Below are 55,750 nucleotides of genomic sequence, written 5' to 3' on the forward strand. Positions count from 1 at the left end.
CCGCCTCGCAGTCCCCGGGCAGCGGCCACACGAAGGGCAGGCCCCTGTCTCCAAAGAAGCGCAGGGCCGCCTCCGCCCGCTCCTGCGTCACGAGGTCCGGCTGAAGCCAGACCCAGTTCTCCGACGCGGACCTGGAGCGCGTGGAGAGGCAGAAGCCCCCTTCCGGGGACAGGTCCATGGCCTCCGAGGCGGAAAGCCCCCGCAGCACGTCCAGAAAGGCCCCAAGGTTGCTCCACACGGCGCCAAAGCAGTCGTTCATCTCCGCTCCTCCTGCGTCCTATCGGGCCCCGGCGTCGGGACAGAGCAGCACTCGCTCATCCGCCCGCCTCAAGGCGGAGATCAAATCGTCCAGACGCCGCAGCCCGTCCGGACCGGCACCCTCGACCTTCGCGTCCAGGAGCCTCAGGTCCACCCGCTCCCCTGCGGCGAACAAGTCCGAGAGCCCCCAGGCCAGGGAGAGGGCTGCGTCCTCCGCCCCATGGTTCAGCGTCAATGGGGCCTCGCCGGGCGTCAGGACCCTCATGCCGGCCTCGGTGCGGCGGGCGTTGGCACACTCCAGGACCGCGCTGAAGACCAGCTCGCTCAGCTCGCGCCGGACGTCTCCGCCGCTCAAGCTCAGCTCAAGGTCCCAGAGGCGCAGGTGCAGACCTTCGCAAAACTCCCCATACAGCTTCACCGATGCCGAATCCCTGGGCAGGGCGAGGCAGAGCTCCCCTGCCCGGCGGTTCAGGTCCAGCAGCCGGCGCAGGAGGGTGTCTCCGTCGCCCAGGGAGGTGCGAAGCCCGCCCAGGCGCGACTGCAGCTCCATCTGCAGAGACTTTGCATTCTCCCGTGCGGCGGTGAGGTCCAGGTCTGCCTGCGCCAGCTCCCCCAGGCGCCCCTGGAGGTCCCGCCGTTCCTCGCCGGACAGGCAGGCGGAGATGTAATCGTTCTCGTTCTTGAAGCCCAGGGACAGCATGTGCTTGCCGAAGGCGATCTCGCCCCTTTGAAGCTCCTCCCGCAGCGTCGCCAGCTTCGTCTCCAGCTCGTGGAGCGAGGCCATGATCTCCTGAAGCCTGGCGCTCCCCTCGGACCGTGCCAGGCGGCGGACCTCGAGCTGCTGCCGCAGGTCCTCCACATCCCGCTCCATGCGCGCCTTCTCCGACGCCGGGTCCTTCGAGTTGAACAGGATGATCCGCTTCTGCTGCAGGCTGTCCCGCTCCGCCTCGACGGTCCGCAGCTCCCGCGTCAGCTCCTCCCTGCGCAGCTTGAAGGCCTCCAGCTCCTTCCTTACAGCGGCGGCCGAGGCCTGAGCCGCGGAGAACTCTCGCTCCAGCTCGTCCCGACGTGATGCGTTCTCCTGCCATTCCGCAGCGCGGACCTCCAGGGCCCTGATGACGGATTCGGGATTCTCGTCGGGGATGCTCTTGTAGCCGTAGGGGGAGAGCTGGGCGATCAGCTCCCGGCGCAGCGCGTTGAACGCCTCCTCCTGGCTGCGGCTCTCGCCCTCGACCCGCGCTTCCTCGGAGCGCTCGTTCTGAAGCTGAAACAGCGCCTCCTGGTGGTAGCGCGTCAGCTCCTCGCGGCTCTCGCGGATCCGCGCCAGTTCGTCCGCCGCGGCGTCCCGGTCGCGCTGCGCCGCCTCGGCGGCCTCCAGAGCGTTTCGCGCGCGCTGAAGCTGGTCGCGCGTCTTCTGGCGCACGCGGTCCAGCTCCTCGAGGGGAGGGACCCCCACGTTGAACTTCAGCCCAAGCGCCGCGACGCTCTGAGTGATGATGTCGCCCAGGCGCTCCAGGTCCTGACGCAGGTCCTCCTCGCCGCGCCCGATGGAGGATATCTCGCCGACGAGCCACCCCGCGCGGGACTGCCGTCCCTTGAGCTCCGCCCTCAGCTCCTCCATGGCCTTCGTGGCGTCGTTGAGCTGGCGGCTGACCTCATCCGTCTCCGGGACGGCGGCCCCCGACGCATAGGGGTGCGTCATGGCGCCGCACAGGGGGCAGGGCACCCCGTCCTCCAGGAGCCCCCTCATGCCGCCCAGGTCCTCCATCCCCTGAAGCAGCCGGACGCGCCCCTCCAGTTTCTGGATTTCCTCCTGCAGCGCCTCCGCCTTGCCGGACTGCGCCACGTCCCGGATGTTCAGCTCCCGCGTCTCCTGCTGCATCCTCAGGCGCCGGGCCTGAAGCTCCTGCAGCCGCTCCTGGAGCTCCTGTTCCTCCCGGAAGCGCGACGCCAAATGCTCAAGCTCCTCCAGGCGCCGGACGAGTTGATCACAGGCGCTGCGCCACTCCTCAAGCGACTTGCCCTTCAGGGAGGACTCGTAGAACGTCTGGGCCCGCTGATAGTTCTTCTCCACCACGGTGAACCGGTGCGCCACGTCGGAGAACATCGCCTGACGGTCGTTCAGCGCGGTCTGGGCCTCCTGCTTCTTCCGGATGGCTAGGGCGTAGCTCTCGCGGAAGGCACTGCGCCGCTCCAGGGCTTCGCGGTAGAGGCCGAAACACTTCTGTATTCCCGGCAGGCCCGTCGCGAGGCGCTCGTCGGCGGCGTGGAGCTGAAGGGCCTTTCGGACCTCCCTGAGGGAAAGGCTCAACTTCTCCACCGCCAGCTGCTCGCCCTCAAGCCGCGCCGTCCGATCCCGAAGCTCCTGCCCCGCCTGCGCCAGCCGGGCCTCCAAAGCTTGAGCCGCCTCCTGCCGGTCCCGAAGCTGGCGGTCCAGGTCCTGAACCGTCAGCACCGTCTCGGCCAGGCGCTTCTGGGCGATCAGACGGTCCCGAAACTCCGACTCCTTGACGGTGAAGGCCTCCTCCGCGTTCTGAAGCTCCGTCCTGACCGCCGTCATGCTCTCCTTCAGCGCCAGCTGCGCCGTGCGGGCCTGGTCCCGCTCCTGGCGCATCCGCCGGATGCCCTCGTACTCGTCCCCCAGTTCCAGGGCCCTGCGCCCGCGCTCCAGCCGCTGCTCCATCGGCAGGAAGAGCGCCTTCTCCCGCTCCCACTCCCCGCGGCGGCGGTCCAGCTCCCGGACCTCCTCCGCCGCGCTTCGGACCAGGAAGCCACAGTGTACCTCCCTGGCCCGGCGGTCCAGGAGGGACTCCACGCCGGCGATCTCGTCAAGCGTCCGCGCCAGCTCATCGCTCGCGGCCTCAGCCTGTGCGGCGGGGAGGGCGCCGCGGCGCCGAAGCCCCTGATACCTTCGCCAGGACAGCGCGGAAACCTCCCCCCGCAGGGCGGGCCCCACAAGGGCGTCCAACAGGGCCGCGCGGTCCGGCGAGGGGGCGGCCAGGAGCGCGGCAAAGCCGCGTTGGGCCAAAAACACCTGATGCAGGAACGCCTCCGGCGAAAGGGAGTTCCACCCCTCCGCCCCTCCGCCGCCCCCCTCTCCGACGGCCGGCGCGGGGCCTTCCGGCCGGAGCTCGCGCACAACCCGGCGGCGCGTCCCCCCGGCTTCAAGGAGGACCTCCACCCTTCGGGGCTCCTCCACCTCGACGGCCCTGGGCCACGCAGCGCCGTAAAGCGCAAGTCCCAGGAGGTCCGGCAGGCGCGGGTCCGCGTGCAGGACCCCCGTGGCAGCCGGCCCATCGAGGGCCAGCAGCCAGCCCTCCGCGCCTGCGGAAGGGGCCGCGGACGCCTCAAGCCGCTCGAATTTTACTTGAAGGATGTGTATCAAAACAAAGGGCCTCCTCTGGAAGTCTTCGAACGGGGCGCAGGCACGGCGGAAGAATCGCGGCGGAAGAATGTGCCCCAAACGGCTTTTCATTATAAACCATTGACGGAAAAGTTCGGAGCAAAAAGCGGGACGACGGGGCCTTCAAACGACGGCCTTTCAACGCAGAAGCGGGCGCAGACGAAAAGGGCGGCCCTCGCGGGGCCGCCCGGTTTGTCCTGTGGGATGCGGATCAGCGCTTCAGGTTCACGACCTCCTCAAGGATCTGGTCGCTCACCGTCACGACGCGGGTGTTGGCCTGGAAGCCGCGCTGGGCGATGATGAGGTGCGTGAACTCCTCCGTCAGGTCCACGTTCGACATCTCCAGGTTCTGGGACAGGATCGAGCCCTTGCCGTTGACGCCCGCCCCGTCGACGTTGGCGTTGCCGGAGTTCACCGTCTCCTGGAACATCGTGTCGCCCGACTTCTCGAGGCCCTGCTCGTTGGTGAAGGTCGCAAGCGCCACGCGGTACATGGGGAGGCGCTGGCCGTTGGTGTACTTGCCCGTGATGATGCCGTCGCTGCCCACCGAGTAGCCCTCCAGGACGCCCATCTTGTAGCCGTCCTGGTACACGGCCTTGGTGGTGGTGTCGGAGGCGTACTGCGTCACGCCCTTCAGCTTGTCGCCGTCGCCGCCGAAGTTCAGCTTCACCGTCTGGTTCGTCATCCCCTTGAGGCTGAAGGGGATCTCGATCTCCTGCTCCAGGGGATCGCAGATGGGGCCGCAGCCGCAGAAGGCGATCTCGCCCGAGTTGGGCTGGGGGACGATGTCGCTCGACGTCGCCGTGGTCGTGCTGCCGTCTTCGCAGGTGGGCCCCGACTGGACCTGTTTGCCGTCCTTGTCCAGCAGGAATGCCTCCCACCGCCAGCGGTTCTCGGTGATCTTCTTGAAGTTGACCTCCAGCGTGTACTCGTTGCCCTTGCAGTCGAAGATCGTCTGCTTCGTCTGGTGGTAGCCGCCCTGGTTGATCTGGGCCAGGGTGTCAAAGGGCTCCTTGGGATTCGCGAGGTCCTTGGCCTGCTGAACCGCCAACCCCGCCCCATTGCTGACGACCGCCACCTTGAGATTATCCGCGGTAAACCCCGCAGGAAGCGTACCCGTTATCTTTTCGACAAAATCGAACCTGCCGTCCGGCTTGAAGTGAACCGTGGCCGTCAGGGGAACCATCGTCCCGTCCCCCTTGGGATACCACATGCGCAGGGTCGCCGGCGTCCCCGAAAGCTTGCTGGGAGCCTCGTCAAACTCCGCAATAACGGGGGTCTCGGTCGCTCCGTTCTTGAGGGTGAAGGACGCATAGTTCATGCCGGCCTTCAAGTTGTAGTCAAAGACCGTCGCCCCGTCCGGGTTCTTGATCTTCAATCCGCCCGTCGCGTCGTCGTAGGCGAGCGTCATGGCCACGGCGGGATTCGTCCCCGGAAAGACCGCCGGATTGGGAACGTGCGTCCCCTCCTTCAGCTTCGGCTTGCCGCCGTCGATCCCCACCATGTCGAAGACGAGCTCCTGCTTCGTCCCGCCGTTCTCGACGGTGACGGTCAGGTACCCCTTGCCGTTCGCAGACGCCAGGTTCGTCTTGAAGCTCATGTCGTACTCCACGCCGCCCATCTTGATCTTGGCCTTGCCGCTGGGGTTCCCCGGCCATCCGCATTTTTCGTTGTACGGCAGGTCCGGGAAGCCGTAGGGAAGGTAGGCGGAGCTGCGGCTGTCCAGGTTGCACTGGTACTTCACCTCGCTCGTGGCCCTTGGGTCCAGCTTCTTGCCGATGGGGACGTTGACCGTGCTGAGGTTGTTGGACTGGACGAAGCGCGTGGGGTTCAGCGGGTCGCGCTCCATGGCGTAGCCCTGCAGTTTGTAGCCCGTTCCGGACTGCACGAAGTCCTGATTCTCGTCCTGGACGATGGCCCCCGCCCGGCTGTAGAGGTTGCTGCCGCCGCCGTTGTAGACGAAGAAGCCCTTGCCCTGGATCATCATGTCCGACGGGTTGCCCGTGTAGGACGGCGCGCCCTGGCTGAAGATCGTCTCGATGGCGCCCACCTGGGTGCCCAGGCCCACCTGCGCGGGGTTGATGCCGCCCCTGCCGTCGCCGGGTCTGGTGGCGTCCTTCTGCGCCTGATACATCAGGTCCTCGAAAATCGTAAAGTCCTTTTTAAATCCCGTGGTGTTGGCGTTGGCAATGTTGTTGCCCGTCACGTCGAGCATCGTCTGATGTGCCCGAACGCCCGTGACCGCCGTCATCAATGATCTGAGCATCCTCGTAAAGCCCTCCTGCGATAAGCGTTTCTATCCGTCGCTCCGCGAAACCGTCAGCCCTCGTCCTGAGGGTTCAGCCATCTCCGCCGTCAAACCGTTCGCGGGCTGCGCCCGCTCAACGCTTATCTCCCCGATCAGGGGGCGGCCACGCCAAGGACCTTGGCGAGCTCCACCTGCCCCTCCGCAGTGTCCAGGATCGGCCCCTTCTGCGGGTCGAAGAAGACCGCCCGCACGAGGGCGGCCGTCGGGGTCTCGACCTCCTTGCCCTTCTCATCCTTCGTGATCTTGTTGAAGGAGATGGCCTTGCCGATGTAGCTCACCGCGTCGAACTTGCTGGCCTGCGCCATGGATTCGAGGGTCTTGTTCATGTTCTGCATCTGCTCGAGGCTGCTGAACTGGGCCATCTGGGCGATGAACTCGCGGTCCTCCATGGGGTTCAGTGGGTCCTGGTTCGAGAGCTCCGCGATGAGCAACTTCAAAAATGCGTTCTTGTCCAACTCGTTCTGCCGGACCGCTCCGGTGGCGGCAGACGGGTCCGTATTCACTGCGCCGGCTACGCCGTTCACGGGCATGATAAGGTCCTCCCTTGCGTCATAAAATCGTCGATCTCAAAAGATGCGCCGGGCGCTCAGGCCACCCAGCAGAGCATCCCCTGCTCCAGGTCCACCCGGAACTCCAGGGGCTCGTCCTCCGCCGCCTCGATGCGGCGTCCTTCGCGGCGCCCGTCCCGGCCCGTGTCCCGCTGTCCGCGGCCCTCGTCCTGCTGGACGTCCACCGCGAAGTGGGCCAGCTGGACGCCCTGCTGCTCCAGCGTCATCCTGAGCTGGGTCAGCTGATCCTGCACTAGTTGTCGGACCTGTTCGCTCGCGACTTTAATGGACGCTTCGACCCCCGACGTCCCGGAGGCCAGCTCCACCGTCACCCGCCCCAGCGCGGGAGGGTCCACGACGACGCTCGCCCTTTGGGCGCCATCGGCCCGCACGAAGCGCACCACGTTCACCAGCCCCTCCCGCAGGGCCTCTCCGTGGGTGAAGTCCGCCGCCCTGGGGTTCAGGTTCAGAGGGGCCGGGGCCCCCCGCGCGGCGGTCCTGCGGTGTGCGAGGACCCCTTCAAAAAAGGACTGGAAGTCCCCCCGCTCCTGCCGGCGCTCCGGGGCCTCCCCCGCGCCGGCGCGACGCTCCGCTGCGGCCGCGCGACCAGGGTCCGTCCCGCCCCGGCGGCCTCCGGCACCGCTTTGGCCCTCCTGCGACGGGGCTTGCCGCGTCCCGGCGCCCTCCTCGCGGGGGGCTGCCTCCCCGGCCCCACGGACCTCCACGCCCCGTCGCAGTGCCGGGTCCCCATCGCGGGGGCCTCCCTGCGCCGGCTCCGCGGCCTCACGCGGCTCAGCCTCCATCCGGCGTTCCGGCGCCTGGGCCGCGCCCCCACGACGGACGGGGCGGCCCCGAAGGAGGACGTCCAGCCCCGACGCCTGTGGCTGCAACCCCGCTCCATCGGCGGCGAACTGCTGAGCGGCCGCCGGCTCCGGGGGCACGACCTGCCCCTCCTCGCCCGCCGCAGTCGGCTCCTCCGGCCCCTCGTCAGGCTCTGTCACCTCTTCGCCCCGCGGCGCGGGAGTCGTGATCTCGTCGGGGGCCCTCAGCTTTTCCGGACGCGGAGCGAAAGGGGCGACCCGCTCGTCCAGCGGCTGGGGCGCTTCCTGCGCCGGGAGCTCCGCTACGGCGTCCGGCACTGCCTCCGCCCCGCCATCCGACGCCGGCGGCTGCAGGACGTCACAGGCCTCCCTCAGGCGGGCCGCGGCGTCCTTCGCGCCACGGAGCGCCGCCAGAAGGCGCTGCCTCAGGCCCGAAGCCCCGCCCTCGTCCATCCGCGAGAGGAGGGCTTTCAGGCGCTCCCGGTCCTCCGCGCTCAGCCGATCCAGCAGGACGCTCGCCGCGTCCTCGGCCCGGTCCAGCACCTCCGGCGCGTTCGCCTGCAGGTCCTCCGCCATGGAGGCCAGGAGGTCCAGCACCGGCTTGCCGAAGGGGAAGAAACTCCCCTGCATTGCGGAATAAACCTGCTCCAGCGCGGGGTACCTCCGCCCCTCCGGCGTGGTCCCGCCGGGCTCCTGAGATGCGGCGCAGTCCGCCATCAGGCTCTCAAAGGACAGAGGCTCCGCCCCCTCCTTCGGGGAGGCCGCGCCGCAGGCGTTCCCTCCCGCCCTTCCGCTGGGAGCCGGGATGTTGACCTGCACATAGGGGAGCACTTCCGCCATCGTCTCCACGTCCTCTCGCCGGGAAGCGCCCGGAGGCGCCCCACGGAAATTTTTAAAATGGGCTACGGCCCCCTTCGGGGAGCCTCCCGGCAGCCGTTCGCTACCGCTCACGGGCCGTCAGTCCCAATCCCCACGCGCTTCGCACGGCCCAATGCAGTTTCAGGCACTAATAATACCAATTCGCGTTTAATATGGATTGCCTCCCCTGAAAGGTGAGGTGGTTCGCGTCAGCGAACCGGAGGGGTTGTTTCTCAGGCTCAACACCCCCCAGCCCCTTCGGGGCAGCCCCCCTTGCAGGGGGGCCTTTCTTGCCCTTTAGACGCAAATTGGTATAAGGAGACTATACGGTTGACAGTTCCTAACGACTCAATTCAGTATTTCCAAGAGCCAACACGCACGACCGCCGCCCCTGCGCCCTCCGGCCGTCAGGGCTGGGGACGCGACATGAGCTCCGTCAGACGGGCCGCCTTCTGGGGGTTCATCTTCCCCATGATCGAGGCCCGCGCTTCGTTCGGCAGCGTCATCAGGAGCTCCACCGCCAGCGGGTCCCGCAGGTGCTCCACCACGGCGGCCGCGTTGCGGGCCGACATGTCCTGATACGTCCTGGAGATCTGTTTGATGAGCTCCTTCTCGGCCGGCGTCGCCTCAGTTCCGCTGGCGACGTCTCGGCTGGCCGCGTCCAGGCTCTCCTGCCGAAGCGCCACCTCCGCGAGGCGGGCCGCCAGGTCGCTCGACAGGACGTCCAGCGACGCGCTCCGGCTGTCCAGGGAGCGCTCCCGCTCGTCCAGGCGCCTCTGCCACTCCCTGAGCTCCAGGGCCCGCCGTTCGCCGACCGTCAGGGTGTACTCCCTGGGGACCTCGAAGAACTCCGCCAGAGCGGGGCCTGCATAAGGGATCCTGGGGACGACGTTCCAGAAGAGGGGACGCCCGTCCCACACCCCGCTGAGGTGAAGCCCCACCGCCCCGCCGATCCCCAGGAGAAGGAACCACAGGAACCAGGTGAACTTGCTTCTCCGCCTCTTTTTGGCCGGCTTTGGCGCCGCCGGAGAGGGCTCTCTCTCCTCCGCCTGGCCGGCGTCGGGCGCGGGCGTGCGTTCCTCAGCCATTTAGCTCTCCTCCCGATAGCGATGGTACAGGGCCATCACGTTTCTGACGTAACGGTCGGTCGCGGAGGGGGTTTTCCCCGAATCCACGCGGGCTGACCCCGCGTTGTAGGCCGCAAGGGCCCTCTCGACGTCGCCCTTATATTTATCGGTCAGGTCGGAGATGTATTTAACTCCGCCCTCGATGTTCTGCTCAGGGTCGAAGGGGTCGGACACGCCCAACATGGCCGCCGTCCGCGGCATCAGCTGCATCAGACCCCGAGCGCCCTTCCCGGACACCGCATCCGCCTTCCAGCCGGACTCCACCTCGATCATCGCGCGGATCATCTCGGAATCGACGTTGTAGTCCGCCGCGCACCGATCGATCACGGGCTGAAGCTCCTCGTAGGACGTTCGGCCGGAGGCCCTGGGCTTTGGGCTCCTGCTGACCTCGTCCAGCACGTCGATGAAGCGATCCCTTGCGTTCGCCTGGGCCGGCACGTCGGGCATGGAGCGCTGCACGATCTCGTCAATGCGGCTCAACACCCGATTCACCCCCGTCAGATTGGGTCCGATCACGTCATCTTCCTCCCCTCTTGCCCCGCGCGCAGTGCAGCGTGGCCACGTCGTCCAGCTCCAGCTGTTCCGCGTCGAGCCGCTCCTTGAAGTCCGCCGTCTTCAGGCGGTCCACGTAGGTCTCCATGATGCGCACGTCCTTGTGGCGCTCCACAAGCCGGGCCTCCGTGCCCAGGATCCTCTGCCGGACGTCCTGCAGGGATTGCCTGCCCCTGTCGATGTTCGTGTTGATGGCGTCGATGAACTGCCGCTGAAACCAGAGGTCCGCGCCGTTCGTCACCCTCTCGTCGCCGCCGCGGAACTCCGCGATGGCCTCGGCCCTCTCTCCCTCAAGGGCCGACAGGCGGTCCATGACGCCCCGCTCCTCCCGGCGCTCCGCCGCCAGGGTGACCTGCTCGGCCCGACGGCCGTCCTCCCGGAGCTTCAGGATGCGGTCAAACCTCTGAATACGCTGGTTCATCTCTCAAAACCTCCGTTAATCTTCATGAGAAACCGAAGGGGAAGCGGGAGAGGCGAAGCGGGCACCGCCCCGGCGCGGAGCCTCCTCCTTCTGCGCTTCCTGCCGGGGCTGGACGGACGGGTCGGGGCGCGGCGCCAGCGCAAGCATCAGGCGATCCGTCTCCTCGAAGGAAGACCGTTCCTCCACGCGCTGGGACAGGAAGCCGCGAACGCTCTCCAGGTGCTCCAGGGCCCAGTCCACGCGCAGGTTGGAGCCCGCCTTGTACGCGCCGATGTTGATGAGGTCCTCCGACTCCGCGTAGGTGGCCAGGAGGTCCCGGATGCGGCCCGCCGCCTCCATGTGCTCGCGGGACACGATGGAGGGCATGACCCGGCTCACGCTCTCCAGCACGCTCACGGCAGGGTAGAAGTTCCTCGCGGCGATGCGGCGGGACAGCACCACGTGCCCGTCCAAGACGCCGCGCACCGTGTCGGCCACGGGCTCGTTCATGTCGTCGCCCTCCACCAGGACGGTGTAGATCCCCGTGATGCTCCCCCGCTCCCCCGCTCCGGCGCGCTCCAGGAGCCGGGGCAGCAGCTCGAACACGGAGGGGGTGTAGCCCCTCGTCGCCGGGGGCTCCCCGATCGCCAGCCCGATCTCCCGCTGCGCGCGGGCGACGCGGGTCACGGAGTCCATCATCAGGAGGACGTTCCTGCCCGCATCCCGAAAGTACTCCGCGATCGCCGTGGCGGTCATGGCCGCCTTGAGGCGGATGAGCGGAGGCTGGTCCGACGTCGCCACCACCAGCACGGACCGCGCCGCCCCCTCCGGCCCCAGGTCGCGCTCGATAAACTCCCGCACCTCCCGGCCGCGCTCCCCCACCAGCGAGATGACGTTGACGTCCGCCGTCGTGTAGCGGGCCATCATGCCCAGAAGCGTGCTCTTGCCCACGCCCGACCCCGCAAAGATGCCGATGCGCTGCCCCATGCCCAGCGTCAGCATCCCGTCGATCACTCGGACCCCGACGGAGAGGGGCCGGTCCACCATCTGGCGCTTCAGGGGGTGGGGCGGCATCGCATGGAGGGGATAGAAGTCCTTTGCGATGACGGGGCCCCTGTCGTCGATGGGCTGCCCCAACCCATCCAGGACGCGCCCCAGGAGCGCCGGCCCCACGGGGACCTCAAGGGGCCGGTTGGTGGACACCACGTCGCATCCCGGCCCTACCTCCTGCAGGTTCCCCAGGGGCATCAGAAGGACGCGGTCCTCCCGAAAGCCCACCACCTCGGCGTCCAGCGCGCTGGACCCGTTTCGGAAGCAGATGTGGCACAGGTCGCCCACCCGGACGTCCGGCCCCTGGGACTCCGCCACCAGCCCCACCACCTGCACCACCCGGCCGTTGACCTTCACCAGCTGCGCCTGACGCAGGTCCGCCTCCAGGACGGCGAGGAGGTCGGTCCCGGCCGTTGCGCCGTCGGCCCCGCTCATTGCCCCTCACCTCCGGCCGCGCCCTGAGCTCCCTGCCGGCCTCCGGAGCCCTTCGCGACCTGCTGAAAGATCTCGTCCACGATGCCGCCCACCTGCTCCAGCTGCGTCCGCCACCGCGCGTCGTAGACGCCCAGGGACGTCTCCACGATGCAGCTCCCCCGGTCCACGTTGGCGTCCGCCTTCAGCTCCAGTCGGCGCACGCCGCGCAGGGCCTCCTGAAACCTCGTGTCCACGTCGGCCTCGAGGCGGGCGTGGTCCTCCGGAGAGATGTAGATGACAACCTGATTCTTGTCGCTCAGGCGAGGGAGCAGGTCGGCCAGGATGGCCCCCACCGCGTCGGGGTCCAGCTCCACCTGGCGCCGCAGCATGCGCCCCAGCATCTCCTGCCACAGGCGCAGCAGGCGCGGCTGGTTGAGGGCCACGAGCTCCGCAAAGCTCCCCTCCAGGCCCCGGCGGATCCCCTCCAGGGAGTCCGTCAGCGCGGAGAACTTGTCCAGGTACTGCTTTTCCACCTCGGCCCGCGCGGCCGCAAGCCCCTCGTCGTGCCCCTTGTCCCAGCCCTCCCGGCGGCCCCGCTCCCGCGCCTCGCGGGCAGCCTCCTGCGCCACCGCGGCGGCTCCTTCCTCCAGCTCCCTTCGGCGCCGGTCACAATCCGCCCTGACGCCGTCGATCTCGGCCTCCAGGCGACCCCTGGCCCCCGACGCCTCGGCCAGCTGCGCCCTAACCGAATCCAGCTCGGCCTGGAGCCCCTCGATCCGGGCCAGCAGCTCCGGGTCCGGCCCCTCGGACACCGGCTCCGCCGCCTCGTCGGCGGACGGGGTCGGCGCCCTCTCATGCAAATCCTGCTCCTCCTCCGGTTGGGGAGAAAGAGCAGGCTCCGGTTCGATGCCGATCTTGACGGCTTCTGGAAGGAGGCGGACCGCGCGCAGGACCCGCTGAGGCGCCCTAGACAACGAGCTCGTCCTCTCCGCCCGTTGCGATGACGATCTCGCCCTGCTCCTCCAGCCCGCGGACGACGTTGACCACCTTCTGCTGGGCCTCCTCCACGTCCTTGACCCGGACCGGCCCCATGTAGTCCATGTCCTCCTTCAGCATCTCCGCCGCGCGCTTCGACATGTTCTTGAAGAACTTCGCCTTGAGCTCCTCCGTCGCGCCCTTGAGGGCCAGGCTGAGGTCCTTCATGTCCACCTCGCGCATGATGCGCTGCAGCGCCCGGTCGTCCAGGCGCAGGATGTCCTCGAACACGAACAGGCGCTTCTTGATCTCCTCCGCCAGCTCGGGGTCGTTCTCCTCCAGGTACTCCATGATGTTGCGCTCCGTGGTGCGGTCCGCACTGTTGATGAGGGACACCACCGCGTCGATGCCGCCCGCCATCGTGAAGTCCTGCCCCATCACCGTGCTCAGCTTGCGCTCCAGCACGCGCTCCACCTCCCTCAGCACCTCGGGCGTGATGCGGTCCATGCGGGCGATGCGCTTGGCCACCTCCGCCTGCAGGTTCGGGGACAGCCCGCTCAGGATCATGGCGGCCTGGGACGGGTCCAGGTAGGACAGGATCAGGGCAATGGTCTGAGGGTGCTCGCCCTGGATGAAGCTCAGGATCTGCTGGGCGTCCGTGTGCCTCATGAAGTCGAAGGGGCGCACCTGCAGGCTGGCCGTGATGCGGGCCAGGAGGTTCTGAGCCCTCTCCGGCCCCAGCGCGCGCTCCAGGACGTCCCGCGCGTAGTCCACGCCGCCCCTGGCCATGAACTCGCGGGCCATCAGCACCTCCTGCGCATCCTTCAGCACCTGGAGCTTGATCTCCGGAGACACCTTGCGCAGGTTGGCGATCTCAAGGGTGATGAGCTCGATCGTGGGGTCGTCCAGTTTCTTGTAGACCTCCGCGGCGACCTCATTGCCCAGGGAGACCATGAGGACCGCGATCTTCTCTCTGCTGGAAACGCCGCCCGGCGCGGCGCTGTTTGACTTAGCCATTTAAGGGACTCCTTTACTCGTCGGAAGCCAGCCACTCGTTGACCAGGTTTGCGACCTCTCCGGGGTTGTTCTTGGCGTAGGCCTTCAGCTGCTCCTCGATCACGGCAAGCTCGCCCTGGAAGGCCAACAGGTCCGGCGACGTCAACATCTCCTGAATGGTGGGCACCTTTCGTCCCTCCTCCGTCGCCTCCATGACGGCCACGCGGGCGCGGCGCTTCCGCAGCCGCCAGAGGATCAGGGCCGTCAAGAGGCCCAGCATGACCACGGCGGCGATGGAGCCGGAGGCGTAGCGCATCACCCGCTCCTGTCTCATCTCGGCCGCCATGGCGTCGGCGAAGGCGGTGGAGAACTTCATCGCCCGCACGACCAGGCTGTCGCCCCGCGCCTCGTTGAACCCGATGGCCCCGGAGACGATCTCGCGCAGGCCCCTCAGGCCTTCATCGTCCAGGTCCTCCGCGTCCACGAGGACGGAGGCCGACAGGCGTCGGATGCCCCCCGGTGTGACGACCTGATCGCTCTTGTGCGTCGTGATCTCGTAGTTCGTCGTCGCGTTCGACTTGCTGTAGTCGCTGTTGACGTTCTGGGTGTTGACGGCGTAGCCCGGAATGTTCGTCGTCGTCCCCGGCGTCCCCGTCAGGGGCTGTCCCGTACCGCTGTAGGTCTCCTCGCCCTTCTCCGTGCTGCGGGGGATCCCCATCGGGTTGTCCGGCCCCAGAGGAAGGTAGTCCACCCGCGAGTTGGAGCGCCGGTCGAAGTCCAGGTCCAGCTTCACCTTCACCACCGCCGTGCCTGGGCCGAAGACCTGCTCCAGCATGTTGCGCGCCTTCGCCTCGAGCTCGCGCTCCTGCTGCCGCTCCAGCTCCCGCTGGAGGGAGGTCACGGAGTTGACGGCGCCGTCCTGGGAGTAGATGAACATGGAGTCCGCCACCATGTCGGACAGGGTGTGCCCGCCCGTGTCCACGACGGTCACGTCCTCTGGCTTCAGGCCGTTCACGCTGTGGGAGACCAGGTGGATGATGGCCTTCACGTGGTTCGGCCCAAGAGACGCCCCGGGCCTCAGCCGCAGGAGCACGGAGGCCGTCGTCGGCTGCTGCTCCCGGAGGTAGAGGGTCTTCTCCGGAATGGCCACGCTGACCCGCGCGGAGTCCACCTGATCCATGCGGGCGATCGTGCGCTCCAGCTCCCCCTCGATGGCGCGGCCGTAGGCGACCTTCTGCTGGAACTCGCTCATGCCCATCTTCGCGTCGTCGAAGAGCTCGAAGCCCGTGCTGCCGCCCCTGGGCAGCCCCTGCTGCGCCAGCGACAGCCGCGTCTCATAGACGCTCGAGTTGGGCAGAAGGATCGCGTTCGCCGAGGGGTCCAGTCGGTAAGGGATGTTGTTTTCCTTCAGGTAGTCCACGATCGCCGCCTGATCCGAGACGTCCAGTCCCGCGAAGAGCGGCTCGTAGTTGGTGCGGCCCGCCACGAAGATCATGAGGCCTATGGCGGCAAGCACAAAAAAAGTCGACAAAAACAGGGAGGCACGCTGCCAAAGCTTCAGGGAGGCCCAGAAGCCCAGGAAAGCGGCGAACCAGCGTCGTATCGTGTCCATAATCGATCAGGGCTAACCCGATATCCTGGAGAGGGACTGATAGGCGTCCACCAACTTATTGCGCAGCTCCATGAGGAGCTTCAGGGAGACCTCGGCGCGCGACGAGGCGAGGACCACCTCGGAGATGTCCGTCACCTCGCCGATGGCCAGCCGGCGCACCTTGTCGTCGGCCTCGAGCTGAAGCGAGTTCACCTTCCGTATCGAAGCGGAGAGCATATCGTCAAATGAAACTTCGGGCGCCTCCGGCGCCTCAGTGAAGATTCGCCGCGCTGTCGGCTTCGGCTTTTCCTCTATGCTTTCAACCTTCACTTGAGATAAGTCCAATAACAGGCGATCCACTGTCAAGCCCTCCAGTCAGAGATACGAACTCCCCTTTATTCGGTATAACAAGCTCCTCATGAAAACGGCGGCCATGCCAGATCGTTACCGAGGTGCGTGAGCACTGCGCACAGGCCCTCCGCACCGGAGGGGCTTCGTCGTCACCGCACGCTGCCCTTGAGCCGGGTAAAGGCCACATGTCGGAAGAGATTTGAACTTCCCTCGTCCGGCTCCCGCGCCGCGGTCGACCCCAAGGCGGCGATCCCGCTCCCATCCCTGAGGCTTTTCGTATAGCATACCATGAAATACGCATCGCGTGGAAGCCCGCACAAAAATTTCCCCGCCTCGGAATTTTTCTCGCCTCTCTGCACGATCGTTACTTAATTGTAATATACTGTGGAATGAATTGAAATAGCCAACGCGAGGCCTGCGGGGCCCGGACGTTCCGCAGAAGGTCGCGCCGCAGACGGCGCCAGACCCCTCGCAAAGGTTTTTACGATACGGGCGGAGGTTGGAGCCAATGGCATTTGGACCGGAGTTCATCCGCGGCCTCAGGGCCGCCATCAGCACGAAGCTCCCCTGGCGCGTGGCCAGGGTGGAGGGGGGCGAGTCCTGGGCCGCCCTGAAGGTGTCCTACGGGGACCTGTGGCTCATCCTGTCGTGGGGGGCGGGGGCTGCGGGCTGCTGCCTGGCGGGCAGCGGGGAGACGGCGGCCCTGAAAAAGGGCGCGCCGGCCCGCGCGCCCATCACCGAGGCGCTGAAGAGCCGCGCGGTCCGCGGGGACATCGTCGCCGTGCGCCAGGTCAACGACGACCGGGTCCTCGAATTCCAACTCCGCCGCCGCGTGGCCGCGGGGACGGCGATCGGCTACTACCTCGTCCTGGAGGCGACGGAGCCCGTGGGGAACCTGCTGCTGCTGGACGAGGACCGCAGGATCGAGGAGGCCGCGCGGCACTCCGCTCCGGACCGGAACCGTTACCGGACGCTCCTGCCCGGCCACGACTACGCGCCGCCCCCGGCCTTCGACGGTCCCCTGCCCTCCTCCCTCTCCTCTCTCGCCTTTTCGGACGTGCCCGACCTTGCGGGCATCGGCCGCCCCCTGACGCGCCTCGTCCAGTCCCACTGGGAGGAACGGGACCCCTCCACCTGGCTCTCAGCCCTTCAGGACGCCGTCACGGACGCGCCGCTCCCCTGCCAGGTCACCGCGAAGAACTACGTGACGCGCTTCGGCATCCTCCTCCCCGAGGCCGTGCCCCTGGGCGACGATCCCCTGCAGGCGGCCGCGCGGGGCGTGCTGGCCCCCATGATGCGACGGGGGCGGGACCGCCTTCTCCACGAGCTGGACCAGCGGCTGAAGCGTGCGGTGAAGGCGCGGGAACGACGCCTGGACGGCCTCCGCAAGCAGCTCAAGAACTGCGCGGAGGCGGAGGACCTCCGACGAAAGGGAGAGGCGCTCCTGGCCCACCTCGCGGAGGTTCCCGCAGGAGCCGGGGAGGTGACCCTCACGACGTGGGAGGGGGAACGGCTCACCATCGCGCTGGACGCGCGCCTGTCGCCCTCGCGCAACGCCGAACGGTACTTCAGGAGGTATCGCAAGGGCAAGGGCGACCCCGCCGCCATTCGGGACGAGCTGCGGGCTCAGGAGAGCGCCATCAGCGAGATCCTGGAGCAGCACGACCTCCTGGAGGCCATCGACGACCCGGAGGCCTTCGAGGAGGCCCTTCGGGACATCGAGGAGTGGCTGGCCCCGGAGGACAGAAGGCAGGATGCCAAAAAGAAAAAGGGGAAAAAAGGAAAGGGGGGCGAACGCACTCCACCCTTCCTGAGCTTTGCCGTCGAGGGGCTGACCGTCCTGGTGGGGCTCTCGGCGCGCGGCAACCGCTACGTCACCTTCAAGCAGGCACGGCCGGAGGACATCTGGATGCACGCCCATGAACTGCCCGGCTCCCACGTCATCATCCGGGGCGCCCGCGACCGCGCGGCTCTCGAGGGCGAGCACCGGGCCGTGCTAGAGTTCGCGGCCTCCCTGGCCGCGGCACACTCAAAGGGCAGGAACGCCGGCTCCGTCCCCATCGACTACACGGAGCGGCGGCACGTCCGCTCCGTTCCGGGAACCATCGCCCTCGTGACCTACACGAACCCCGGCACCCTGCGCGCCGTGCCCCACGCCGGGGGAGGGCTGCCGGCGAAGCCGGAGGGGGACTAGGCGCCTCAGCGCAGGAGCGGGACGTTCGCCTCCCGACCCACCAGACGGGCGAACTCCAGGGCCCGCAGGCCCGACGCGCTCCTGAGCCCCCTCAGGGCGCCCCGGTCCAGCAGGAGGGCGACAAGCTCCGGCGGGGCCAGGGCCGCGGCCGCCATCAGGGGGGTGACCCCCTCCTCCCCCCAGAGGGGGCACCGCGCGTTGACGTCCGCCCCGGCATCCAGCAGGAGGCGCGCCTTCTCCAGTCCGCCATCCTCCGCCAGGAGCGCGGACGTCAGAGGGGATCGTCCCTCGCCGTCTTTGGCCAGGGGGTTTGCCCCGCGCTCCAGAAGGAGCTCGACCTGCCGGGCCGATCCGTGCTCCGCCGCCAGGTGCAGAGGAGTCCCTCCGCCGGCCGGACCGTTGGGGTCGGCGCCGAAGTCCAGAAGGAGCTCCGTGAGCCCGGCGAAGGCGCTGCCCTTCTCCAGCGAGAGGGCGAGGGGCGTGCGCCCCTCCTCGTCCGCGGCGTCCGCCTCCGCGCCGTGCAGGAGCAGCAGCCGCGCCACCTCAACGTGCGTGGAGAGCGGCACGCGCACCCCGGCCGCGACGGTGCAGTACAGGGGGCTCCGCCCCCGCTCGTCGCGTCCCGCGGCACGCTCCCCCGCCTCCAGGGCCCCGCGGACGGCCTGAACGTCTCCCAAGGCGCAAAGTTCAGCCAACTCCGCGCCACACGCCGGAGAAAGGAGCAGGAAAGCCGCCAGCGCGCCGCCGAAGAACCGCGCCACGAACCGCCTCACCACAGACGACACCTCCTCGTAGAATAAGTAATGTGGAAGTGGTACCAGGGATGGTAAACTACTTCCAGGTTTGTCGGGAAAGCTCGTTACCTCCTTGCAGGATACGGGCCAGCCGACCCCGCCCTGCGCTCTATTATGGCAGACCGCCGGGGAAAAATCGACTCCGACCCCGCCCGCTCCGCAAAATTTGACAACGTCCCAAACTTGGATATAATGATTGAGTTTTGTGCGGAGAAGTGGCCGAGTGGTCGAAGGCGGTTGACTCGAAATCAACTGAGCGGCTTGCCGTTCCGTGAGTTCGAATCTCACCTTCTCCGCCATTTAACGTATTTCCTCGTCTTCAAATAATCGAAGGTTGAAGGGCCGGTCTGCGACCGGCTTTTTGTTTGTGTTTGCACTCTGATACGCGTCAATGCACGAGGCCTTTTTCAACTTCTGTTGCGTCTGCTCTGACAATCCAGCTGATACCAATTCGCGTCTAATGTGGATTGCCTCCCCTGAAAGGGGAGGTGGTTCGCGTCAGCGAACCGGAGGGGTTGTTTCTCAGGCTCAACACCCCCCAGCCCCTTCGGGGCAGCCCCCCTTGCAGGGGGGCCTTTCTTGCCCTTCTTTAAACGCGAATTGGTATGAGATGAAAGAAGTCTTTTTGTTTCCTTGGTCCCGATAGTCCATCCCATGGTCCTGAAAACTTTATTTTGGGGTATTATAACATTCACCGGAGGATGGCATCGGGAGGTGAGCATGATGCTGAACGATACAAGCCTGGCCTTCATCCGTTCCGTTGCCGAGGAATACGGTGCCGCTCGCCTATTGCTCTTCGGCTCCTGCCTAGCAGGACCGGAAGGTGAGGCCAGGGACATCGACCTCGCCGTGGAGGGGTTGTCCCTGAAGGACTATCATGCCTTTTGGGATCGTCTTCTGTGGGCTGACGAACTTGGCGGAAAGCCGGTTGACGTCATTCGGGTGGAGGACAACGGTTTCCTTGTTCCGATCATTCTTGACGAAGGGGCGGAGATCTATGCTGTCCGAGAGCCACAAAAAATCGCTCCGCCCCCGTGAAGGCAAAGTTACAGTTCCTCCCGAACAACCAGGGAATACCGGCGCGACCGTCCATTTCCAGTCGCCTGGACCACGCCCTCTTCCGCGAGTTCTGAAAGAAGAACCCGCACCCTTGCCGGACTGAGGCCGATATGCCGCGCAATTTCCCCGGTCCTGGCGCCCCCCTCGGAGGCAAGGAAGGCAGCGATCTTCACCCGGTTCTCCAGGGTCTTCGCGGCCTTACCATTACCGCCATTCGCCTCCGTTTTTTCCGCTTGTTTTTTCCGCTTGTTTTTTCCGCTTGCTTTTTCCGCTTGTTTTGGGATGAAAGCAAGCGTTAAGATCGTGCGATCCGGGTTGTACTGTTCCTCGATGACGGGCTCTCTCCAGCCCTGGGACTCCCACACCGCGTAGATATCCGGAACGCCGCTCCCGGCGCGCTCCCCGATGCCGATCATGTTGAACATCTTCATCAGCGCCTTGTTCCGCGGGTCGGAGATGCCCCCCTTCAACATCTGCTCCCTGCCCGTGCGGATGTAGCCGGGGTTCTCCATGACAATGGCGTCGCTGCCCTTCTTGATGACGACGCCCCGCGCCACGAAGAAGTCCGTGTTCACCAGACAGTTGGCCAGGGCCTCACGGAGGGCTTTGTGAACGGGGGTATCGTCGACGCGCGTCACGCCCTCCAGCTTGAAGGGTCTCTTCAAATCTTTCACAAGCTTTGAGTACACGAGGAAGAAAAAATCGAACAGGTTCCCCGTCCAGTCCCCGGAGCTCGACTGCAGGCGGTCCGTCCACCGAATGGCGGGGTCCAGCATCTCGCGGTAGTCCAGGAAGTACTCTGGGTACTCGTCCAGGATGCGGAACTCCTCGCCGAACATCAAAAGTCCTGCCGCCGTGGGGTGCAGCCTTTGATCCGCCTTTGCCCTCTTTGCCGCGCCGATCCGCTCCAGGTATTCCTCATCGCCCAGGCTTTCCCAGACATGCCCGGTGCGGTAGGCACTGTGCCGGTTCCGGTAGGCGTGAACCGTGTCCAGGTTCAGGTCATCGATCTCAAAATTTTCGAGGACCTTCATGTCGAAGGTTTCCTCCGTCTGGTCGCGAAGCATGGCCTTGATCTCGCTTCGCGTGCAGTGGTAATCCCCCTCACCGTTTCGGCGGAACGTGCCCTCAAAGAGGTCGTCGTTGATATAGACGGGCCTGACCTCGCGCTCCGCCCTCGGAACGCGGATGGAGAGGACAAGGTCCTCCCCCACCTTGTAGTCCTTCACATCCTCGTCGACCAGGAGGTTGACGCTCACCTTTTTGCCGTCGTTAAGGACGCTCCACAGATCCCTTCGCAGCTTCTCCACGTCCTTCGCGTCAAGCCCGGTCGTCACGAAGCTGCCATCCTTCTTCTCGCTCACCCCAAGCAGAATAAGGCCCCCATAGCCGTTCGCCATGGAGGAGTAGGTCTCCCAGAGGCTCCTGGGCAGGCCGCCTTTCGCCCCCTTGACCTCGAGGCGGTTACCCTCCCGGTACTCCTCGAACTTCCCGATATCAAACTCCATGGTGTTCCCCTCCGGCCTCGCTCCACCCCAAAGGCATTGAATACCACGTCCTCCGCCAGTCGTTCCAGAGGGCGTTTTGCCGATCCAAATGCTGATTTTCACCCTGTTTCGGCATGGGGACAGCCTCCTTGATCGCGATGATGAGGGAACAAGTCAAGTCAAGTATAGTGTGGTGAGAAAAGGATGTCAAACACATGGGCCCTCCCCAAACCACAGGGGAAATTGATCCCTCGTTCACACGGCCCCCCTTCCAAGCAGCCGCTCCAGGCAGGACCGGGTTGCCGCGCCGTACGGGTGCCGCTCCTCCAGAAAGGCGTGCAGGTCTTCCGGGGTATCGAGGTCCCGGTACGAGTCCGTCTCCGCGCAGATGCAGCCCAGGCCTCGGGCCCGCTCCAGCGTTCCGAGCCGGACGCCGCCGCTGCCCCATGGGGCGGAGATGTCGAAGAGCTCCGGGATCGCCCTTTTGAGGCCAATGAGCCAGTACCCGCCGTCGGGGGTCGGCCCCAGGACGACGTCGGCCTCCGCCAGGAGGTCGAATGCCCTGCGGATGCTGTCGGGCCGCATCTGGGGGATGTCCGTCCCGACGATCGCCGCCCGTTCGTACCCCGCCTCGAAGGCGTCCCGGGCCGCGGCGAGCATCCGGTCACCGAGGGTGAGGCCCCGCTGTCCGCGGAGCGCGAAGGCGGCGGGGATCAGGTCGGAGTACGCCTCGGGCCGGCCGCTCCCCGTCCAGTAGAGGAAGAGGTCCGCCCGGTCCCGGAGCTCCAGGGCTGTGGCGAACGCATCGGCCCAGAAGCTTCGGTGCAGGGCCTCCCTCTGCCCCTCGTCCAGCAGGGGCGAGAGGCGCGTCTTGGTCTCCGAGCCGATCGGAAGCCGGGAGAAAAGGATCAAAGCCTCGGATTTTTTCGTCGCTTTCATGGGTCCGCATCGCGTCCTTTCTCCCCGCGGCGCCCCTCGTAGAGGGTCCGCAGCACCTCGGTCGGCACCCCCAGGATGTAGAGCGCCTTGATCGTGTGGATCTTCATCAGCGTCCTCAGCCGGCCGTTCCGGATGAAGCGCCGGGCCGAGGTCCCCACCGGCGTATCCAGGGCCCGGATCAGCCCTTTGCGGTGCAGCGGCCGCAGGCGCCTCGCGAGCTCCCAGTCCTCCATCAGCGCAAGGGGCGCGAAGCCGCCGAGCGAGTCGAAGACGTCCCGCCGCAAAAACAGGGCCTGATCTCCGAAGATCAGGCCGAAGCGTCGTGCCCGCGTGTGGGACGTGCGCTCCACGAAGCGCATGAACCGGTCGTCCGCGTCGTAGAAATGGAGCCGGAAGAACCCGCCGACGCAGCCCTCCGAGAGGGCGAGCGCGATGTCGGTCAGGCTCGACGGGGCGACTTGGGCGTCCCCGTGCACGAACCACAGCACGCCGCCCCGCGCGGCGCAGGCCCCCGCGTTCAGCTGGAGGGCCCGGCCCCTGCCGCAGCGTACGACGCGGACTCCGGACACGGCCTCCGCCGCCTCGACCGTGCCGTCCGTGCTGCCTCCGTCGGCGACGACGACCTCCTTCTCCCCGGAAAGGGCGGACAGGGACTCCAGGAGCCCCGTGATGCGTGCGCATTCGTTCAGGGTGGGGACGACGATCGAGATCATGACGCGACCGGGGCGCTCCAGGACCACATCATGCCGTGGCCCCGCCGCAGCTGGACCCGCTCCCCGCCGTGCAGGCGTAGCAGTGGTTGCCCAGGCGGATATTCCGCCTGGAGGGGCGGTCCCCCCTCAGGTCGCCGATGCGGTCCGTCCCCTCTACGGTCCAGTCCAGGGCCTGATTGAAGTCGCAGTCGTAAAGGCGTCCGTCCCAGCCCACGGAGAGCTGGCTGCGGCACATCATCCCCTCCGCCGCAACGGGGTTGAAGCTGTCGTGGAGGCGGCGCATGTAGCCCGCCATGTTGCCGCTGCGCACCAGGAAGGCGCCGAACCGCCCCACGGGATTGTTCGTGATCGTGAACAGCCGGTTGAACACGATCCCGTACTCCGCGCCGAGCTTGAGCTTGTACTCCTGTTCCATGCTAGCCTGCGGCGGAGGGAGGAACGCCCCGCCGGGGTTGTAGACCATGTTCAAGGCCAGCCGGTCGTCCTTCCCGTACCCCAGCTCGTTCAGCCTGCGGAGCATGGAGATGGCGCTCCGAAAGGTCCCTGCGCCCCTCTGCCGGTCGCAGTCCCGCTCCGAGTAGTAGGGCAGCGAGCAGACGATCTCGACGCCGCGTTCGGCCATAAACTCCGGCAGATCGTCGTATCCGCTCTCGTGCAGGATCACCAGGTTCGTCCGCACGATCACGTGGACGCCAGCCGCCGTACCCCGGTCCACCAGGAAGCGGAAATCGGGGTTCATCTCAGGGGCGCCGCCCGTGATGTCCAGCGTGCGAAAGCCCCAGGCGGCAAGGACCCTCAGGCAATGTTCCATCGTGCTGCGGGACATGACCTCCGTCCGGTTCGGCCCGGCCTCGACGTGACAGTGCCTGCAGGCCAGGTTGCAGAGCCGACCGACGTTGACTTGAAGGACATCGAGTCGTTCGAGGGTCTGCCCGACCCGCGGATCGGGCAGTTTGCCGCGGAAGGGGGGGACGCAGGCCAGAGGATCGTCCCGTCCCGCGAAGGTCATAGTTCGAGCCTCCCGACGATGTTCTTCATCTGAAGCCCATGCACCAGGCTGGCGCCGCCCCGGATGGCGCAGGCCACATGGACGGCCTCCGTCATCTGCGCCTCGTTGACGCCGTTCTCCAGGCAGCTCTTCGTGTAGGCATCGATGCAGTAGGGACACTGCACGGTATGGGCTACGGCCAGGGCGATCAGCGCCTTTTCGCGCTTCGTCAACTCGCCCTCCTCGAACACGGCGCCGTAGTACGCCGAAAACTTCTCCCAGAGCGGGGACGCGCACTGCCCCATCTCCGCGAAGCGGTTCAGGTCGTCGGCGTCGTAGTAGGCGTTCGTCTTTTCCGTCGTCATCTTTTTGAAACCTCCTCGTAGAATTAAGTAATACCAATTCGCGTTTAATATGGATTGCCTCCCCTGAAAGGAGAGGTGGTTCGCGTCAGCGAACCGGAGGGGTTGTTTCTCAGGCTCAACACCCCCCAGCCCCTTCGGGGCAGCCCCCCTTGCAAGGGGGCCTTTCTTTCCCTTTAGACGCAAATTGGTATAATGTGGAAGTGCTACCAGGGATGGTAAACTACTTCCAGTTTTGTCGGGAAAGTTCATCACCTCCTCGTGTCGTGATCGTGCGATAAAAATCCAGTTACGAAATCAAGTCGGGAAGCGGGCTCACCGGCAGACGAGTTTTCCTAGACGCTGCCTCGTCCTCCAGCGGTTGAGCCAGCTCCGAAGCGATCGGTCCGGCGGGGGCGTGGAGCGGTCCGTCCAGCCTCCGCCGAAGATCAAATCCAGGAGGTGCAGGCTCTCCCGTCCACCCGTCCGCATGGCCGAGCGGCACGAGGCGCAGTAGGAGACGATCGTCCCGCACGGCGACTCCTCCGCACGTTTCTTCATGGCCTCGTAGCCCAGCCTGACGTCGCCCACCGCGATCATCGGGGCGCAGCCGCAGCAGCGCGCCCGATCCCGCGCACAGTCCATCTCGCGGACCGTGGCTCCCAGCTCCCCGAGGACGGTGCGCACACCGTCGTAGATCTCCGGGACACCTCGGGTGACGCAGGAATCCTGGATCGAGACCTCGAGGCCGCGCGCGCTGCCACGGCTTCCCTCCGGGAGCCCCATCTCCGCCAGGATCGTCCAGAACGAGCGCACCCGGCGGTCCTCGTCGAAGTGTCGGAAGATGGTGTAACAGTTCTGGCAGGCCACGATCACCTCCTCCGCCCCCATGAGGTCGAGGTCGCGCCGCACCGCGTCGAATCGCCTCCGGAACTCCCCGGTCATGGCCATGAGCTTCAGCGGCTTCCCGCAACACTTGAGGAGCGCGCCGACGCCCTCCATGCGTTCGCACAGGTACTGCCATGCCGCCAGGACGTGTTCCGGGGCGTAGGCCGCAAGGCTGCACCCAGGGAAGAAGACGCGCCGGGCCCGCCCCTTTTTCGTGCCGACGGTACCGTCCGCCCCGACGGCGCGGCAGAAGAGGGGCGAGAAGGCCAGGCACTGGTGAAAGCGCATGGTCCGATGGAAGGAGCCCCTCGCCGGGGGCGTCGCGTTCGAGTGGATTCCCATGGCGTCAGGCGCCGGATTTCTCGACGTAGCGCCGGCGCAGATAGAGCCCCGCCGCCGTGACGAGGACGGCCAGCGCCCCGGCCAGGATCAGGTAGAAGCGCCGGTTCTCCGCGTCCCCCAGCCCCGCGGCCCCAAGGGTGAAGAAGGTCACGCCAGGCGCCAGAAAGAGCGCCGTGTAAAGGGTGTAGGGCCAGAAGCCGATGCCCGTGATCCCGTAGGCGAAGTTCTGGAGGTTGTAGGGGAACAGAGGCACCAGCCGGGTGATCATCAGGAGCACGACGCCGCTGCGACCGACGTCCTCGAACAGGACGCGCTTCAGGTACCGGTTGCGTTCCACCCAGGGGGCGACGGCGTCCCTGAGGAAATAGCGGCCGGCCAGAAAGGCCAGAACCGCCCCGATCGTCGCCGCAGCCAGGCAGAGGGCGGTGCCCAGAAGGGGGCCAAAGAGGAGCCCGGCGACGATCGCGAAGGTCACCCCCGGAAGGGCCAAAAGGACACAGCCCACCGTCGTCGCCGCGACGTAGATCAGCGATGCCGTCAGGACGTTCCCGCGCACCGCTTCCCTCATGGCCTCCAGGCCACCCGGCCCCGACAGAAAATCCGACCAGCCGTAGTGCCGATTCAGGATGAAGGCGACGATCGCAATCCCCAGGAAGACGAGCGGCTTTCCACAGCGCCCCATCAGGCGCTCCGGTCGGAACGTTTCTTTCGCTCCGTGTAGACCTGCTTCAGCAGCACGATCAGGATCGAGAGCGCGAAGAGGATCAGGAGCCCCGTGACGAAGAGCTTCGCCCCGCCCGTCAGCATCCCTCCGACGTAGGAGTAGACGATCGTCGCGGGAAGCTGTCCCACGCCCGTGGCGATGAAGAAGGGCCAGAAGCCCATAGAGGTCAGGCCCGCCGCGTAGCTGACGATGTCGAACGAGATGAACGGCAGGAGACGGGCGATGAGGATGCTCTGGGCCCCGTGCCGCTCGAAGAAGGCGTCGATGGAGCGCAGGCCGGTCTTGCTGGAGAGCTTTTCCACGACGTCGCGGCCGAGGATGCGGGCGATGTAGAAGCAGGCCGCGGCGCCGGCCATGGCGCTCGCCCAGGACAGGATGGCGCCGCGCCACCAGCCGAAGAGGTTGGCGTTGGCGAAGGTGATCAGGAAGGCCGGGAGCGGCGCCACGATGGACTGGAAGACCATCAGGAGGAAGGAAACCGCGGCGGCCATGGTCCCGTAACGCTCGACGAAGCGGCGCACCGCGGCGAAGTCGCCGGTTGCGAAGGCCGAAAAGATGGAGTCGATGACGCCTCTGTACGGCGGCCAGACGAAATAGGCCCCGATCGCCGCGGCGAGCAGGATCAGAAGGACAGCCTTTCCGGCGTATCGCCTGCCTGCCCCTCCCAACTGTCCGGGCTTACAGGCGGCGTCTTGTACGTTTTTCGTTTCACTCATGCGGGATACCTCCAAACGGAACCGCCCGTCCCGAAAGCGGGACAGATCAGGGTATGGATGGGCCACGGCCGCAGCCTCCGGGGAACGAAGGCTGCGCACAGGGCGGCGTCGGTGGGGTTTTGTCCTTTCAGACAAAACGTCCCGCGCAAAGAACCGGTTGCCGGGCTACAGGGAAGAGAGGCCGTGCCCAAGGAAGAGCCGAGGACGAGAACCCGGACTCGCCGTGCCCGCCGTGGCGCACACGTGCACACCGTGCAGCGAATGCGAAGCGCGTCATGTGAATACGGGCACGACTCTTCCTCCTTCCGTTTGGGGCTTATAGCTATTGTACACCAGGACCGGAGAAAACGGCGGACGCCCAGGGTCGCTGGACGGGATGGGGGCCATATGCCGCGAGGCTCCGCCCGGTCCGACCTACTTCGCAGCCTCTCTGGGATAGACGACCAACTCGTTGTAAGTGGAGATCGGGCACTTCTCGCGCTTGTAGACGACGTCGGTGAGTTCCATGACGACGATCTCCATCGTGGTCCGCGTGATGCTCCCCTCCTTCATCATGTGGCCGCCCCACATCCTCCCGTCCTCGTCGGCGATAGAGAGGTGCAGGTGGTGCTTTTCGGCGTCGAGCGTTCCGCCGAAGTAGATCACCTCGTACTTCCCCTTCATCAGCGTTCCCTCGCTGCGATCGGCAAAACGGATGTTGGCCTCGGAAAGGCTCCCCACCGCCGACACGATAGCGGCGGCCTGGATGCCCTTCTTATCGACGAAGGCGCGCAGCTCCTTGACGACGTCGGTGCCCGGAACCAGGCGGATCGTGTAGAAGCGGGCGTTCGAGGGAACGGCATCCGAAATATCGGCCTTCACCGCATCACCGGAATCGACCGCAAAACACGTCCCCGCCATCATCAGGCACAGCACGAAACCGAACAGAAATTTTTTCATCTCAGGTACCTCCCTATTTTTTATCCATTCTCCAGAGTGAGTCGAATCCCTTATTTTAGCCGCTCAATTCTTGCCTTGAGAAGCGTTTTGACAACCTGCAGGACAAAGGCCAGCGCCGTTACCCCCAGGAGGACGGGCCAGGCCGGAAGCGCTTTCAGAGAGGGGAGCCAAAGCTCCACGACAAAGGCCAGGGCAAGCACAGCGCCCACAGCAGGGGTTGCCATGACCCTCCAGCCTCTTTCTCCAATCGCCCGCCTCGCGAAGCAGAACAAGAAAAATGCTACCCCCAGGGCAACCACCGTCAGGGCCGTCGTGACGGCGTCCGTCAGGTACAGTTTCTCGACCGTCCGCTTCATGAAACTGAGGTGGTGATTGACCCCGGCCCTTCTGAAGGACAGGCGGTGCAGCCAGAGCCCACCGGCAAACAAGGCGAGCTGGGCCAGGGTCAACAGGTGCGTCAAGAGCCTCAGCCCCCTGGGGAGAAGGTCCTGCCTCATTTCGCGGCCGGCTCCCCCGTGACGAAGGGCCTACCCTCGTCGCTCCAGCCGATCCAGCCGTCGCTGTAGATGGACGTGTCGTTCAGCCCCATCACTCGTGCGTACCAGAGGATCTCCGACACGCGCCAGCCGCTGCCGCACATGAAGGAGAGGTGATTTCCGGTATCGATCCCAAGCTCCTTCCAAAGGGCAAGGATCTCATCCCCGTTGCGCATGGACTTGTCGATGTTTCTGTAATAGTACATCGAGCTGGAGCTGAGCTCTCCGGCGCAGCCGTACACGGCGCCCTCGATACGGCCGGCGATGTTGTGGTAACTGTAGCCGGAGGTCTTGCCGAGGAACTCCTCGCGCGTCCGGTTGTCCACGAGGGTGAATCCCTCAGTCCCCAGCTTCTTCGCCACCTCGTCGATGGACTCGATCCACGCTTTGCTCTCAGGGGCGCGCTCTCCAAAATCGGAAACGGGCACGGGCTTCACGCTGTCCGTTGCAAGGGCGTAGCCGGCCAGCCTCCACCCCTCGAGTCCCATGTTCATCAGGCGCACGTCCTTCACGCCCATGTAGCGACAGACGACGGCAAAGCGGGCGGCGGCCATGGGTTCCGACCCGGTACAGATCACGCAGGTGTCCGCGGTGATCCCGTTGTCGAGCAGCAGCTTCAGAAGGGTCGCGTCGTCGGGAAGTTTCCAGAGCTTCTTGACGCTGTCGGACTCCTCCTCGGAGACCCAGCGGCGCTGTTTCTCGTCAAAGACCTGCGGAGGCTCGATGGAATCGGTGTTGATGTGAACCGCGGTGGGAACGTGCCCCTTCAGGTAGCCGGAGCCCTCCTCGTCGCCCCAGTTGACGTCGAAAATTTTGATCTCGCGCGCCGGGGTGAAGCCCGCGGGAACGTTCCCCGCCGCTATTTTCTCGACGATCTCCGCGGGGACCAGCAGCTCGTAGGCGGGCCAGGAGACCAGCTCTCGGCTCTCGTCGTCGATCCAGGGCTTCGCGTCGTAGAGGGAGACGTCCTCGAAACCCCTGGACCGCAGATAGTCAGCCACAAGCGGCGCGTCCTTCCCGTCCGTGTCGTAGACGATGACCCTCTTCCCAGGGGTAAGTCCCTTCCTGGCCAGGGTGTCGCTCAACACCTCATCTCGAGTTTTCTTTTCAAGGTTGCCCTTTTCGTCATAACCGCAGGTCAGGAACGTGTAAGCGAAGTCCGTCGCCCCCTCGATGTGCCCTCCCCTGGGAAGGCCGTCCAACGCCCACCCGTTGAAGATATCGGGGTGACGGGCGTCCAGCAGAACGCCGCCCCCCTTCCCGACGAGCGCGACGACGTCCTCCGTGGAGGCCTTCGGGAAGTCCGCACCCCAGCAGGCGGCAGGCAGCATCAAGGACGCAAGGCACGCAAAGCAAAGAAATTTTCTCATGGCTCTCCCTCATCTTTCTGACGACGACCGAAGTCGCCCTCTGTTCAATCCTGCTGCAAGGCCGGGCGCAGCGCGGCCCCGGGCCGGTCGTTCAGGCGCAAGCCGATCGCCCGCGAGGCAAAGCGCCCGGCGGACCGACCCCGGGGCAAGCCAAATGGAACGAACCGCGCCTACCGGCGGCCCCGCCTTCGTCCCACCACAGGCAACAAGGCCATCAGGGCCAGGGCGCTCAACCCTGCGTCGCACCCGCCGCCGCTGCGGCTCGTTTCCCGCTTCATGCCATTCAGGGAAACACCATCACCGCTGAACGCCAGCCGTGTGGGAACTTCATCCCCCTCCAGCATGTAGGTCATAGCGGCCAAAGCCGCCCGCTGCCCCACAGCACCGTTCAGGGCCTCCCCGCGGACCCGGCCGCGAATCCTCAGCTCGTACTCGTAAAGCCTCGTCATCCCCGTATCGCTCACCGCGGCGGAGAAGGTGACCGGCTCCCCGTCCAGGAACACGGCAGTACTCGCCTCGACGAAGTTTCTCGTCTCGACGTCGAGGAGCGTCAGCCTGCGCGGAACGGGCTTGAGGCGGACGCTGACGACGACCTCGGCCGTACCGTCACTGCCGACCTCCCCCACGGCAAGCGTCCACGCCCCGGAATCGTCGTAGCGGGCATCCATCGGGGCCTCGGCAGGCGCCTCCGTGATGGGCTTTTCGGGAATCGGTTTCGGGACCGGCTTAGGCGCCGGATCGGGGTTTGGCTGCGGCTGAGGTTGAGGCTGAGGTTCCGGCTTCGGATCAGGGCCTGGCTGCGGTACAGGACTCGGGCCCGGCTCAGGCTGCGGCTGAGGCGTGGACGTGAGCTCCACGGCGCCGATATCGACGCCCCCGAACTGTGGACGCGCCACACCGCGGGCGTCGACGGCCGGGATAGCGCACTCCGCCCAGTCCCTCCAGAACACGTCAGCCGAGAGGACGTCCGCGGAGGTCAGAGCCCCGACACGCCAGCCTCGGTCCCGCGCCGAACTGTTCCAGGCCGGCAAACAGGTTGGGACGGAGCCGCCGTGATTGCCAGGGGAGGAGAGCCTGGGGTCGTCCGAGGTCACCTCCGACAGAACGACCTCTCCGCCCCGGACGGCTCCCCCGCGGACGATCGAGCGATGGAGCGCCGCGCCGGAGTCATCATCGTTCTCACTGACGATCTCCTCCGCCCCGCCGTCCCAGAAGATGCTGTTGAAGGCGACGATGCGCCCGCCCCCAGGCTTGCAGGCCCCAGTTTTGCATTTGGTGTTGTAGACGGAACTGCCCTCACCGCCCTGTCCCCCCTGGGGAATGGCCTTGTTGCCAAAGAAGGTGCAGTTGAGGAGGAGCGGGTAGCTGCCCGTCCGATTGAAAAGCGCCCCGCCGTACTTCGCCTCGTTGTCCGTGAAGGTGCAGTTGACGAGCACCGGGCTGGAGACGCCGTTGTAGACCGCCCCTCCGGATCCCTTGTTGGGGTCGGCAACGTGCGCGTCGTCGTAGGTTTTGTTCCCGGAGAACGTGCAGGAGCGGATCGTCATCCCCCGGTCCCCGCTGCCGACCTCCGAGTTGTAGATGGCGCCGCCCTCGATCACGGTGGAGTTGCCCGTGAAGAGGCAATCCTCGACCAGGATGTTGGTCGAGGTGGAGAAGCGGGCCGCGCCGCCGTTGTGGGTTGCTCGGTTCCCCTCGAACACGGTGCCACGCACCGTCACGTCCGTACCGGCATTTTGAACGTAGAGCCCTCCGCCTCCGGCGCCTGCAGTGTTGTTGCTGAAGCGGCACCTCTCGACAGTCAGGGTCTTGTCTCCCCCCTTCTTGTCGCTGAACTGAACCGCTCCCCCATTGCCCGCCTTGTTCCCCGGCTTATCCGCGCCGGTGGCGTTGCCCTCAAAACGGCAATCGACGAGCTTGAGGTAACTTTGAACGCTGTTGACAGCTCCTCCGTGGCTGTTCGGGCCACCCCGGTTCCCCAGAAAGCGGCTGGAACAAACGTCCAGAGAGGCGGCCGCGGCATTGATGCCCCCTCCAAAGGATACGGCGCGATTTCCCTGAAACAGGCAGTTTTGGATCACGATATCGCTTCTGCCGAGGCTCAGCCCGGCTCCCACTCCCTGATCTCCTCCCGACACCGCAACTCCGTCCAGCCGGACCCCTTTCACGTTCGTGCCCTTCAGGACGTTCTTGCTGTTCTTCCCTCGGATCACGTCCGCGCTGAGGGTGACACCCCACGCGTCCCGGCCGTCGTCCAGCCCCAGGTCGCCGGTCAGCACGACAACGTTGTTGTCGGGCTTTCGCTGCTCCCGTTCCGTCTCGTCCCCCGCAAAACCACCATAGAGGGAAATCCCTTCCTTGAGCGTGAAGGATTTTCCCTGCTCCGCGGTTGTGACCGCATCCGTCGACACCGGGATTGCCGGCCGATAGACGCCCTTTGCAATCCAGAACTCGTCCCCCGACACGGCGCCGCTCAACGCCGCGGCAAAGCCCGCTTCATTCAGCGGGGTCGACCAGCTTCCTCCGTCTCCGCTCGCAATGGCCGAACCGTTGACGCGATACACCCGCGCATCTGCCGGGGAGACGAAGGCGAAGCAGAGCGCAAGCATCGTAAACACAACCTTTTTCCTACTTTTCCTGAAACCGGGCATACCTCATCCCCTCCCTGTAGCGTTCGCTTAAAACTTAAAAAGACAGCGCAGGGGGTGGGTGGCCCCCACCCCCGCTGCTGCAAAAAAGCTACTCGTGGCCTTCGGGTTCCAGCTTGTTGGCCGGGTCCTTGCTCCAGTCGATGACGCTTCCCTTGTAGTTTTTCACCTTGGCGGCCTCGAAGCCGAAATCCTCCACCAGCGCCTCGGCGAACTGGCTGCTCTGCTTGCCGCTGTTGCAGTAGACGATGACCTCGGCGTCCTTGACGATGCCGGCCTTCTCCAAGGCCTCCGCGGCCCCCTCCGCCTTCAGGTTCGCCAGGGGGAAGTTGACGGCCCCGGCGATGTGCCCGCCGGGGATCCCTTCGCGCGGCGACTTGCCGTTATAGATATCCTCCGCACGGACGTCCACCAGCACGAAGCCCGGCTGCCCGACCTTCTCCTTCACGTAGGCCTGATCGACGGCGTCGATACTCGGACCGAAGAAGGACGCCTGCGCCGACACCGCAAGGCACAGCACGAACAACACCGCAAGCAACGACCTGTTCCACTTTCTCATCACTGACCACTCTCCCTGAAAATATAGATAGGATCACCCAAACGGCGCGAACACGCCGCCAACAGCCCCCAATGGAAAAAGGGGCATACGCTCGAAATACACGACGGGAGGGGGAAGCCTCACCGGGAACCGAACGGTCCCCCTTCATTCTCCCGTCCTCTTCCTGCCCGTCAGCAGAACTTCATGCGGTCTGGATCGCCGGTCGCACCGTCGAAGAACCGCAGGACCTGGACTCCGTTCTCCGCGGCCATGCGCTCGATGCGGCCCCGCTCGCCGGCGTCCTGGTAAAGGACCGCCAGGCCGCAGCACCGGTCCGCCTCCCGCGGTGTCGGCGCGAAGGTGCAGCGAACCCCCGCCGCCTTCATCAGCTCGTACAGGGACTGGGCGTTCTTCACGTCCGGAAAGAGCACGTAGTGCCGTGCGCCCGTGGATTCGCTCATCGCCCGCCGACCGTCAGGCGCCCAGCATCTCTAGGAACGCCCCGATGCGGGTCTTGAGCTGTTCGGCGTCCTGGTCCGTGTAGTCGGTCTCGACGCCCAGCACGGGAATCCCCGCATCCTTCAGGGCCCGCTCCACGAAGTACCCCTCGGTGTCGTAGATGTTGCAGAACTTCAAGTTGACGTCGATGACACCGTCCGCGCGGTACTCGCGGGCCAGGCGCAGGATGTCGTCGACGCGCTCCGAGTTCGGGGTGAAGCAGGCGCAGTGGATGCCGCCCAGGTAGCGCTCCGTCAGGCGGTCCACCATCTCGTCCAGGGTCCTGCCGTCCTCGTCCACGCACCGTTCGTAGTAGCGGATGCCGGTGCACATCTCCTCGCACACGACGGCCCCGCCGAGGCTCTCGACGAGGTGGTGCAGCTTCCAGTTGGGGATGGAGAGCGGCGTCCCCGTGAGCAGGATGCGCTTCGCGCCCTTCGGGAACACGGACACGCCCTCGCGGGCCCGCTGGTCCAACTCGTCGCAGAGCTTGTTCACCATCGACGTGAACCGCCCGGGGTCGTCGTAGAAGGCGATCTGCGTGATCAAGAGGACGTCCTTGCCGCTGATGGGCACGGCATCCAGCTTGCGGAAGTCCGAAAGCCTCTGGAGGGCGCGGCGCTTTCCGTTCAGCAGCACGATGGCGTCGTGCAGGCTGCCCTCCGTGACCCCGTTGCCCGTCAGCTCCTCCAGCCTGCGGATGTAGCCGCGGATATCGTCCCTCCAATGTGCGTAGTCCCTCTCGCGCTTCATCTGCGGGATGTCCATGATGTACATGGGCGCGTCCTCGGCCAGGATCTCCCAGGCCTTCTTCTTCCCGTCGCAGGTCGTCTCCCCGACGAACAGGTCCGCGAGGCGGAAGAAGGGACAGGTGCGGTCGAAGCGTGCGCCGAGTGAGGCCTTGATGAGCGGGCAGGTCGCGGTGGGGAGCTTTTTCTCGCCGCCCGGCACCCAGAACTGGGAGCCGCTGCACAGCCCCGTGGCGATGGCGCCCGCGGCCACCACCACCTCGTCCGGAACGTGGATGCAGAAGGACCCGACGACCCTGCCTCCCTTCTTATGATGCTCGACCAGCTCCATCGGACGGATGCCGTGGATTTCCGCCACGACCATGTTGAAATAATCCATGCCCTCCGGCCTGTTCTCCTGCGACAGATAGACGTCGCCAAACGCCTGAGGCAGCGCCTCGCACAGCAGGTCGTGCGTCTTCACGTCCATGCCCAGGCCTTCCCACATCGCTCTGTAATCGGCCATAGCTATCCCCCCTGTTTTTTTGACCCTTCGGTCAGTCGTACCCGATCTCCGTCCCCGTGCCAAAGGGGCAATTCGGGTAGACGTAGTCGTAAACCGCGACAGACTTCCGTTTACGGTCGTATTTGGCCCGCAGAAAATCCCTCCCTTCTCCAGTCACAACCTCCTGGACACAGCCCTGGCAGCCCTCTCCCTCCAGGATGCGGTAGAGGCTCCCGCTCAGCTGCCGATCCAGTTGACGGTAGATCCCTGCCCCGCTCTGAACCCGAACCGGCAGAAAGTCCACCGGCGCCGCCGAGAACTCCGCCGCCCCCGACGCCTGCCGAAGGACCTCGAACCGCTCCGGTACGGACAGGAAATTCAGGTAGTACTCCAGGACGTAGACGCTCCGTCCGTCCAGGCCGGAATGGTACTTCAGGTTGAAGAGCAACTCGGTCAGGCGTCGGGAGTCCGCCGTCGCGGCGTCCAGCGCGCCGTCGTCGAGGCCGCGCCCGTAGACGCGCTCCAGCTTCTCCATCAAATGCTCCAGCCGCATGGGGTCCTCCGTGCGGTAGACGTGGACCTCCTTGCCCGGCAGCCGCGACACCTCGCGGGCCATGATCGGACAGCCGTCGTCCACGACGATCAGACGGGAGCTGTGGATCAGCGGACACCGGTCCGTCCTGGCGTAGGTCAGGGTGGCGTCGATGACGGGACACAGGCCCTTTTCCCTGGAATACTTCAGGATCTCCCCGTCCACGCCGTACACGGGGAGGACCATGAGGCCCAGCGCGTTGAGGAGTTCCAGCGGGACGCGGCTTCCGATGAAGCCCACGACGTCGTCCGTCCCGGAGGCCCGCAGCACGGCGCGGACGTAGGCCTCGCGCCGCTGCTCCTCCAGACTTTCAAACAGGTTCATTTGCCCAGCAGGGCGGCGCCGATGGCGCCCGCGAACCGGGCGTCCGAGGTCGTTCGCACCGGCGCGTGCAGGGCCTGAGACAGCTTGCGCAGCATCATGGCGCTGTCGCAAAACCCTCCGGTGAGGAAGTAGGCGTCGTCTGCGGCCTTTCGCGCCACCTGCACCGCCACCTTGGCCACGACGGAGCCCACGGCGCCGCAGGCGATATCCTCCCGCGGCGTGCCCAGCCCCATCAGGCTCACGATCTCGGACTCGGCGAAGACCGTACACATGGAGGAGATCGTGATCTCCCGTCCGCGCTCCGCCAGCTCGAACAGCTCCGGCAGGGTGACCCCCATGCGGTTGGCCATGATCTCCAGAAACTTGCCCGTCCCGGCGGAACACTTGTCGTTCATGATGAAGTCCGCGACGCGGCCGCCTCGAACGAGGATCACCTTGGTGTCCTGACCGCCGATGTCGATGACGGTGAGGTCCTCGCCGCCGAGGAAACAGGCTCCTCGACCGTGGCAGGTGATCTCCGTCAACGTGTCGTCGGCGTAGGGGACGGAGACGCGCCCGTAGCCGGTGGCCGTGATGCGGAGGTCCTCCCTCCGGCAGCCCAGGGAGAGCAGCCAGGCCAGAAGCGCCTCCGCCGTCTCCCGGCCGTTCCACCCGCTGGGCATGAGCTTGCGGGCCAGAATCTCGTCCTTGCCGTCATTCATCACCACGGCCTTGCTGGCCGTGGAGCCGATGTCGATGCCTGCGTAGAGCATGTGATGCACCCCCCTGCCCCCAGGTCATACTCCCTGCCGTCCCTGCGGCTCAAACCCTTGGGCCGGGGAAGCAGAACACGGACGGCCCATCCCAAGCGGTCATTTCTTTGCTTCAAGCATCTGCTCGAAGGCCTGCAGGGTGAAGGCGGAGTAGGCGTAGCCGGGGCCGCCGCACAGCAGCACCGTGGCGTTGAGGGCCGCCGCCAGTTCCTCGCGGGTAATGCCCAGGTCCACGCACACCTCAAGATGAGAGAGGATGCAGGGCTCGCACTTTCGGGACACGGCCACCGCCACGCTGATCAGCTCTATCGTCTTGAGGTCCAGCACGCCGCCCTCGCGGCAGCAGGCTCCACGCATTTGCCCGAAGGCGCCGATCACGTCGGGGCTGATCTTCGCAAAGGCCCCAAAACCCTTCTTCAGCTCGTTCAACCTCTCCACAGCGTTTTGCACGTTCTGCACAACAACAACCTCCCGTTTTCGATAAACTGCACGTCGCACTCGACGTTCAACGTGCGCGATTCCGTTAAGAAACATCCGTCCCGGCTCATGTGTCCATGCGGTTGATGAACTTCTGAACGCGCGGGTTGCCGCTGCCGAAGATATCCTCCGGGCTTCCCTGTTGCAGGATGTGGCCCTCGTCCATGAACAGGATGCGGTCGGAGACCTCCCTGGCGAAGCGCATCTCGTGGGTCACGATCAGCATCGTCGTCGTGTGCCGGGCCGCCAGAGAACGGATGAGCTCCAGCACCTCGCCCAGCAGCTCCGGGTCCAGGGACGACGTGGGCTCATCGAACAACATGACCTCCGGCTTCACCGCCATGGCCCGGCCGATGCCGACGCGCTGCTGCTGCCCTCCGGACAGGTGGGCCGGATAGGAATCCCTCTTGTCCTCCAGCCCGACGACCCGCAGGATGCGCAGCGTCCCTTTTCACTGCATAGACAGAAAATCCCGGTGGAACGGCATACATCAGTCACACGAGCCGCGTTGTCGCGGATATGATCCAGATAAAAACAAAGTCTGGGATAGCGCGGCGCATTCTTTGCAGTCGAGAACACCTAGGACCTCCGAATCTATTTTATATTTTGCGAGGAGAAGCGGGGGACCTCATGCTTAGGCAGAAGTGAGTTTGATCCGCTGTTCATAACGCTTCTGCATCTGCTCCAACACCAGGACGATGAACCAGTACATCATGACCATAGCCATATAGGCCTCAAAGTACCGAAAGGTGATGCCGGCCTGTATCTTGGCGACGGCTGTAATGTCCAGGATGCCAATGGTGAAGGCCAGCGAGGACCCTTTTATGGCGTCGATCAGAACGTTGACTATACCCGGCACGGCCACGGGGATCGCCTGGGGGATCACGATCAGCCGCAGAGTCTGCATTCGGCTCAGGTTGATCGACTTCGCCGCCTCTATCTGCCCGCGATCCACGGCTAAAAACGCCCCGCGGATGATTTCACTCAAATAGGCGCTGGAGTTAAGCGCCATCGTCAACACAAAACCCTCGATCTTATCCATGGCCGACAGACATGCAAACATTCTCGGCAAGCCGAAGTAGATCATGAAGAGCTGCCCGATAAAAGGCGTCCCGCGAAAAAAAGAGACGTAGACCTTGCATAACGGCTTCAAAACCGGGATTTTATAGACGATCGGCAGCGTCACCATTAACCCCAGGAAGAGAGCCGCGATAAAAGGAAGAACCGTGACTGAAAGCGTCCTCGGCAAGGCCGGCAGCATTTTCAGAAAAACCTGACCGACGAAATTCAGATCCATAAACAGGCCCCAGCATCCAACCCTAATGCTTCACGGTAAAGTCGAAGTCAAACCACTTTTCGGAGATCGCCCTTAGCGCCCCGTCCTCCCTCATGGCACCGAGCGTTCTGTTGGTCATCTCCCGCAGAGCGTCACCCTCAGGCGTCTTGGCAAAGGGGTACGCGCTCTCGAGATAAATCCCGCTTCCCAGAAGCACCTTCACCTTGTCAGCCCCCAAACGCTGAATGATTTCAAGAGCGATCGTCTGAGACTGGACGCAGGCGTCAACCTTCCCTGAGACGACGTCCTGAGTCGCCGTGTCGTCAAAATAAACCCGTTTCACTTTGATACTGTTTTCCTTCTCGATGAGATCGACGAACGCATCGTCCGTAGAACTGATGACCACCCCGACACTCATTCCATCAAGATCTTTGAAGGTTTTTGCCTGGACCGAAGGAGCCGAAATCAAATTCAGCTCATCATAAAGATATGGATCGCTGAAGTTATAAGTCTCCCTCCGCTTATCTGTGGGATTCAGGGTGTTGGCCACCGTATTCACACGCCCATCCGAGATCATTCCCAGCAGACTCGAAAAGGGCATCTGTTCAAATTTGACCTCACAGTCGTTGCGTTTGGCGATCTCCTTCCAGACGTCCACCTCAAACCCTTCCAACTCCCCTTTGTCGTTCAACATTGAGAACCCAGAAGTAGAACCGTCCATGCCGACCCTCAGGACCTTTTTTTCAGGCTCAGCTCCATAGGCGCACGACGCCAAAAGGATCACTGCAACGGATACGCACAGCACAATTTTTCTCATCATCTTCAACCCTCTCTCACCAAGTCCAAAAATTCCTTGATCCTGTCATGTTTCGGTCGTTCAAAAATGTCATCAGGACTGCCCGCTTCCAAAACCCTCCCTCCATCCATGAAGATCACCCTGTCCGACACCTCCTGCGCGAACTTCATCTCATGCGTCACGATGAGCATGGTTTGTCTACAATCTGCAAGACGTCGGATAACCCCAAGGACGTACTTGACGAGCTCCGGATCCAGGGACGACGTCGGCTCGTCGAACAGCATAATCTCCGGCTCTATCGCCATCGCACGGGCTATTGCAATGCGCTGCTGTTGCCCACCGGACAGCTGGCGCGGGTAACTGTCCGCCTTGTCCTCCAGTCCCATCATCCGCAGAAGTTCCGTGACCCGCTCCGTAACCTTGTCGTATTTCCACTTTTTCACCTTCTGGAGGTGCAGTGCGATGTTCTCTCCTGCCGTCAAATTGGCGAACAGGGAAAAATTCTGAAAGACCATGGAGCTATGAGACCGGAGCTCGCAAATGAGCTTGTTTTCAAACCGGGAAAAGTCAAAGACCTTGCCGTCACCAAAAATGACCGTTCCTGCCTCGGGCTCCTCAAGATAGTTCAGGCACCTCAAAAAGGTGGATTTGCCCGTTCCCGATGGGCCTATGATAGAGACGACTTCGCCCCTGTCGATATCCAAGTCGATCCCCCTGAGCACGTCAAGGGAACCGAACGATTTTTTGACGCCGCGAATCTCGATCATGCGCTCTCCATCATCTCATCCTTAAATAAATGCCACGCCGCATCGTTACAAACGGCCCGTGTCCCTAAAAGGAAGGCACTTGGAACGGCAAACCACCTGCGCAGGGCCCCAATTCCCTCTTCTCTCCCACCTTGTCAGGGACAACTTCGTCACTTAAATACACCGGGGCGAGGTCCAGCGCGCCGCCCTCGCGGCAGCAGGCTCCACGCATTTGCCCGAAGGCGCCGATCACGTCGGGGCTGATCTTCGCAAAGGCCCCAAAACCCTTCTTCAGCTCGTTCAACCTCTCCACAGCGTTTTGCACGTTCTGCACAACAACAACCTCCCGTTTTCGATAAACTGCACGTCGCACTCGATGTTCAACGTGCGCGATTCCATAAGAAACATCCGTCCCGGCTCATGTGTCCATGCGGTTGATGAACTTCTGAACGCGCGGATTGCCGCTGCCGAAGATATCCTCCGGGCTTCCCTGCTGCAGGATGCGGCCCTCGTCCATGAACAGGATGCGGTCGGAAACCTCCCTGGCGAAGCGCATCTCGTGGGTCACGATCAACATCGTCGTCGTGTGCCGGGCCGCCAGAGAACGGATGAGCTCCAGCACCTCGCCCAGCAGCTCCGGGTCCAGGGACGACGTCGGCTCATCGAACAACATGACCTCCGGCTTCACCGCCATGGCCCGGCCGATGCCGACGCGCTGCTGCTGCCCCCCGGACAGGTGGGCCGGATAGGAATCCCTCTTGTCCTCCAGCCCGACGACCTGCAGGATGCGCAGCGCTTCTTCCTGCGCCTCAGCCTCAGGAACGCCCTGCACCTGCGTCATGGGTTCCATGACGTTCTGCAGCGCCGTCTTGTTGCGGAACAGGTTGTAGCTCTGGAACACCATGGCGGTCCGGCTGCGCAGCTGGGCGATGTCCCTGCGGCTGCCCCCCGGCTCCCGCACCGCGACGTCGCCGATCGCGATGCTGCCGCAGGTGGGCTTTTCCAGGAAGTTGATGCAGCGCAGGAGCGTGGACTTGCCGGTCCCGGAGGGGCCGATGATCGAGACCACCTCGCCGCGCTGAGCGGTCAGGTCGATCCCCTTGAGGACCTCCAGGACGCCGAACCTTTTAACGAGCCCGGAGACGGTCAGAACGGTCTTTTGCTCCATCACCTGGCCTCCTGGACGTAGGGTCGGTTCAAATAGCGCTCCAGGAGGGATTGCCCGTAGGAGACGAGGGCGAGGATGACCCAGTACACGATGAGCAGGGCGACGAACCCCTCGAGATAACGGTACGTCAGGTTGACCTCGTTCTTGGCGCAGGAGGTCATGTCCATGACGCCGACCGTAAAGGCGAGGGACGTGGACTTGAAAAGGTTGGCGAAGGAATTGACCATGCCGGGGAGAGCCACGCGGGCCGCCTGAGGGATCACGATGCGGCGGATGGTTTGCCACGGGGTCATGCCGATGGAGATGCCCGCCTCGAACTGCCCCCTGTCCACCGAACTGATGGCCCCCCTGATGTTCTCGCCCATGTAGGCAGCAAAGCTGAGGGAGAGGACGATCACCACGGCCCAGAAGCTGGAGAGCCCCCTGACGGTTGCGGATACCTGCGCGAACCCGTAGTAAAAGACGAAGAGCTGAGCGATAAAGGGGGTGCTGCGGAAAAAGGAGGTGAACACGACGGAGAACTGCTTCAACACGGGGATGTTGTAATATCGGGACGCCGCAAGGACAAACCCGATCAGCACGGCGAAAAAGAGCGAAAGGAACGCCATGGAAACCGTGTTTTTGAAGCCCAGAAATATGATGGAGAACATCTTTAAGAAGTAGTCAAATTGAAAAATCATGGGCTCTCTCCCTCTCTTTGACTATCGAGACTCGAAGGGCGGCGGGCAATCCAGCGAAGGAAGCCCGCCGCGTTATCCTCGCTTTTAAACGTTGGCGTCACTTCCCCTGTTTTTCCCGATACTCCTTCGCGTATTTGCTCTCCATGACGTTGGTCCCGAACCACTTCTCGCAGAGTTTGGCGTAGCTGCCGTCCTCGATCATCTGCGTCAGGACGCCGTCCGTCAGCTTCAGGAGCTCCCGGCCCCGGTCGGTGCGGGCGAAGGGATAGACGTTGACCTCGACGTAGATCGGGTTTTCAATATCGACGGACTTGAGCTTCAACTCAGGGTTTTTCTTCAAACGATAAGGAAGCACAAGAAAGGCATAGGGGCAGGCATCCACGTGCCCCATAGCGACCTCATGCAAAATGCTGCTACCCGATCCATAGACGGACTTTTTCACCTTATTTTCCGGATCCATGGCTGCGATAAACTCGTTCATGGCGCTACCCTCAGACAACCCGATGGTCTTACCCTCCATATCTTTCCAGGACTTTATCGCCTCGTTGTCCGCCGCCACCGTCAAACAATAAGGGCTGAAAAAGAAAGGGCGCGTGAAATCGTATTTCTGCTGGCGGACCGGGGTGATGCTGATCTGCTTCGCTACGGTATCCACACGACCCAGGTCCAGCTCCGCAAAGGTCGCCGGATTGTCGAGCCGCACCCATTGAACCTCATAACCGGCTTTTTCGCCTATCGTACGCCACATGTCGATCTCAAATCCGGACCATTCCTGCGTCGCTTCATCATACATGGTGAAAGGAGCGTAGGTTCCGGGCGTGGCAACCCGGATGACCTTATCCTCGGAGGCAATCCCTTCCCGAGAAATACAAGCAATAAAAACCCACGCCAAAATCAGTCCCCAACCCCAAAATCTTTTCATTACGTTTTCCTCTCCTCGTGAAAAGCGAAAATACGTAACAATCCATACTGCCATCCCCATCGCCCTATCGGCGTCACTTCCCCTGTTTTTCTCGATACTCCTTAGCATACTTGCTGTCCATGACGTTGGTCCCGAACCACTTCTCGCAGAGTTTGGCGTAGCTGCCGTCCTCGATCATCTGCGTCAGGATGTCGTCCGTCAGCTTCAGGAGCGCACGGCCCCGGTCGGTGCGGGCGAAGGGATACGCGTTGACCTCGGTAAAAATAGGATTCTCGAGGTCAACAGCTTTAAGTTTCAATTCAGGGTTCTTCTTCAAAACCCAAGGAAGTGTGAGGAAAGGATAGGGTGTAGCCGTCACACGCCCCAGAGAGACATCCTGTAACATGTTAGATTCATAAATAGATTTTTCCACTTTATTTTCAGGGTCCAACACTGCAACAAACTCAAGCTCTGAACCACCTTCACGTAAAGCGATGGATTTACCCTCCATATCCTTCCACGACTTGACCTCGTTATTATCCTCCCTCACCGTCAGGCAGTAGGGGCTGAAAAAATAGGGCTGTGTGAAATCGTATTTCTGCTGGCGAGAAGGTGTAATACTGATCTGTTTCGCCACGGTATCCACACGACCCAGGTCCATCTCGGCAAAGTTCGCCGGCAAATCAAGCCGCACCCATTGAACCTCATAGCCGGCTTTTTCGCCTATCGTACGCCACATGTCGATCTCAAATCCGGACCATTCCTGCGTCGCTTCATCATACATGGTGAAAGGAGCATAGTTTCCCGGCGTGGCAACCCGGATGACCTTATCCTCGGAGGCAATCCCTTCCCGAGAAACACAAGCAATAAAAGCCCACGCCAAAATCAGTCCCCAACCCCAAAATCTTTTCATTACGTTTTCCTCTCCTCGTGAAAAGCGAAAATACGAAGCAATCCATACTGCCGTCCCCGTCATCCTATCGGCGTCACTTCCCCTGTTTTTCTCGATATTCCTTCGCATACCTGCTGTCCATGACGTTCATGCCGAACCACTTTTCGCAGAGCTCGGCGTAGCTGCCATCCTCGATCATCTGCGTCAGGATGCCGTCCGTCAGCTTCAGGAGCGCACGGCCCCGATCGGTGCGGGCAAAGGGGTAAGCGTTGACCTCGACGTAGATCGGGTTTTCCATATCGACGGCCTTGAGCTTCAAACTGGAATTTCTCTTCAACACGTCAAGAAGCTCGACATAAGGGCCAGGATAAGCGTCTACACGGCCTACGGATACCTCCTGAAAAACAAGTTTGTCGGACTCATAGACAGATTTCTTAACCTTGTTCTCCGGATCCAGCGCCGCTATAAACTCGTTCATGGCGCTGCCCTCGGCCAAGGCGATGCTCCTACCCTCCATGTCCTTCCAGGATTTGATTTCATTATTGTCTTCCGCCACGATAATGTAATAAGGACTGAAGAAAAACGGCTGCGTGAAATTATATTTCTGCTGGCGAGCCGGGGTGATGCTGATCTGTTTTGCCACGGTATCGACGCGGTTGAGGTCCAGTTCAGCGAAAGTTGCGGGAAGATCAAGCCTGACAAATTCAATTTCATAGCCGGCCTTCTCGCCAATCAAACGCCAGAGCTCAATCTCAAAGCCAGACCATTCCTGCGTCAACTCATCATACATGGTGAAAGGGGCGTAGGTTCCGGGCGTGGCAACCCGGATGACCCGCTCCGCGTCCTTTTCCGCAGCGGCAGCCACCGCAGCAGTACAGACGACAAAGCCCAATCCCAAGATCAGCGCCGAAAGCAAAGCTTTTTTCATCTTCGTCTTCCCTCTTTTACGACTCGATAATCCTTGCACTTTTTGACAAACAGCATACGAAAAGGGAGCAACCATGGTGAGTCGAGGGAAAAGATAATGGGGATTCTCAAAAAAGAGGAGGCCGCCCATGCGGCCTCCCCCAATCCAAAAAGGACTGCGCGCAAAATAGGCTCGTCAGTCCGCGGAGAGCGAGACTCGGGCGAACGATTCCCCCTGAAAAGGAATTCCACCACGGTATGCATCCCGTGCATCCCGAAAAGCTCCTCAGGTGCATCCGTAGCGTCGCATTCAAGTCCCCTCCTTCCCTATCTCAGAATCTGGAATCAACGGTTCATCGACAAGCCATTTATACCCTACCTGTAAGACAATGTCAAGCAAACCCTTCTTGCATAGAAATGGCAGGGGATTAAAATATGTTTTGTATAAGGTACTCTATGCAGTACGATTGGACGCGCCTTCCATGCTCGTTACCGACACGGACTGGCTTGACCATCACCCCGGGCATCCCGGCCGCCCCGCCTCATCTCTCTAGTCCGCGCCCTTCGGGACGACGAGGTTTTGCCCCTCCGTAAGGCGGCCGTCCTCCATCGTCCAGATTTTTGTCCCGTAGTTCAGGAGTTCCAGTTCGTGCGTGATCATAAGGACAGTCATCCCTTCGGAGTGGACGCGGCGGATCTCCTCCATGACCTCGTGGGACGTCAGGACATCCAAGTCTGCAGTGGGCTCATCCGCGATGAGGAGCCTGGGACCTTTTAAAAGCGCCCGCGCCAGCATTGCACGGCGGGCCTCCCCGCCGGAGAGCTCCCACGGAAACGCATCTCTTCGTGCGGCAATCCCCATCCGGTCAAGCAACTCCAAGGCGTGCCGCTCCCCACCATCAACGCCCTCCTTATTTGGCAAGCCCCCGTCCAGGTAGAGGGGGAGGCGAACGTTGTCCCACACGGAAAGGTGTGGAAGGAGATGGGCGTCCTGCGGAACGTAGCCGATCTGCTCGTTCCGCAGGTGCGCCATTGCGGCGTCGTCCCCGTAGGGAAGCGGAAGGCCATCAAAAAAGGTCTCCCCGGAAAAAGGTGCCAGAAGACCGGACAGCAGATTCACGAGGGTCGATTTTCCACTGCCGGACCGCCCTACGATATGCCCAAAATCCCCCTCGCAAAGGGTAAAGTCGACGTGGTCAACGGCACAGAAATCCCCCACCCCGCGAGGAAAGCGCTTCGTCAGCCCCCTCGTCTCCAGCAGTTTGTTTGAAGATGTCATCGTCGATCCCATCCTATCGGTCTGCTCTCAGGAGCGTCAGCGTTTCTTTCCGGTTCAGTCGTTGTGCGAAGCTCCATCCGGCCATCGGGCCCGTGAACAATGCCAACAGAAGACTACCGATCGCAAGTAGAAAAAACTGCCCCGGGGAGGGGTTGAGAAACGGCATGCCCAAGGAAACGGTCAGCACCCGGTTGAACACAACGCATAAGAAAGCGCTCAATGCCGTTCCCAGGACGGCCCCGGAGAGGCTGACGAGAAACGCCTCAGTCAGGACCAGGCCGCGAAGGTAGCCCCGAGGAGCGCCCATGATCCGCAGGAGCGCGAATTCGCTTTTGCGCTCGTTCATCAGTACCGTGAAGATCAGCTTCAGCACCGCAAAGGAGACGCCCCAGAGGATGACCGAGAGCAACAGGGCATGGACGCGCATCGATTTGAATTTCTCAGTCACACCTCGGACGACGTCCATGGAGCTTATGGCTGTCACACCACTGCCCTTAAGGCGACGGCACAGCTCCCGGGCCACGTCTGCAACGTCGGATTTTTCGTCAACGCGCACCATGACGCTCGATATCGTCGTCGGATCGTTCACCTCGGGGTAATTCAGCCGGAACCTCTCATTCCCCATCAGGTGCCGCGCCGATTCCACGGTGACAAAGGCGGAGCTGTCGAACCCCATCCCCGTTCGCTCAAGGCGCGCGGCCACCCGAAAGGTCTCCCCGAAGAACATCAGCGTCTCCCCCTCCTGGGCGACGATGTTGGCACCCACGACGATGTCGCAGGATTCCAAGGTGCCCTGAAGCTGCCGGGTCACCCAGGGGCGTATGTTGAAATCCGTCTCCGGGTCAAAACCGATGAGTTGGATGGCAAAGTTGCAGCATCCAGCCGAGAGCGTAGCAAGGAAGAGCTGCGGCGACGCGGCGGCGACCCCCGGGGTCGCCGTCACGTCGTTCAGAATGGAAAAGGGCATGTAGAATTTGCTGGGATTTCCTTTGAGGATCGTTCCCTGGACCTGCCCTTCGGTCCCGGAGGGGATCACGAGGATGTCAGCGCCAAGGCGATCCGCCAGGCTGGACATTCCTCTCCCCAGCGACAGGCTCAGATATCCCCCCGTAAAGATGGCGAACGAGAGCAGGGTAACGAGAAACACCAGGCTCTTCGTTCGGGAGGCGCTGTGAGCGACGTTGAGATACGCAAGACGAAAGCGAGTAAGAGGCTTCCGCGTGCGCTCCTCCGCAATTTTGTCTACCATAGCCCTCTCTTATTCCTTTTCGCGGGCTGCGTGAAGAGACAGAAGCGCAAACAGCAGCAGTCCGGCGGACAGCGCGTACAGGACGGGGATGGAGACGGCCTGGCACGGCATCTGCAGGTTCTTGCAGCCTCCGATCAAGCCGCCCGGCAGAGCTGCCGCAAGCAGGGAAAGGCCAGCCAGAGCCTGGGACAGCCCCCTGCGGACGCCCTTATCCTTCTGCAGGAACATGAGGACACCCAGCAGGGCGGCGAGGGCTCCAACCCCCAACTCAGCCATTCCCATCCAATGGCACTTCATCCAGCGCCCGCCATCCGGCAGAGGGCATACCGCTGCGGGCCCCCAAGTGGGCAGGACCGCGATAAGAATTCCAATCACAACGATGACGGCGGCAAACACGTTTCCTTTTTTCATGATGGTTTCCTCTCAATCAAACCTGTGTTTCAGGGTTGGCCCACACTATAAATAGCAACGGGCCCCAGACTCCGCCAAAAATCTTCCTCGTGGGGGAGACTTGTCCTGCAGAAGGACCGCGGAGTTGTCTATCAAGACCACCTCGTCCGATGCGCCGTCCACGCTCCAGCCGTTCTTACGCCTGTACGGAACATGCAGTTTCTACCATCACCTGCGCAGAAGGAGCCATACGGGTCATCAGGACGCACAACACAGACAGCGACCACCGCGTCTTCGGCGTCCGCCTCGATGCAATGGGACAAACAAAAAAATGTGTTCTGCCGGCGTAGAGCAAAATAATGGCGCGAGAAGAGGAAAGAGTATTTGGAAGGAAGAACGCCTCTACAACAAAACAACCCTGCGGACCTCGTACTCAGAAGGAGCCAAAACCCCAGCGGGAACGACCACAGAAATCGCCTCTAAAAAGAGAGGTCGGATCCATCCATGCGCACTCCTCGCAGCAGCACAATGCATCCCCTGCATCGTCGGCTGCGAATCACGTCACAGTGTAACGCATGAAGCCCCTCCTCTCCGAAGGCAGCCCATCTTAGGGCCTAAAATTCAATCCAAAGCAACTTTAACATAAATAACAATGGAGTGTCAAGATCATAAAGAAAGCCCAAATCCACAGGTTGCGATGGCCTTTATGAAGGATAAAATGCGTTGTTGCATAGATTGAGACAATTCCCCTTTTGCGTCCGCCAAGTGCAGCGGCGAACGTGCAAAACCGGTTTCCGACGCACGTTAAAAACTTTGCCCGTGGATTTGGGCTGTTACGTTTGGCTTACAATTTAGAAATCCGTAAAACGATCTCCGTAGTTTGTACGGGCTCTGTGTCACAGGCATCAACAATCCATATAATAATTATAATGAAAACGAATAGAAATCGGGATGTTTTTGTCTCTAAACTTTTTTTTGATCATCTCCTTGTTCGCATCGCTTTCCATTTGATTGATTGTCTGAACGATGCCGTCAACCACATCGGCAAACTGTTCTTGCGGAACCCCTACGGCCATCTCGTCATTCCCCCAGCCTGCGCGATGTCTTGTGCCGATACAAAGCAACGATATGTTAATATCACGTGTAACGTAGGGCCGGGCCGTGCATTCCAAACAGACCGCCTGATTGCCGATCATGTTAATGGAAGCGGGCATGCCATGATGATAAGCATAGCCCTGAATGATCCTCATGCAATTATATGGATTGGCTACAATCAGAACGACATCGGGACGCTTATCCATATCCTCGATTGGCGCCAAGAACAACCCGTATTTGGGCTCTTTTGAATAAGTCAGCCCCTTCCTCACATCTGCGGCCACTTTTTCCGAGTCATACAGTTTCAACCTTGCCCAGTTCTCTCCGTGCGCATTTTTGGGGTCCGAAGGGTCAATCCCCATGACTCTGGGGCCGCTCCTGCAACTGAAATCCTCAGACCTCGCCTTAATGTGTTTCCCTTTTGTTGCCGCAGCAACCATCTGGCAATAGTTGATTGGACGCAGCAAGGGCTTCGCATCTACCGCTTCATATTCTGACACGTCGTTCAGTAGACTGACGCCTACGGCTCTTCTCGAGAGTTCAAGCGCGCAGTACAATTTGTCTGCCCACTCTCTCCAATCGGTTGACATTATTGCTTGACCTGAGCATCGTCAGTGTAGAACTCGAAGACGTTTGGAAATGCCTCATTAATTTTCGCCTGCACATCCGCATTGCGCAGACATTCAGCCATATTCACAGCCCAGTCGGATTCCACGTCGGTGCGGTTTACAGTGATGCCCATGGGGTAATTGATCATGACATTGTCGCGGACAAGATAGACGGAAGGATTTTTTCCAGCAGCAGACATATGTGTAAACCAACAGCATGCTCCTGCCATATCTTCAAGGGCAGTCACCGTCTGAGCCTGTTCCATTTCCACGAATTCAAGATTTTTCGGATTTTCGACGATGTCCGCAACCGTCGCAAACTCGACATCGCCTGCCAGCTTAATGAGCCCGGCCTCCTGAAGGACTTTCAGCGAAACATCCTCGTTTGTAGCGTCGTTCATAACCGCTATCTGCGCTCCGTCAGGAATTTTATCGACCGAATCGTATTTCTCGGAGTAGAGCCCAATTCCGGTGTACATGCCGTACGGCTTTACCATTTCAAGATTCGTGCCGTTGTTTGTGTTGTAACTGTGCACAAATTTCAGCTGTTGTCCGATGGAAACCATCGTCTCGCCAGTGGCACATGCTTCAAGGCACACCGGATTGGAGTCAAACAGAATAAACTTTGTTTTATAACCAAGGCTTTCATACAAATCCTTAAATGCCTCATAGAACACCTGGGAAACGGCAGTACCTGCGATCGTTACCGTCGTTCCCTCCCCAGGTTTTACCGCCTCAGACGAGGCACATTCAGCCGTCAGCCCTACCACCACTGCGAGCGCCATCAATGATGCCATCACTTTCTTTTTCATCATGTTCTCCTTCCGTTATTCAGCAGACGCTATTTTGTATATTCATACAGCCTGCTTCCAATTGTTTGAATCACCAGCACAAGCAATATCAAAATAATTACGATAAAATACATGATCAGGTAGTCAAATCTTTGATAGCCGTATGTCAGGGCAACAGCCCCTAACCCACCTGCACCCACGGCTCCCGCCATTGCCGACGTGTTGAGTATGTTGATCGCCATAATCGTAAAGTTGGAGATGAGAGTCGGCAGGGCCTCGACAAGCATGACCTTAAAGACAATCTGCAATTTCGTGGCCCCTATGGACTGTGCCATACGTATAAGCTGGGGATCAACGGTGTTCAGCGCATTCTCTGTCAATCTGACGGCAAAGGGCGTACTTCCGAGCGTTATAGCAAATATCGCGGCTTTCACGCCAATTCTTGTTCCGATAAAAAAGCGGGTGACAGGTGCAATCGCAACGATCAAAATCATCATCGGGAACGAACGGGTAATATCTGTAATCCTTTCCAATATGGCATGGAACGCCGGATGCGGAGACAGCCCGCTTTTGTCGGTCATTACGAGGATAATGCCGAACATAACACCGAAAATAACCGAGAGCACAAAAGAGATCGTCACCATTACCAACGTTTCCCCGATCGCGGGAATGATCGCCGTTGGCAAATAGCGCATCAGATTTGAATTCTGAAAAGCACGAGTGAACGCTTCCATTAAATCAATATTCCTCCGCAATCCCGTACCTGATTCCCCGATCATCAAGGAATTTTCGACAACTCTCAAAATCATGAATATCTATGGTGAACGATACTTTGCCCTCCTCGTCACCGAGGACAGCCCTCAGTTGTTGCGGCACTTCACGAAAAACTTCTGCCACATTTCCTACAAGCGAGGCTTTCCCACCGTCAATTATTCCCACACGTTCGCAAAACCTGCGTACCACTGCCATTTCGTGCGTCACAATTATAATCGTAATTTTATATTTCTCCCGCAGACTCTCGAGCAGTTCAAGCACGGAGGCGGTCGACCTGGGATCAAGCGCGCTTGTGCATTCATCGCAAAGCAGATACCTGGGATTCAAGGCAAGCGCCCGTGCAATCGCTACCCGCTGTTTCTGCCCGCCGCTTAATTCTGCCGGTCTACTTTTCAGTTTTTCCTGCATCCCCGTTACTTCAGCGAGCTCTTCCACCCGATCCTTAATTTCGGTCTTTGAACACCCCCAGCACTCCATGGGAAAAGAAATGTTATGAAAAACATCCTTTCGTCCGATCAGAGAAAAATTTTGGAAAATCAGCCCCACGTTCTTCCGAAACCTGCGAAGTTCAGCATCAGAAAGAGTCTCGACGCGGACGCCATCCACCACAACGCTGCCTCTCTGGTACTTTTCCAATCCGTTCAGGCAGTTGAGGATCGTGGACTTTCCGACGCCGCTTGGGCCGATGATTCCAAAAGCCTCGTTGTCTGCTATTTTCAGATTGAGGTTATTCAAGACGTCAACGCCATCATAAGATTTGCAGACATTCTCGAACGTTATCATTTGCATTTCTCCTCAAAAACGAGCCGCCGATGATTAAAAAACATGCAAAACCACTGGAGTATTGGTGCGACCGCGCTTTCTTGCGATCTTCAGCTGGCCGCACCGACACATCTCACGTCGCCATGCGCATCATCTCGATGAAGGCGCCAAGGCGGGTTTCGATCTGCCCCCGATCCGACTGGGAGAAGTCGGTGTCGATTCGGAGGTAGGGAAGCCCCAGCTCCTCGTAGACCGTCTTCTTCGTGTTCCAAGCTTCCACGGCGAAGGTGTGGCACCCCTGCAGGACCGCCTCGACCACTCCATCGACCTTGTACTCCGAAACCAGGTGCTTGAGGTCGTCGAACCGTCCCCCGTTGGGCGTCATGACGGAGCAGTTGATCTTCAAATACCGCTCGGCCAGCGCCTCGTAAGGGTCCTTGTCCTCGTCCACCACGAATCGGAGCGTCCTTGGCCCGGCACAATGATCGGAGCAGACGTAGTCGGCCCCCATGTCCTCCATCCTGTGGATCAGCTTCTCGCGCAGCCCCGTGTTGGGGCAGCCCGTAAGGAGGACCCTCGGACGATCCGGCGTCGTCTCGCGGACGCGGTGCCTGAACTCCCTCGTCTTTTCCGCAAGTTTCTCTATCAGGCTGTCGTCCGTAAAGTGAAAGTCGGCGGACTCGGAAACCGTGGTCAGCTCATACCCCGATACGGGGGACGGCTTGGCCTTGGCGACCTCGTAAAGCTCTATCAGCGCCCTCCGCACGCGATTGCGGTAGACGATGGCGTCGTGGAGCTTTTCCTCGGTGATTTCAACGTTTAAGAGGTCCTCCAGAAACCCTGCCGCGAGGCGAACCTCCTCCGTCCAGGATTCTACGGCGAGGGCCTGATCCTTGCCCTGAGGCAGCTTCATGACGTGCACCGGCTTGATCTCGCCCAGGAGCTCGTACATCTTCTTCTTGCCGTCGCAGGTCGTCTCTGCAAGCACCCCGTCGGAGAAGTAGAAGAACGGGCACTGATCGGTCATGGCCAGCCCGTAGCTGGACTTGATCAAGGGGCACAGGGTCTTGGGCAGCCGCGTCTCGGCCTCCAGGATGCCCTGCTCGCTGTTGCCGCAGAGGCCGACGGGGATGGCCCCCGCAGCGTGGATCAACTCGGTCGGGGTGTAGGAACAGAAGGTCCCGACGACCTTCTTCCCCTTCTTCTTTACGTCGTAGAGAGCCAGAAAGGCGTTCCTTCGCTTCTCATCATAGCTCTCAAAGTTTTTTGGCAGCGAAAGCATGTGCTGTGTCCCCCCTTGAACAGATCGATAGACGCAAAAGAGTCGGAACGCTTACGCAGCCCCGCCCCTCCAGAGCTCTCCGATCCAGTTTTCGACCGTCACCTTGCAGGCGAAGCTCCCGGTACCGCGTTCTTCCTCGTCCTCTCCACACGTCTTGCGGAAGGCGTTTTCCTCCGCGGAGAGCCGGGCGGCGATGCTGTCGATGATGAGGCGCTCCTGGTCGTAGTTCTTGAAGGTAAGAGAATCCCTGAAATTTGCCATGTTCAAAACTCCTTTACCGATATTCTGAAAACTCACTCCGAGAACGGTTCTTCGGACTCGCGGAACGCCCGGCGCAGCAGGTCCGTCAGGTCGCCGACGTAATCCTTGAACCGCCTCGAGGAGCGATCGCGCGAACGGGGCATGTCGATCGCGACGTCGGCCAGAAGACGACACCCTCCGGCCCCCATGACGAGCACCCTGTCGCTGAGAAAGACGGATTCGCTGACGTCGTGCGTGACCATCACGACGGTCGCGGCGACCTGGCGCACGAGGAGATCGAGTTCGTTCTGCATGATCTCGCGCATCTGAAAGTCGATGGCCCCAAGCGGCTCGTCCAGCAAAAGCACCTTCGGCCTGCCGGCCAGGGCGCGCACGACGGCGACGCGCTGCTGCATGCCGCCCGAGAGCTGAATGGGATATTTCCCCTCGTGTCCCTTGAGATGGGCCAGCTCGAGTAGCTCGTTCAGCCGCACCTCCTGCTTTTCCCGGGACTCCCCGGCGATCCTCAACGAGTAGAGGATGTTCGACCTGACAGTCATCCACGGAAAGAGCGCGTAGTTCTGGAAGACGTAGCCGCGCTCTACGCCCGGCCCCTCGATGGGCCGCCCTTCCAGCGCGGCCGTCCCCTCCGTGCAGGTCTGGAACCCGGCCAGAATGGTCAGCAGGGTCGTCTTGCCGCACCCCGAAGGCCCCAGCAGTGAGACGAACTGCCCCTTCATCACCTCGAACGAGAGGTCGTCGATGACGGACCGGACGTGTCCGTCCCGGTCCGCGAAGGATTTTTTGACGTGGTCAACGGTCAGGAGCGCCATCTTTGTACCTCCATCCGGTCAGGCTGTGTTCGAGCAGGACGATGCTCTTGTCCATGGCGAACCCCACCAGGGCCGACATGATCATCAGGGCGTACAAAAGAGGCGTGTTCATGCGCACCTGCGCCTCGACCATGATGTAGCCGAACCCCTTGCTGGTGGCGATGAACTCGGCGCAGATGACCGACATCCACGCGCCGCCGAGAGCCAGCCGGCACCCCGTCAGGAAGCTGGGAAGCGCGCCGGGGACGACGACGTCCCTCAGGACCTGCCACGTGCCGGCCCCCATGCACCGCGCGGCGTTCTTGTAGTTGGGGTCGATGTTCATGACCCCGGAGATCGTGTTGATCAGGATGGGGAACACGGCGCTCATGGCGATCATGAAGATGGTCGGCCCGTCCCCGAGCCCAAACCAGATGATGGAAAGAGGCACCCAGGCCATGATGGGGACCTGCCGTATCGAGTTCACGTAGGGAGACAGGGCGACGAGCGCCGTGCGGGAGGAGCCCATGAGGAGCCCCAGCGGCAGCCCGATCGCGACCGCGTAGACGCAGCCCATGAAGACGCGCATGAGGGTGATGCCGAGGTTCGACATCACCTTTTTGTCGAACCACCCGAGGAAGAAGGTCTTCATCGTGACGAGGAAGTCCGGAAGGATCAGGCTGCGATCGATCGCCCTGGCCAGGAAGTACCAGAGCAGGCAGACGACCAGCGTGCCGGCCAGCATGCAGACGAAGCCCTTCCTGCGCCCCATGATGGCGCCCAGGTTCAGCCCTCTTCTGGTGGAAAAGTTGATGCCGGAAGCGTTAACAATTGAACGTTCATTTTGTGCCATGCTCTCGATGTTTCCTCTCCACATTCGACGCCCAGGACCTGCGGAAGCAGCTCTTCGCAGAGAGAAGCCTCCAACCTCCCGACCGTATCGTTGTAATGTCCAACAAATTCTTTGAAATCCGTGCTCCCGATCAGCGCCTCATGGACGACCAAAACCGCGGAGGGAGCGTCGCAGGACAGCGCGCGGTTCCGATACTGCGGAAGCCTGATCGCGTCGGCGGCATCCAGGACGACCGCATCGACGGCTCCACACTCCAGGGCATACGGCAGGGCCGGGGCCGTGATCGGATGCAGCTCTACCTCCTGCCCCAGGTTGGCGAAAACGGCCTGCTTCTGAAGGTCCCGCCCGTTCATGTACCCCACCGTCCGAGGATGCGCCACATCCCTGGCGACCAGCACGTTCGCATTTTTCACCAGCCCACCGAACACCCTGAACGGCACCCCGGAAGCCAGAAACTTTTGCGCCGCATCCGGACACAGCACCGCCATGTCGAAGTCGCCGCCGGCCAGCGCAAACTCGGCCTGGGTTCCGCAGCAGTCGCTGAGCTGGAGAAAGGAGAGCTGCTTCATGCCGACGGAGCTGACCCTTGCGCTGCCGGTCCGGGCGACGTAGGCGACGATCTGTCCGGCCAGGTCCTCGCCGCAGGCGATCATGAGCCTCTCTCCGTGCGGGCGCCGGGCCGGGGCAGCCAGAAAGACGGCCGTCGCCGCCAGCGCCGCACAGAGGATGAGGACGAGCGGAGAGGGGCGTCTATTCAACGATCCCGTCAACCTCGACGGCCTTCGCCCTCCAGTCCTTGTAGCTCATTCCGGTGGGGAACACCGGGTCCACCTTCTCCTGGATGAACCGGTCGAAGTCGATCGCGCCGGAGGCCTCGAAGTAGGAGAGGTCGATGTAGTCGTCCAGGTTCACGGTATTGATGTCGTCGCGGACGTGGTAGTGCCTCATCGTGTCGAGCTGGTTCTGCATGTCCTGGCGGTTCAGCTTCCAGCTGATCGTTCGGCCCTCCTCGTTCAGCTTCTTGTAGAGCGTCATCAGGCCGACCTCCAGGGGGACGTTGTAGTTCTCGGCGAAGATGCGGGCCGCCTTGTAGGGATGCTGATACATGTACTGCACGCACAACGTATGGGCCAGGAGCATCCTGCTGGCGAGCTTCGGGTGCTTTTTGGCGAAGTTGTAGTTCATGCAGACCTTGCAGCACGTCCCATGCCCATTCTTTCGATCCGTGTTCTGGCGGACCATGACCCAGCCCGTCTTCTCGTGCTCGGCCATCGAGCCCCACGGATCGCAGCAGGTGAAGGCGTCCAGCTTGCCGGCAACCATCGAGAAGTAGGCGTCCGCGTCGCTCATCGAGTAGTTCTCGTACTTCTCGATGTCGTTCGGGATCCCCAGCTGATCGGTCCACTCCATCCAGTTCATCGAGTTGGCGGGGTCACCGCCCGCAGCCACCTTTTTGCCGATCAGGTCCTCCGGCTTCTTGATGTTGAAACTGCACACGAGGTACTC

General features: G+C 62.5%; 57 protein-coding genes and 1 tRNA gene (2 of these 58 running past the window's edge). 3 read left to right on the forward strand and 55 right to left on the reverse strand.

The features are described from left to right. The 13 genes from ACK28C_RS12295 to fliE form a co-directional block, all read right to left on the reverse strand. Positions 1-259 carry the 5' end (the start) of a GNAT family N-acetyltransferase gene (locus tag ACK28C_RS12295; RefSeq protein WP_409152256.1) on the reverse strand. 512 nt of this gene lie to the left of the window's left edge, so the window shows 259 of its 771 coding nt (coding positions 1-259); its start codon is at positions 257-259; its stop codon lies off the left edge, out of view. 18 nt (positions 260-277) lie between these two features. Beyond that, entirely contained in the window at positions 278-3,643 is a 3,366-nt protein-coding gene (locus ACK28C_RS12300; protein WP_409152257.1) for a hypothetical protein, read from the reverse strand. Positions 3,644-3,872: 229 nt separating this feature from the next. After that, complete coding sequence (locus ACK28C_RS12305) at positions 3,873-5,927, reverse strand: flagellar hook-basal body complex protein (RefSeq protein WP_409152258.1); 2,055 nt, start codon at positions 5,925-5,927, stop codon at positions 3,873-3,875. Between the two features lie 134 nt (positions 5,928-6,061). Continuing rightward, positions 6,062-6,499, reverse strand: coding sequence for a flagellar hook capping FlgD N-terminal domain-containing protein (locus ACK28C_RS12310; protein WP_015555791.1), 438 nt, complete (start codon positions 6,497-6,499; stop codon positions 6,062-6,064). Positions 6,500-6,555: 56 nt separating this feature from the next. Then, positions 6,556-8,178: a flagellar hook-length control protein FliK gene (locus ACK28C_RS12315; RefSeq protein WP_409152259.1), complete on the reverse strand. Its 1,623-nt coding sequence runs from the start codon at positions 8,176-8,178 to the stop codon at positions 6,556-6,558. Positions 8,179-8,603: 425 nt separating this feature from the next. Then, on the reverse strand, positions 8,604-9,284 hold the full coding sequence (locus tag ACK28C_RS12320; protein WP_409152260.1) for a MotE family protein: 681 nt from the start codon (positions 9,282-9,284) through the stop codon (positions 8,604-8,606). Beyond that, positions 9,285-9,839 carry a lytic transglycosylase domain-containing protein gene (locus tag ACK28C_RS12325; RefSeq protein ID WP_279369686.1) on the reverse strand — a complete coding sequence of 185 codons (555 nt, stop codon included), beginning with the start codon at positions 9,837-9,839 and terminating at the stop codon, positions 9,285-9,287. A 1-nt stretch (position 9,840) separates the two neighbouring features. Beyond that, the gene (locus ACK28C_RS12330) at positions 9,841-10,296 is read right to left on the reverse strand and encodes a flagellar export protein FliJ (RefSeq protein ID WP_015555792.1); all 456 of its coding nucleotides are present in this window, start codon (positions 10,294-10,296) and stop codon (positions 9,841-9,843) included. Positions 10,297-10,311: 15 nt separating this feature from the next. After that, a complete protein-coding gene (fliI, locus tag ACK28C_RS12335; RefSeq protein WP_409152261.1) occupies positions 10,312-11,760 on the reverse strand; it encodes a flagellar protein export ATPase FliI in 1,449 nt (482 codons plus the stop codon). Then, positions 11,757-12,713, reverse strand: a complete 957-nt coding sequence (locus ACK28C_RS12340; RefSeq protein ID WP_409152262.1) for a FliH/SctL family protein — start codon at positions 12,711-12,713, stop codon at positions 11,757-11,759. The genes fliI and ACK28C_RS12340 overlap by 4 nt, the downstream gene beginning before the upstream one ends. Then, the gene (fliG, locus tag ACK28C_RS12345; protein ID WP_409152263.1) at positions 12,706-13,731 is read right to left on the reverse strand and encodes a flagellar motor switch protein FliG; all 1,026 of its coding nucleotides are present in this window, start codon (positions 13,729-13,731) and stop codon (positions 12,706-12,708) included. The genes ACK28C_RS12340 and fliG overlap by 8 nt, the downstream gene beginning before the upstream one ends. 13 nt (positions 13,732-13,744) lie before the next feature. Further along, entirely contained in the window at positions 13,745-15,322 is a 1,578-nt protein-coding gene (gene fliF, locus ACK28C_RS12350; protein WP_409152264.1) for a flagellar basal-body MS-ring/collar protein FliF, read from the reverse strand. A 12-nt stretch (positions 15,323-15,334) separates the two neighbouring features. Continuing rightward, on the reverse strand, positions 15,335-15,631 hold the full coding sequence (gene fliE, locus ACK28C_RS12355; RefSeq protein WP_409152265.1) for a flagellar hook-basal body complex protein FliE: 297 nt from the start codon (positions 15,629-15,631) through the stop codon (positions 15,335-15,337). Positions 15,632-16,160: 529 nt separating this feature from the next. Between fliE and ACK28C_RS12360 the strand changes: the two genes are divergently transcribed. Next, positions 16,161-17,846, forward strand: coding sequence for an NFACT family protein (locus ACK28C_RS12360; protein ID WP_409152266.1), 1,686 nt, complete (start codon positions 16,161-16,163; stop codon positions 17,844-17,846). A 5-nt stretch (positions 17,847-17,851) separates the two neighbouring features. Here ACK28C_RS12360 and ACK28C_RS12365 read toward each other — a convergent pair whose 3' ends face one another. Next, on the reverse strand, positions 17,852-18,622 hold the full coding sequence (locus ACK28C_RS12365; RefSeq protein ID WP_409152267.1) for an ankyrin repeat domain-containing protein: 771 nt from the start codon (positions 18,620-18,622) through the stop codon (positions 17,852-17,854). A 227-nt stretch (positions 18,623-18,849) separates the two neighbouring features. On the opposite strand from ACK28C_RS12365, the gene ACK28C_RS12370 reads away from it, so the two are divergent. Continuing rightward, positions 18,850-18,939, forward strand: a tRNA-Ser gene (locus tag ACK28C_RS12370). Between the two features lie 421 nt (positions 18,940-19,360). Further along, the gene (locus ACK28C_RS12375; protein ID WP_409152268.1) at positions 19,361-19,678 is read left to right on the forward strand and encodes a nucleotidyltransferase family protein; all 318 of its coding nucleotides are present in this window, start codon (positions 19,361-19,363) and stop codon (positions 19,676-19,678) included. An 8-nt stretch (positions 19,679-19,686) separates the two neighbouring features. On the opposite strand, the gene ACK28C_RS12380 is transcribed toward ACK28C_RS12375, so the two are convergent. The 41 genes from ACK28C_RS12380 to saoX form a co-directional block, all read right to left on the reverse strand. Next, positions 19,687-21,207 carry an ATP-binding protein gene (locus ACK28C_RS12380; protein ID WP_409152270.1) on the reverse strand — a complete coding sequence of 507 codons (1,521 nt, stop codon included), beginning with the start codon at positions 21,205-21,207 and terminating at the stop codon, positions 19,687-19,689. A gap of 234 nt (positions 21,208-21,441) precedes the next feature. Next, a complete protein-coding gene (locus tag ACK28C_RS12385) occupies positions 21,442-22,125 on the reverse strand; it encodes a TIGR04282 family arsenosugar biosynthesis glycosyltransferase (protein WP_015556478.1) in 684 nt (227 codons plus the stop codon). Then, a complete protein-coding gene (locus ACK28C_RS12390) occupies positions 22,122-22,838 on the reverse strand; it encodes a TIGR04283 family arsenosugar biosynthesis glycosyltransferase (RefSeq protein WP_208873071.1) in 717 nt (238 codons plus the stop codon). Before ACK28C_RS12390 ends, ACK28C_RS12385 begins: the two co-directional genes overlap by 4 nt. A gap of 28 nt (positions 22,839-22,866) precedes the next feature. Further along, positions 22,867-23,847, reverse strand: a complete 981-nt coding sequence (gene arsS, locus ACK28C_RS12395) for an arsenosugar biosynthesis radical SAM (seleno)protein ArsS (RefSeq protein WP_015556479.1) — start codon at positions 23,845-23,847, stop codon at positions 22,867-22,869. Beyond that, positions 23,844-24,191, reverse strand: coding sequence for an arsenosugar biosynthesis-associated peroxidase-like protein (locus tag ACK28C_RS12400; protein WP_015556480.1), 348 nt, complete (start codon positions 24,189-24,191; stop codon positions 23,844-23,846). Before ACK28C_RS12400 ends, arsS begins: the two co-directional genes overlap by 4 nt. A 312-nt stretch (positions 24,192-24,503) precedes the next feature. Next, complete coding sequence (locus tag ACK28C_RS12405) at positions 24,504-25,397, reverse strand: (Fe-S)-binding protein (RefSeq protein WP_015556481.1); 894 nt, start codon at positions 25,395-25,397, stop codon at positions 24,504-24,506. Positions 25,398-25,401: 4 nt separating this feature from the next. After that, entirely contained in the window at positions 25,402-26,079 is a 678-nt protein-coding gene (locus ACK28C_RS12410) for a TVP38/TMEM64 family protein (protein ID WP_015556482.1), read from the reverse strand. Continuing rightward, complete coding sequence (locus ACK28C_RS12415; RefSeq protein ID WP_015556483.1) at positions 26,079-26,837, reverse strand: TVP38/TMEM64 family protein; 759 nt, start codon at positions 26,835-26,837, stop codon at positions 26,079-26,081. The genes ACK28C_RS12410 and ACK28C_RS12415 overlap by 1 nt, the downstream gene beginning before the upstream one ends. A 414-nt stretch (positions 26,838-27,251) precedes the next feature. Beyond that, complete coding sequence (locus ACK28C_RS12420) at positions 27,252-27,776, reverse strand: PPC domain-containing DNA-binding protein (protein WP_015556484.1); 525 nt, start codon at positions 27,774-27,776, stop codon at positions 27,252-27,254. A 50-nt stretch (positions 27,777-27,826) separates the two neighbouring features. Further along, on the reverse strand, positions 27,827-28,273 hold the full coding sequence (locus tag ACK28C_RS12425; protein WP_015556485.1) for a hypothetical protein: 447 nt from the start codon (positions 28,271-28,273) through the stop codon (positions 27,827-27,829). Further along, positions 28,270-29,682, reverse strand: a complete 1,413-nt coding sequence (locus tag ACK28C_RS12430) for a rhodanese-like domain-containing protein (RefSeq protein ID WP_015556486.1) — start codon at positions 29,680-29,682, stop codon at positions 28,270-28,272. The genes ACK28C_RS12425 and ACK28C_RS12430 overlap by 4 nt, the downstream gene beginning before the upstream one ends. 170 nt (positions 29,683-29,852) lie before the next feature. Further along, the gene (locus ACK28C_RS12435) at positions 29,853-32,291 is read right to left on the reverse strand and encodes a choice-of-anchor Q domain-containing protein (RefSeq protein ID WP_015556487.1); all 2,439 of its coding nucleotides are present in this window, start codon (positions 32,289-32,291) and stop codon (positions 29,853-29,855) included. A gap of 130 nt (positions 32,292-32,421) precedes the next feature. Then, a complete protein-coding gene (locus ACK28C_RS12440; RefSeq protein ID WP_208873073.1) occupies positions 32,422-32,889 on the reverse strand; it encodes a sulfurtransferase in 468 nt (155 codons plus the stop codon). Positions 32,890-33,059: 170 nt separating this feature from the next. Next, on the reverse strand, positions 33,060-33,329 hold the full coding sequence (locus tag ACK28C_RS12445) for a DUF3343 domain-containing protein (RefSeq protein ID WP_015556488.1): 270 nt from the start codon (positions 33,327-33,329) through the stop codon (positions 33,060-33,062). A 13-nt stretch (positions 33,330-33,342) separates the two neighbouring features. Beyond that, entirely contained in the window at positions 33,343-34,620 is a 1,278-nt protein-coding gene (locus tag ACK28C_RS12450; protein ID WP_015556489.1) for a double-cubane-cluster-containing anaerobic reductase, read from the reverse strand. Positions 34,621-34,651: 31 nt separating this feature from the next. Further along, positions 34,652-35,515 (reverse strand): 2-hydroxyacyl-CoA dehydratase family protein, encoded by an 864-nt coding sequence (locus tag ACK28C_RS12455; protein WP_015556490.1) that lies wholly within the window; start codon positions 35,513-35,515, stop codon positions 34,652-34,654. After that, on the reverse strand, positions 35,512-36,267 hold the full coding sequence (locus ACK28C_RS12460; protein ID WP_015556491.1) for an acyl-CoA dehydratase activase: 756 nt from the start codon (positions 36,265-36,267) through the stop codon (positions 35,512-35,514). Before ACK28C_RS12460 ends, ACK28C_RS12455 begins: the two co-directional genes overlap by 4 nt. 99 nt (positions 36,268-36,366) lie before the next feature. Then, positions 36,367-36,726: a carboxymuconolactone decarboxylase family protein gene (locus ACK28C_RS12465; protein WP_409152271.1), complete on the reverse strand. Its 360-nt coding sequence runs from the start codon at positions 36,724-36,726 to the stop codon at positions 36,367-36,369. Positions 36,727-36,811: 85 nt separating this feature from the next. Then, complete coding sequence (locus ACK28C_RS12470; RefSeq protein ID WP_409152660.1) at positions 36,812-37,186, reverse strand: ATP-binding cassette domain-containing protein; 375 nt, start codon at positions 37,184-37,186, stop codon at positions 36,812-36,814. Positions 37,187-37,378: 192 nt separating this feature from the next. After that, positions 37,379-38,041 carry an amino acid ABC transporter permease gene (locus ACK28C_RS12475; protein WP_015556492.1) on the reverse strand — a complete coding sequence of 221 codons (663 nt, stop codon included), beginning with the start codon at positions 38,039-38,041 and terminating at the stop codon, positions 37,379-37,381. Between the two features lie 22 nt (positions 38,042-38,063). Then, positions 38,064-38,840 (reverse strand): transporter substrate-binding domain-containing protein, encoded by a 777-nt coding sequence (locus ACK28C_RS12480; protein WP_208873075.1) that lies wholly within the window; start codon positions 38,838-38,840, stop codon positions 38,064-38,066. A 2-nt stretch (positions 38,841-38,842) separates the two neighbouring features. Beyond that, positions 38,843-39,583: an amino acid ABC transporter ATP-binding protein gene (locus tag ACK28C_RS12485; RefSeq protein WP_015556493.1), complete on the reverse strand. Its 741-nt coding sequence runs from the start codon at positions 39,581-39,583 to the stop codon at positions 38,843-38,845. Positions 39,584-39,647: 64 nt separating this feature from the next. Then, positions 39,648-39,866, reverse strand: coding sequence for a hypothetical protein (locus ACK28C_RS12490; protein WP_409152272.1), 219 nt, complete (start codon positions 39,864-39,866; stop codon positions 39,648-39,650). A gap of 114 nt (positions 39,867-39,980) precedes the next feature. After that, positions 39,981-40,730, reverse strand: coding sequence for an amino acid ABC transporter ATP-binding protein (locus ACK28C_RS12495; protein WP_409152273.1), 750 nt, complete (start codon positions 40,728-40,730; stop codon positions 39,981-39,983). Continuing rightward, positions 40,730-41,410: an amino acid ABC transporter permease gene (locus ACK28C_RS12500; RefSeq protein ID WP_015556494.1), complete on the reverse strand. Its 681-nt coding sequence runs from the start codon at positions 41,408-41,410 to the stop codon at positions 40,730-40,732. Before ACK28C_RS12500 ends, ACK28C_RS12495 begins: the two co-directional genes overlap by 1 nt. Before the next feature lie 97 nt (positions 41,411-41,507). Continuing rightward, positions 41,508-42,386 carry a transporter substrate-binding domain-containing protein gene (locus ACK28C_RS12505; protein ID WP_409152274.1) on the reverse strand — a complete coding sequence of 293 codons (879 nt, stop codon included), beginning with the start codon at positions 42,384-42,386 and terminating at the stop codon, positions 41,508-41,510. Positions 42,387-42,405: 19 nt separating this feature from the next. Next, complete coding sequence (locus tag ACK28C_RS12510; RefSeq protein WP_015556496.1) at positions 42,406-43,224, reverse strand: transporter substrate-binding domain-containing protein; 819 nt, start codon at positions 43,222-43,224, stop codon at positions 42,406-42,408. A 73-nt stretch (positions 43,225-43,297) separates the two neighbouring features. Beyond that, positions 43,298-44,131, reverse strand: coding sequence for a transporter substrate-binding domain-containing protein (locus ACK28C_RS12515; RefSeq protein ID WP_015556497.1), 834 nt, complete (start codon positions 44,129-44,131; stop codon positions 43,298-43,300). Positions 44,132-44,659: 528 nt separating this feature from the next. Continuing rightward, positions 44,660-45,388, reverse strand: coding sequence for an ABC transporter ATP-binding protein (locus tag ACK28C_RS12520; protein ID WP_015556498.1), 729 nt, complete (start codon positions 45,386-45,388; stop codon positions 44,660-44,662). A 13-nt stretch (positions 45,389-45,401) separates the two neighbouring features. After that, positions 45,402-46,637: an ABC transporter permease gene (locus tag ACK28C_RS12525; RefSeq protein WP_015556499.1), complete on the reverse strand. Its 1,236-nt coding sequence runs from the start codon at positions 46,635-46,637 to the stop codon at positions 45,402-45,404. A gap of 9 nt (positions 46,638-46,646) precedes the next feature. Further along, entirely contained in the window at positions 46,647-47,048 is a 402-nt protein-coding gene (locus ACK28C_RS12530) for a DUF4418 family protein (RefSeq protein WP_015556500.1), read from the reverse strand. An 884-nt stretch (positions 47,049-47,932) separates the two neighbouring features. After that, positions 47,933-48,712, reverse strand: coding sequence for a DUF169 domain-containing protein (locus tag ACK28C_RS12535; RefSeq protein WP_208873077.1), 780 nt, complete (start codon positions 48,710-48,712; stop codon positions 47,933-47,935). Next, the gene (locus ACK28C_RS12540) at positions 48,712-49,545 is read right to left on the reverse strand and encodes a MetQ/NlpA family ABC transporter substrate-binding protein (RefSeq protein ID WP_243440602.1); all 834 of its coding nucleotides are present in this window, start codon (positions 49,543-49,545) and stop codon (positions 48,712-48,714) included. The genes ACK28C_RS12535 and ACK28C_RS12540 overlap by 1 nt, the downstream gene beginning before the upstream one ends. A 26-nt stretch (positions 49,546-49,571) precedes the next feature. Then, on the reverse strand, positions 49,572-50,330 hold the full coding sequence (locus tag ACK28C_RS12545; protein WP_409152275.1) for a methionine ABC transporter permease: 759 nt from the start codon (positions 50,328-50,330) through the stop codon (positions 49,572-49,574). After that, positions 50,260-51,078: a methionine ABC transporter ATP-binding protein gene (locus ACK28C_RS12550; protein WP_208873079.1), complete on the reverse strand. Its 819-nt coding sequence runs from the start codon at positions 51,076-51,078 to the stop codon at positions 50,260-50,262. Before ACK28C_RS12550 ends, ACK28C_RS12545 begins: the two co-directional genes overlap by 71 nt. 112 nt (positions 51,079-51,190) lie before the next feature. Next, entirely contained in the window at positions 51,191-52,339 is a 1,149-nt protein-coding gene (locus tag ACK28C_RS12555) for a double-cubane-cluster-containing anaerobic reductase (protein WP_015556505.1), read from the reverse strand. Between the two features lie 51 nt (positions 52,340-52,390). After that, positions 52,391-52,600, reverse strand: coding sequence for a hypothetical protein (locus ACK28C_RS12560; RefSeq protein WP_015556506.1), 210 nt, complete (start codon positions 52,598-52,600; stop codon positions 52,391-52,393). 32 nt (positions 52,601-52,632) lie between these two features. Continuing rightward, positions 52,633-53,412, reverse strand: a complete 780-nt coding sequence (locus tag ACK28C_RS12565) for an ABC transporter ATP-binding protein (RefSeq protein WP_015556507.1) — start codon at positions 53,410-53,412, stop codon at positions 52,633-52,635. Then, on the reverse strand, positions 53,393-54,244 hold the full coding sequence (gene saoP, locus ACK28C_RS12570) for an ABC transporter permease subunit SaoP (protein ID WP_243440603.1): 852 nt from the start codon (positions 54,242-54,244) through the stop codon (positions 53,393-53,395). Before saoP ends, ACK28C_RS12565 begins: the two co-directional genes overlap by 20 nt. Further along, positions 54,178-55,002: an ABC transporter substrate-binding (seleno)protein SaoB gene (saoB, locus tag ACK28C_RS12575; RefSeq protein WP_243440604.1), complete on the reverse strand. Its 825-nt coding sequence runs from the start codon at positions 55,000-55,002 to the stop codon at positions 54,178-54,180. Before saoB ends, saoP begins: the two co-directional genes overlap by 67 nt. Continuing rightward, a protein-coding gene (saoX, locus tag ACK28C_RS12580; RefSeq protein ID WP_243440605.1) for an ABC transporter substrate-binding subunit SaoX crosses the window boundary here: on the reverse strand, positions 54,995-55,750 show its 3' portion. 402 nt of this gene lie beyond the right edge of the window; the window shows 756 of its 1,158 coding nt (coding positions 403-1,158); the start codon falls outside the window, past its right edge; its stop codon occupies positions 54,995-54,997. The genes saoB and saoX overlap by 8 nt, the downstream gene beginning before the upstream one ends.

Origin of the sequence: Fretibacterium fastidiosum (assembly GCF_964642095.1) — a bacterium.
Lineage (GTDB): Bacteria > Synergistota > Synergistia > Synergistales > Aminobacteriaceae > Fretibacterium > Fretibacterium fastidiosum.

Excerpts from the sequence above, each read along its gene's own strand:
- ACK28C_RS12505 (WP_409152274.1), bottom strand. The coding sequence starts at position 42,386 with ATGGCAGTATGGATTGTTACGTATTTTCGCTTTTCACGAGGAGAGGAA.
- ACK28C_RS12455 (WP_015556490.1), bottom strand. The coding sequence starts at position 35,515 with ATGAACCTGTTTGAAAGTCTGGAGGAGCAGCGGCGCGAGGCCTACGTC.
- ACK28C_RS12320 (WP_409152260.1), bottom strand. The coding sequence starts at position 9,284 with ATGGCTGAGGAACGCACGCCCGCGCCCGACGCCGGCCAGGCGGAGGAG.
- ACK28C_RS12360 (WP_409152266.1), top strand. The coding sequence starts at position 16,161 with ATGGCATTTGGACCGGAGTTCATCCGCGGCCTCAGGGCCGCCATCAGC.
- ACK28C_RS12305 (WP_409152258.1), bottom strand. The coding sequence starts at position 5,927 with ATGCTCAGATCATTGATGACGGCGGTCACGGGCGTTCGGGCACATCAG.
- saoP (WP_243440603.1), bottom strand. The coding sequence starts at position 54,244 with ATGGCACAAAATGAACGTTCAATTGTTAACGCTTCCGGCATCAACTTT.
- ACK28C_RS12440 (WP_208873073.1), bottom strand. The coding sequence starts at position 32,889 with ATGAGAAAGTGGAACAGGTCGTTGCTTGCGGTGTTGTTCGTGCTGTGC.
- ACK28C_RS12435 (WP_015556487.1), bottom strand. The coding sequence starts at position 32,291 with ATGCTTGCGCTCTGCTTCGCCTTCGTCTCCCCGGCAGATGCGCGGGTG.
- ACK28C_RS12445 (WP_015556488.1), bottom strand. The coding sequence starts at position 33,329 with ATGAGCGAATCCACGGGCGCACGGCACTACGTGCTCTTTCCGGACGTG.
- ACK28C_RS12310 (WP_015555791.1), bottom strand. The coding sequence starts at position 6,499 with ATGCCCGTGAACGGCGTAGCCGGCGCAGTGAATACGGACCCGTCTGCC.
- ACK28C_RS12520 (WP_015556498.1), bottom strand. The coding sequence starts at position 45,388 with ATGACATCTTCAAACAAACTGCTGGAGACGAGGGGGCTGACGAAGCGC.
- ACK28C_RS12510 (WP_015556496.1), bottom strand. The coding sequence starts at position 43,224 with ATGAAAAGATTTTGGGGTTGGGGACTGATTTTGGCGTGGGCTTTTATT.
- fliI (WP_409152261.1), bottom strand. The coding sequence starts at position 11,760 with ATGAGCGGGGCCGACGGCGCAACGGCCGGGACCGACCTCCTCGCCGTC.
- ACK28C_RS12475 (WP_015556492.1), bottom strand. The coding sequence starts at position 38,041 with ATGGATCTGAATTTCGTCGGTCAGGTTTTTCTGAAAATGCTGCCGGCC.
- ACK28C_RS12545 (WP_409152275.1), bottom strand. The coding sequence starts at position 50,330 with ATGATTTTGAGAGTTGTCGAAAATTCCTTGATGATCGGGGAATCAGGT.
- ACK28C_RS12500 (WP_015556494.1), bottom strand. The coding sequence starts at position 41,410 with ATGATTTTTCAATTTGACTACTTCTTAAAGATGTTCTCCATCATATTT.
- ACK28C_RS12480 (WP_208873075.1), bottom strand. The coding sequence starts at position 38,840 with ATGATGAGAAAAATTGTGCTGTGCGTATCCGTTGCAGTGATCCTTTTG.
- ACK28C_RS12555 (WP_015556505.1), bottom strand. The coding sequence starts at position 52,339 with ATGCTTTCGCTGCCAAAAAACTTTGAGAGCTATGATGAGAAGCGAAGG.
- ACK28C_RS12460 (WP_015556491.1), bottom strand. The coding sequence starts at position 36,267 with ATGCTCTACGCAGGCATCGACATCGGCTCCACGGCCAGCAAGGCCGTG.
- ACK28C_RS12375 (WP_409152268.1), top strand. The coding sequence starts at position 19,361 with ATGATGCTGAACGATACAAGCCTGGCCTTCATCCGTTCCGTTGCCGAG.
- arsS (WP_015556479.1), bottom strand. The coding sequence starts at position 23,847 with ATGACCTTCGCGGGACGGGACGATCCTCTGGCCTGCGTCCCCCCCTTC.
- ACK28C_RS12515 (WP_015556497.1), bottom strand. The coding sequence starts at position 44,131 with ATGAAAAAAGCTTTGCTTTCGGCGCTGATCTTGGGATTGGGCTTTGTC.
- ACK28C_RS12405 (WP_015556481.1), bottom strand. The coding sequence starts at position 25,397 with ATGGGAATCCACTCGAACGCGACGCCCCCGGCGAGGGGCTCCTTCCAT.
- ACK28C_RS12535 (WP_208873077.1), bottom strand. The coding sequence starts at position 48,712 with ATGTCAACCGATTGGAGAGAGTGGGCAGACAAATTGTACTGCGCGCTT.
- ACK28C_RS12385 (WP_015556478.1), bottom strand. The coding sequence starts at position 22,125 with ATGAAAGCGACGAAAAAATCCGAGGCTTTGATCCTTTTCTCCCGGCTT.
- ACK28C_RS12485 (WP_015556493.1), bottom strand. The coding sequence starts at position 39,583 with ATGATCGAGATTCGCGGCGTCAAAAAATCGTTCGGTTCCCTTGACGTG.
- ACK28C_RS12400 (WP_015556480.1), bottom strand. The coding sequence starts at position 24,191 with ATGACGACGGAAAAGACGAACGCCTACTACGACGCCGACGACCTGAAC.
- fliG (WP_409152263.1), bottom strand. The coding sequence starts at position 13,731 with ATGGCTAAGTCAAACAGCGCCGCGCCGGGCGGCGTTTCCAGCAGAGAG.
- ACK28C_RS12390 (WP_208873071.1), bottom strand. The coding sequence starts at position 22,838 with ATGATCTCGATCGTCGTCCCCACCCTGAACGAATGCGCACGCATCACG.
- ACK28C_RS12410 (WP_015556482.1), bottom strand. The coding sequence starts at position 26,079 with ATGGGGCGCTGTGGAAAGCCGCTCGTCTTCCTGGGGATTGCGATCGTC.
- ACK28C_RS12315 (WP_409152259.1), bottom strand. The coding sequence starts at position 8,178 with ATGGCGGAAGTGCTCCCCTATGTGCAGGTCAACATCCCGGCTCCCAGC.
- fliF (WP_409152264.1), bottom strand. The coding sequence starts at position 15,322 with ATGGACACGATACGACGCTGGTTCGCCGCTTTCCTGGGCTTCTGGGCC.
- ACK28C_RS12380 (WP_409152270.1), bottom strand. The coding sequence starts at position 21,207 with ATGGAGTTTGATATCGGGAAGTTCGAGGAGTACCGGGAGGGTAACCGC.
- ACK28C_RS12330 (WP_015555792.1), bottom strand. The coding sequence starts at position 10,296 with ATGAACCAGCGTATTCAGAGGTTTGACCGCATCCTGAAGCTCCGGGAG.
- ACK28C_RS12415 (WP_015556483.1), bottom strand. The coding sequence starts at position 26,837 with ATGAGTGAAACGAAAAACGTACAAGACGCCGCCTGTAAGCCCGGACAG.
- ACK28C_RS12530 (WP_015556500.1), bottom strand. The coding sequence starts at position 47,048 with ATGAAAAAAGGAAACGTGTTTGCCGCCGTCATCGTTGTGATTGGAATT.
- ACK28C_RS12495 (WP_409152273.1), bottom strand. The coding sequence starts at position 40,730 with ATGGAGCAAAAGACCGTTCTGACCGTCTCCGGGCTCGTTAAAAGGTTC.
- ACK28C_RS12550 (WP_208873079.1), bottom strand. The coding sequence starts at position 51,078 with ATGATAACGTTCGAGAATGTCTGCAAATCTTATGATGGCGTTGACGTC.
- ACK28C_RS12425 (WP_015556485.1), bottom strand. The coding sequence starts at position 28,273 with ATGAGGCAGGACCTTCTCCCCAGGGGGCTGAGGCTCTTGACGCACCTG.
- ACK28C_RS12420 (WP_015556484.1), bottom strand. The coding sequence starts at position 27,776 with ATGAAAAAATTTCTGTTCGGTTTCGTGCTGTGCCTGATGATGGCGGGG.
- ACK28C_RS12540 (WP_243440602.1), bottom strand. The coding sequence starts at position 49,545 with ATGATGAAAAAGAAAGTGATGGCATCATTGATGGCGCTCGCAGTGGTG.
- ACK28C_RS12560 (WP_015556506.1), bottom strand. The coding sequence starts at position 52,600 with ATGGCAAATTTCAGGGATTCTCTTACCTTCAAGAACTACGACCAGGAG.
- ACK28C_RS12565 (WP_015556507.1), bottom strand. The coding sequence starts at position 53,412 with ATGGCGCTCCTGACCGTTGACCACGTCAAAAAATCCTTCGCGGACCGG.
- ACK28C_RS12525 (WP_015556499.1), bottom strand. The coding sequence starts at position 46,637 with ATGGTAGACAAAATTGCGGAGGAGCGCACGCGGAAGCCTCTTACTCGC.
- ACK28C_RS12450 (WP_015556489.1), bottom strand. The coding sequence starts at position 34,620 with ATGGCCGATTACAGAGCGATGTGGGAAGGCCTGGGCATGGACGTGAAG.
- ACK28C_RS12430 (WP_015556486.1), bottom strand. The coding sequence starts at position 29,682 with ATGAGAAAATTTCTTTGCTTTGCGTGCCTTGCGTCCTTGATGCTGCCT.